Raw genomic sequence first — 57671 nt, forward strand, 5'->3', positions numbered from 1 at the left:
AAATAAGCCGTTGCGGTATCTAAAATAAGCTGTTGCTGGCTTGTCTGATAGGTAACATCAGAAATTCCTGCGGTTTTTTCTTGAAGATCCAACTGACGCCATTTTGACATATCAAATACAATCTGGGTCAATTTCAATGATGCATTAAGACCTGTGCTTTCTGTGTTGCTAGCATCACGGTAACCGCTGCCATAGGTTGCTCCAGCGCCTAAGCCTAATTGCGGTAACAGCGGGCTACGTGCTTCATTGATTTTCTCAAAAGCTTGATTACGCTCAGCAAATGATTTTCTGAGTTCCGGGTTACTCTCTTTGGATTTTTGGTAAACCTGAAGTAAATCTTCTGCGTAACTATTAGCACTGAGACCCACAAAACTCATCGCAATAAAAAGGGGAAGCAGTTTCTTCATTTTGATTCCTTGATTAAACAGCAAATTATATGGAGCCTGTTGTCTAAAACTTATCATGTTAAGGACGATGATAGGCTGTTGGAACTCTGAAAAGAGAGACCGTTCTCAAAACAGACCCTATTGTTGCTCATAAATTTGAATAATGGCGCACATTGTAACAGAGGTGTGGCACGGAAAACGGTAGCCTTTTGTGCCATTTAGTCTCAATTTGTTTAAACATTACCTCATCTAAGGTTAAAAAACCTTAAAAACTGATTTAATCCTTTCATCTTTGTTAGTATAAAAATGAAAGGATTAGGAGACTATCAATGAATAATAAAATCGAAAATCCGATTAAATACAGTAAAAATGATATTGAAATTATATCTAAGCGTAAATTATTTAACGGTTTTTTTCAAATGATTGAATATCGATTTAAACATCGATTATTTGAGGGGGGCTGGAGCAAAGAAATTGTTCGCGAAGTGTTTGAAAGAGGGCATGCGGGGGCAATACTGCCTTATGATCCACAAACCGATAATGTCGTATTAATCGAGCAAATTCGATTCCCTGCTTTTGAATCAAGCGAAACGCCATGGTTGTTAGAGATAGTGGCGGGAATGATTGAAGACAACGAATCCCCTGAAGAGGTGGTTCGTCGCGAATCAACGGAAGAAGCGGGTCTCACTATTGGACGCATAGAAAAATCGATTAGCTATTTATCAAGCCCTGGTGGCACCAGCGAGCGGATTCATGTTTTTGTTGGAGAGGTCGATAGCTCGTTGGCAAAAGGCATTCATGGCTTAGCCTCAGAAAATGAAGATATCCGAGTGCATGTCGTGAGCCGAGAGCAAGCTTATCAATGGGTTGAAGAGGGCAAAATTGATAATGCGGCAACCGTGATAGCCATTCAATGGCTACAACTGAATCACCAAAAGCTGCAAGAAAAATGGGTGAAACTGATTTAAATAACCATTAATCTAGTGAAGTGTGTGCTGATTAGCAGATATTGAATGGATAGTTAGGTTAAAATCAGTGACCTATGTACTTGATGGTTTAGGTGATAATACTTAGCGCTATTTTTAAGGATAAAGGAATACTTTGGACAGCCAGCTTAAAGTGACTGCTAATAACCCTAAAGTTATTAGAATCTTACAAGTTACTGATACGCATCTTTTTGCTGATACGGAAAACACCCTTTTAGGGATCAATACTTACCGAAGCTATCAGGCGGTACTTGATGCGATTGCAGAACAAAACTTACCTGTCGATTTAATCGTCGCCACAGGGGATCTCGTTCAAGACCAATCACCTAAAGCCTATCAACATTTTGCGGCTGGGATTGAACGCATTCCTGCACCTTGTGTTTGGCTACCTGGAAATCACGATTATCCCCCTGCGATGGTCGGTACCTTAAAAATTGCCGGTATTTCGAGTGCGAAGCAGGTCTTTATTGGTGATGACTAGCAAATTTTAATGCTAGATAGCCAATTACAAGATGTTGCTCATGGCGAGCTTTCTGAGCAGCAACTGGAATGGATGAAGCTGTGTTTAGACGAGCAGCCGACACGCACGACACTGATTATGCTGCATCATCATCCATTACCTTCAGGCTGCACTTGGCTAGATCAGCACAGTTTACGAAATTCACATATTTTGGCGGACTATCTTAAAAGCTACCCCAATGTGAAAGCGATGCTATGTGGACATATTCACCAAGAGATGGATGAAAACTGGCACGGCATCCGCCTGTTAGCAACGCCATCGACCTGTGTACAGTTCAAGCCACACTGTACCAACTTTGCTTTAGATACGGTTGCTCCAGGCTGGCGCTATCTAGAATTAACGGTGAATGAGCAAGGGGAAAAAGTGATTGAAACCCAAGTTTATCGTTTAAATACTCAGGAATTTAGTCCTGACTTTGATTCAGATGGTTACTAATGGCAACATTACTGTATATTCATGGATTCAATAGCTCTCCACAGTCTGAGAAAGCAAATAATCTTAAACAGTGGTTGGCAGTGCATTATCCTCAAATCAATATGATTGTTCCGCAATTGCCTAATTTTCCGCAGCAAGCGACAAAATTACTCGATGATATTCTTGCTGAACATCAGCATGAAAAAATCGGTTTAGTGGGTTCTTCATTGGGTGGTTATTTTTCCATTTATTTTTCTGAGCGCTACCAAATTCCCGCAGTATTAGTGAACCCAGCGGTACGTCCGTTTGATTTGCTCAGCGATTATCTTGGGGAAAATACCAATCCATATACCCATGAAACGTATGTGTTAGAACCCAAACATATGCATGAATTGAAGGCGTTGCATCTCGAAAAGATACGTTCACCAAACTTACTTTGGTTATTGCAGCAAATGGGGGATGAGGTACTTGATTATCGTCAAGCCGTTGCCTATCTTTCAGAGTGTAAGCAAACGGTGGAACCGGATGGGGATCATGCATTTGTTGGGTTTGAACGTTATTTCCCGCAGATCATTCGCTTTTTGTCTCTGGTTGATAACGCAGAGAAATAGTGCGAAAACGCCAATACACTGTTATTATCAACAGTAATTCACTGATTGAATATACCCAATCTTCTTGAATTATTTAGGGTATAGTTCAATTAATCATCTATTACCGCAGAATGACAACATGACTCAATCTAGTTATAACGCAGAGGACATTGAAGTTCTCAGTGGTTTGGAGCCTGTTCGCCGTCGTCCTGGCATGTATACCGACACCAGCCGACCGAACCATTTGGCTCAAGAAGTAATTGATAACAGTGTCGATGAAGCCTTAGCTGGACATGCCGGACACATCCAAGTGATTTTATACCCCGATCAATCCCTCGAAGTGATTGATGATGGGCGTGGTATGCCTGTTGATATCCACCCAGAAATGAAAGTCTCCGCGGTTGAACTGATTTTAGGACAACTGCATGCTGGGGGAAAATTCTCCAATAAAAACTATCAATTTTCGGGTGGTTTGCACGGTGTTGGTATCTCCGTGGTCAATGCGTTATCAAAGCGTATTGAAGTCACCGTGCGCCGTGATGGCCAAGTTTATCAAATTGCGTTTGAAAATGGCGAAAAAGTCGAAGATTTACAAGTCATTGGTACTTGTGGCAAACGCAACACTGGAACCAGTGTCCATTTCTGGCCTGATGAAAGCTATTTTGATAGCCCGCGTTTCTCCGTTTCGCGTTTAACTCATAACTTAAAAGCAAAAGCCGTTTTATGCCCTGGCGTACAAATTACGTTTAAGGATCTGCTCAATGAAACTGAGCAAAGCTGGTGCTATAGCGATGGGTTAACCGATTACTTAATGGAATCGGTGGATGGCTTTGAAGCGCTGCCTGCCAAGCCATTTACAGGTGAATTCTCTGCTGAAGTTGAAGCCGCTCAATGGGCGCTATTATGGTTACCCGAAGGTGGTGAGCTACTGACGGAAAGCTACGTTAACTTGATCCCAACAGCGCAGGGCGGTACTCACGTTAATGGGTTACGCCAAGGCTTACTCGATGCGATGCGTGAATTCTGTGAATTTCGTAATATTTTGCCGCGTGGAGTGAAGCTATCTGCGGATGATATTTGGGATCGCTGCGCCTATGTTTTATCTGTGAAAATGCAAGATCCGCAATTTGCAGGACAGACGAAAGAGCGCCTTTCTTCCCGTCAATGTGCAGCGTTTGTTTCTGGTGTGGTGAAAGATGCCTTTAGCTTATGGCTAAACCAGAATGTTCAAGTTGCTGAGCAATTGGCTGAAATGGCGATTTCTAGCGCCCAGCGTCGCCTGCGTGCGGCGAAAAAAGTGGTGCGTAAGAAACTCACGAGTGGCCCAGCATTGCCGGGTAAATTAGCGGATTGTAGCTCTCAAGATCTCTCCATGACAGAACTGTTCTTAGTGGAAGGGGACTCGGCAGGTGGATCGGCGAAACAAGCTCGTGATCGTGAATATCAAGCCATCATGCCGCTGCGCGGTAAGATCCTCAATACGTGGGAAGTTTCTTCAGATGAGGTTTTAGCCTCCCAAGAAGTTCACGATATTTCTGTCGCGATTGGTATGGATCCTGATAGCGAAGATATTTCTCAGCTACGATATGGGAAAGTCTGTATCCTCGCGGATGCGGACTCCGATGGACTGCACATTGCCACATTGTTGTGCGCCTTGTTTGTGCGCCATTTCCCTAAATTGGTCAAAGAGGGGCATGTCTATATGGCAATGCCGCCACTGTATCGTATCGATTTAGGCAAAGAGACTTACTACGCATTAGACGAAAGTGAAAAAAATGCGGTATTGGAAAGATTAAGCCGTAAAAAAGGCAAACCAAACGTCCAGCGCTTTAAAGGACTGGGTGAAATGAACCCGCCACAATTGCGTGAAACGACGTTAGATCCAAATACTCGCCGCCTCGTTCAGTTAACTATCGATGATGATAATTACACAGAAACTATGTCGAAGATGGACATGCTTCTGGCTAAAAAACGCTCGGAAGATCGTCGTAACTGGCTGCAAGAAAAAGGCGATACGGCAGAAATTGAGGTCTGATCATAATCGGATGAATAAGAGTAAGGAACGTATTGAATGAGTGAAATTACTCATGACGGTGTGGAGCGTTTACCGCTTCATGCCTTTACTGAAAACGCCTATCTGAACTACTCGATGTACGTCATCATGGATAGAGCGTTGCCATTTATCGGCGATGGACTTAAACCTGTTCAGCGCCGAATTGTGTATGCCATGTCCGAATTGGGGCTGAGCAACACGGCAAAATATAAGAAATCAGCCAGAACCGTCGGTGACGTATTAGGTAAATATCATCCGCATGGTGATAGCGCCTGTTATGAAGCGATGGTGTTGATGGCGCAGCCATTCTCCTACCGTTATCCTTTGGTTGACGGTCAAGGAAACTGGGGGGCTCCAGATGATCCGAAATCCTTCGCTGCGATGCGTTATACCGAGTCTCGCTTATCAAAATATGCAGAAGTTCTGCTCAGCGAATTAGGTCACGGTACCGTTGATTGGGTACCTAACTTTGACGGTACATTAAATGAGCCGAAAATGTTGCCTGCCCGTCTGCCAAATATTTTATTAAATGGTACCACGGGGATTGCCGTGGGTATGGCGACCGATATTCCACCACACAATGCGCGCGAAGTGGCAAGTGCGCTGGTGGCACTACTGGAAAAACCAAAGTTAAATCTTGATGAGATTATGCAGTTTATTCCGGGGCCTGATTACCCAACGGAAGCTGAAATTATCTCTTCACCGGAAGATATCCGTAAGGTTTACCAAAACGGTCGTGGCTCAGTGCGTATGCGTGCGGTATGGGAGAAAGAAGATGGTAATGCGGTAATCACAGCGCTGCCTCATCAAGTTTCCGGCGCTAAAATCCTTGAGCAGATTGCAAACCAGATGCGCGCGAAAAAGCTGCCAATGGTCGAAGATCTACGTGATGAATCAGATCATGAAAACCCAACGCGTTTAGTGATCGTTCCGCGCAGCAACCGCGTGGATCTTGATCAAGTGATGACCCACTTGTTTGCAACGACAGATCTTGAAAGAAGCTACCGTGTTAACTTAAACATGATTGGCTTAGATAACCGTCCGGCAGTGAAAGGATTGGTTGAGATCCTTACCGAGTGGATCACGTATCGTCGTCAAACAGTACGCAATCGCTTAAACCACCGTTTAGAAAAAGTATTAAGACGCCTACATATTTTGGATGGTTTACTCATCGCTTATTTGAATATCGATGAAGTCATTGAAATCATTCGTAATGAAGATGAGCCAAAAGCCGTCTTAATGTCGCGCTTTAATATTAGCGATACCCAAGCCGAAGCGATTTTAGAATTAAAACTACGTCACTTAGCGAAACTTGAAGAGATGAAAATTCGCGGTGAACAGGATGAATTAGCCAAAGAGCGCGATGAGTTACAAGCTATTTTAGGCTCAGAAGCTCGTTTGAATACCTTGATTAAGAAAGAGATTCAGGCAGATGCTAAAGCTTATGGTGATGATCGTCGTTCGCCGCTGCAAGAGCGCGAAGAAGCCAAAGCGCTTAGCGAGCATGAAATTCTGCCTTCGGAGCCGATTACTGTCGTCTTGTCTGACATGGGCTGGGTGCGTAGTGCGAAAGGGCATGATATCGAGCCAAGTAATCTGAGCTACAAAGCGGGGGATAGCTTCAAAGGCGCCGCCCGTGGTAAATCTAATCAAGCGGCGGTATTCCTTGATACCACTGGACGTAGCTATTCTGTCGATCCGCTGGAATTACCTTCTGCACGTAGCCAAGGTGAGCCGTTAACAGGGAAATTAACACTTCCACCGGGCGCGACGATTGAGCATGTGCTGATGGCGCCGGAAGAGCAGAAATACTTAATGGCGTCTGATGCGGGTTATGGTTTTATTTGCACCTTTAATGATTTGGTGACGAAGAATAAAACCGGTAAGGCGTTGATGTCGTTGCCTGAAAATGCAAAAGTAATGGCGCCGATTGAGCTAAATAACGAAAAAGAAGATTTGTTATTAGCCATCACGAAAGCCGGTCGCATGTTATTATTCCCTGTATCTGACCTTCCGCAATTATCCAAAGGGAAGGGGAATAAAATCATTAATATCACAGGGGCGCAAGCCGCAAGTGGTGAAGACCTACTGGTTTGGTTAATGGTGATCCCACCTCGAGCCTCGATCACACTCTATTTTGGTAAGCGTAAACTGAAATTTAAATCAGAAGACTTACAGAAATACCGTGCAGAGCGTGGGCGTAAAGGAACATCGTTACCGCGTGGTTTACATAACATTGAACGTATTGATGTTGATTCTGTGGATACAGAGTAAAAATAACAATAATTCAAGGGCTTGGTTAAAGCCCTTTTCATAAGTTAAGGAATATTATGCTAGCGCTAATTAGAGCTATCATTGTGATCATATTTACGATTTGTGTGTGTGTAGGTGGCAGTATCTACTGCCTATTTAGCCCACGAAATCCAAGACATGTGATGACGTTTGGTCGTATGTTTGGGCGTTTGTCCCATGTGTTCGGTATTAAAATGATTGACCGTGTTCCGGCTAAGGCAAAGGATTACGGTCCAAGTATTTATATCGGTAACCACCAAAATAACTATGACATGGTCACTATGTCGAATGGTGTTCAACCAAGAACCGTTACTGTGGGTAAAAAAAGCCTTGTTTTGATCCCATTCTTTGGCTTCTTGTATTGGATCACGGGAAATATTTTGATTGACCGTGGTAACCGTTCGAAAGCCCATAACACTATTTCCCAAGTTGCCGAGCAGATTAAATCTCGTAAGATTTCAGTCTGGATGTTCCCTGAAGGAACTCGTAGCCGTGGTCGTGGTTTACTGCCATTTAAAACGGGCGCATTCCATGCTGCGATTGCTGCTGGTGTGCCAATTGTGCCTGTTTGTGTGTCTACTACACAAAACAAAATTAGCTTGAACCGTTGGAATAATGGTCATGTGATTATTGAAATGTTGGATCCGATAGATACCTCGAAATACTCTAAAGATCAGGTTCGTGAGCTGTCGGAATATTGTCATGACTTGATGGAAGCTAAAATTAAAGAGTTAGATAAAGAAGTTGAAGAGCTGAATAAACGCTAATCTCCATACTTTTACTAAGTTCTATGATTTTACTAAGTTAATTGATATCGATAGTGGGAAGGTCATTCAGAACTTCCCACTATGTTATTCTGGCGATGTTATTTTCACTGCGAGACTTTTGCTCCACTATTTTCTCCGTCATATAATCCCACTCGTAATTATTACCACTCAAATTTATTATATTTTAATTATTGATACATATATTTTTAGAATTCTATGCCCTTTCGCGATATGATGGCTCGCAAATTTGTCGCAAGATAAATTATTGAATTCCAAATAGTGGTATCACCAGCACATACCTAAAAATACTCGTATAAATCACTAATTTATAATGATTTATTAAAATAATTTGCTGGTTTTTTATTTAGCGGAGAATCTATGTTATTCAGTCGTTGCCGATCATTGCTGATTAGCGGGTTGGCTGTGTGCTTATTGCAGGTATCAACTTATGCGAGTGCAGAAGGAACGACCGCACTCCCTGTTCCACCCTTGCTAGAATCCCGTTCGGGACAGCCACTCTTTTTAACATTACAAAAAATCCATTGGTCTTTCGATGGTAAATATTCAGCGGAAGTTTTAGGGATTAATGGTTCTTATCCTGGACCCACTATTCGCGTAAAAAACGGAGATGACCTCAAATTAATCTATAGCAATAGATTACCGGATGCCGTTTCAATGACGATTAGCGGGTTGCAGATCCCCGGCACGCAAATTGGTGGTGCAGCGAGACAAATTTCGCCAAATGCAGATTGGTCACCGGTGATCCCTATTCGCCAAAATGCGGCAACGCTTTGGTATCACGCGAATACCCAAGGTAAAATGGGACAGCAAATCTACAATGGTTTACTGGGAATGTGGATTATTGATGATGATTCCACAAAAGAGTTACGTTTACCAAAACATTACGGCGTAGATGATTTCCCGATTATTATTCAAGACAAACGTTTGGATAACTTTGGCGTTCCTGAATATCACACTGATGAGAATGGATTCCTCGGGGATACATTAGTGGTTAACGGTGTGCAAGATCCCTACATTGAAGTTTCTCGTGGTTGGGTACGTTTAAGATTATTAAACGCGTCTAATTCCAGACGCTATGTGATGAAAATCAGCGATGGCCGTCCTTTCGTGATGATAGCATCAGACCAAGGATTGCTAACGGTGCCTGCCAGCGTACAAGAACTTTCACTTGCACCGGGAGAACGTCGTGAAGTGCTGATTGATATGGCAAAAACTGCTGAACTGACGATTACAGCAGGGGAATCTGCCTCGTTGATGGATCGCGTAAAAGGGCTATTTGAACCGTCGAATAATTTAATTTCCACCAATGTGCTAACCATCAAAGCGACGGGATTAATGTCATTGGTGACGGATGATGTTCCAAAACAATTAGTTTTGGATACGACACAGATTACCTCCTCGATTACTAACCGTGATATCCAACTAAATGATCCAGTAGGCATCAATGGCGTAAAATTGGATACGGGGCGTGTGGATATTACTTCTCGCCAAGGCAGTTGGGAGCGTTGGAATGTCAGCAGTCAACAGCCTCAATCTTTCCACATTGAAGGTGTTCGCTTTAAAGTGATCAACTGTAATGGGCAGCCAGCTCAGCCAGATAACTTTGGATGGAAAGATACGGTTTGGATTGATGGGCGCTGTGAACTACTTGTGCAGATGCTGCAGCCGTCTTACAACCATTTCCCATTCCTGTTTTATAGCCAAAACCTTGAAAAAGCAGATTTAGGCTCAGTAGGACAACTGGTTATTACACCTGAAGATGGTAGTAACTAATTGAAACATTAGAAAAAGCCCGCAATTAGCGGGCTTTTTTACGTTAAAGATTAGCTTAATGCTACGCGTATACCGAATGCTACTAGCACCACGCCAAGGACTTTATCCACATATTTTTGTACTTTCGCTAGCCCTTTTCTAACGGGGGCACTTTGAATTAAGCACACCAAAATTGGCCAGTAAATCACAGCAAGACCCCAAATAATAAAGGCGAACCAGAGCTTTTCTGAGAATGTCGAATCCACACTAAGCACTTGAGTAAAAATCGCTAAGAAGAATAAAGTTGCCTTAGGATTTAAGACGTTACATAAGAAACCTTGCATGAACGCTTTTTTGAATGTGACATGCTCATGTTGATTGCTCATTAAATCAACACTCTGAGCCTTTTGCGGCATCAGGCTTTTAATCCCAATCCAGATTAAATACGCCGCGCCAGCATATTTAAGAATATTAAATAACCATGGCGTGGTAGTGATCAACACGGCGAGCCCTGCCACGCAATAAGACATATGAAGTGCAATAGCAACGATAATACCGAAGGCGGTCATCATGGCTGCGGAACGTTGGTAACGCGCTGCATTCTTGATAATTAAAAAGAAATCTGGACCTGGTGAGATCATGCCAAGGGCGGCAATCGTCGCGACCATGATACTGGTCTGATACATAATGTAATCTCTTTATTTTAGGTTGAACTAAACTGAGTAATAAGGGACTAAAAGCGTTGTAAACATCGTTTAGTGCATTGACTTGAGTCGTTCGAGTATAAGGGATTGAGTGGTATTTAAGGAAGATTAAATTTAGTCGACGAAGTATGTCTGTTTCCGTATAGTGTGCACAATTTTTATATTTCGTTTCTAAGGTGGTTAGATGAATATTAGCTTAATCGCAGCAATGGCGTTCGATCAGGTTATCGGCATGGAAAATGCGATGCCTTGGAATTTACCAGGTGATTTGGCGTGGTTTAAGCGTCAAACATTGAATAAACCTGTGATTATGGGACGCGTGACTTATGAAGCCCTAGGTCGTCCTTTACCGCAGCGTGTCAATATTGTTTTAAGTAGCCAAGCAGGCACAGAAACTGGTGTTATCTGGGTTAAATCAGTTGAAGAAGCATTAGAAGCCGCGAAGGCAGTTGAAGGTGCTGATGAGATTATGGTGATTGGTGGTGGTAAGGTTTATCAACAATTCCTTCCAATGGCGAATAAACTCTATTTGACTCACGTGGATGCTGAAGTGATTGGGGATACACATTTCCCTGCTTACGAGCCTGATGAATGGGACTCTATTTTCACTGAATATCATGAGGCAGACGAAGCGAATAGCCACGGTTTCTGCATTGAAGTTCTGACTCGTCGCGTTTAACCGTCGCTGCTCTAGTCAACAAAAATGGCACTGTTAGGTGCCATTTTGCTATCTATCATTTGGTATCTAGAGTAAACACTCACTCTTTGCGACGTTTCTGGTGAGATTTCTGTCTATGGAATGTTTTAGTTTCCCAGTGAAGTAGCGTTAAATCCCCTCCCCAGCAACAGCCAGTATCCATCGCATACACATGTTCCGGTGTAAACTTACCTTCCAATGATGCCCAATGACCAAAGAAAATGGCGTAATCTTCAGGGAATTGACTTGGTAGAGAAAACCACGGCTTCAGTGGAGCAGGAGCTTTAGCTGGGCTCTCTTTACAGATCATGTCCAGTTGCCCATTTGGAAAACAATAACGCAGGCGGGTGAGGGCATTGGTGCTGTAGCGTAAACGCGCCAATCCCATCAAACTTTCAGACCAATTGTTTGGCATGTCGCCATACATAGAGTCAATAAATAGCGGATATGCATCGCTTGAAAGCACGGCTTCCACTTCGCGAGCGCACATTTTTGCGGTTTCGAGATCCCACTGTGGCGTAATGCCAGCGTGGGTCATGACCATTTTTTGCTCTTCATCGACTTGTAAAAGTGGCTGACGGCGTAACCAATTGATGAGTTCATCGATATCGGGCGCATTGAGTAGCTCATCAAGATGGTCTTTAGGTTTATTGCGACTGATTTTGCAGTAGATACCAATTAAATGTAGGTCATGGTTGCCTAACACTAATCGTGCTGATGAGCCTAAACTTTTCACATAGCGTAAGACTTGCAATGACTCGGGTCCACGAGCAACAAGGTCACCCGTTAGCCACAATGTATCTTGCTGTGGATCGAAATTCACGCTATCGAGAAGTTCCCGCAGCTCACGATAACAACCGTGTATATCACCTACAATGTATGTGGACATAATTAATTAATCAGTGTTGGGATAGCGAGGCGAAATGCAGGAATATCAACATGAAAATGATTTCCTTGATCGCTCAGCATAACGTAATAGCCTTCCATCGTACCCATTGGTGTTTCTAAGATAGCACCGCTGGTATAGCGATATTCTTTGCCCGGTAGGATAACGGGTTGTTCACCCACCACGCCTTCACCTTGCACTTCAGTTTTACGGCCATCACTATTGGTAATGAGCCAGTAACGGCTCATTAACTGTATAGGAATTCGCCCTAAATTGCGGATACAAATAGTATACGCAAAGACAAAACGGGCAATGTCGGGCTGGGATTGGCTTTCTATGTAGACACTTTGAACTTGGATGCTCACATTGGGATCATTCAGCATAGTGCCTCCTCAGATTCTCTATTCCGATAAATTACACAGATAGTTTGCCATCTTACAATAGTGCTCAACGGAGATATTCTCAGCGCGCGTTCCCGGGTCGATACCCAGTTCGGTTAACTGCTCAACGCTGAATAAATCCCCAAGACTATTGCGGATAGTTTTACGACGTTGGTTAAATGCTTGGGTTGTAATACGGCTCAATACTTTAATATCCTTCACTGGGTATGGATTTTCCTTGTGAGGGATCAATCTTACTACCGCAGAGTCCACTTTTGGTGGTGGCGCAAAGGCAGTAGGCGGAACTTCAAGCACAGGAACAACATTGCAGTAATATTGCGCCATTACGCTTAAACGACCGAAAGCTTTGCTTCCAGGACCTGCTACTAATCGATTAACCACTTCTTTTTGCAACATGAAATTCATGTCGGAAATTTGGTTGGTGAATGTAAACAGGTGGAACATCAACGGTGTTGAGATGTTATAAGGCAAATTACCAAATACGCGTATTGGCTGTCCAGCTTGTTTCGCCAGTTCACCAAAATCGACAGTCATCGCATCTTGCTGGATGATGGTTAGCTTGTCTTTCAGCTGTGGATGGACATGCAGACGAGCAGTAAGGTCGCGGTCAAGTTCGACAACCGTCATTTTATCCATGCGGCTGCCAACAGGTTCAGTTAATGCCCCAAGACCCGGACCAATTTCTACAATGGCTTGTCCTGGTTGTGGGTGCATTGCATCTACAATACTGTCGATAATAAATTGGTCAGTTAAAAAGTTCTGCCCGAAACGTTTGCGGGCAAGGTGCCCCTGATGGACTCGATTATTCATGAATTCTTTTGTGTCATTTGGATAGCTAATTTCAATGCGGTGATGAAACTGCCCGCATCGGCTTGACCCGTACCTGCTAATTCAAGCGCTGTGCCGTGATCGACGGAAGTACGGATAAATGGCAGACCAAGGGTAATATTTACCGCTCTGCCGAAACCTTGGTATTTTAACACAGGTAGCCCCTGATCGTGATACATCGCTAATACGGCGTCTGCATCGGTTAAATACTTCGGTTGGAAAAGCGTGTCTGCGGGTAAAGGACCGATTAAGGTAATACCTTGTTTACGCAAGGTTTCTAGGGCTGGAATGATGGTTTCAATCTCTTCCATTCCCATATGTCCGCTTTCTCCGGCATGAGGGTTAAGCCCACAAACATAAATGTGCGGGTTTTCAATACCAAACTTGGTTTGCAGGTCATGATGCAAAATGGTGATCACTTCATGCAAGCTTTGTTGGGTAATTGCCTCGGAGACATCTTTTAGCGGCAGGTGCGTGGTCGCTAAAGCGACACGTAATTCTTGTGTTGCAAGCATCATCACAACGCGGTCACAGTGGCTTCTATCTGCGAAAAATTCGGTATGTCCACTAAATGGAATACCAGCGTCATTGATAATGCCTTTGTGAACAGGCCCCGTTACGATGGCAGAAAATTCACCATTCAAACAGCCATCACAAGCGCGGGCTAAAGTTTCAGTAACATATTCACCATTACGAACATCGAGTTTTCCAGCTTCTGCCAGTACACTCAGTGAAACGGGAACAATCGATAACTGCCCTGCGACGGAAGTCTGTGGCTGTTTTGCATCATATTCGCGTAATGTTAGCGGTAAATTGAGAGTTTTAGCGCGTTGAATAAGCAGGTCTGGGTCTGCGCAAGCCACAAGCTCGACAGGCCATGCCTGCTGAGCGAGTTGGATCAGAAGATCTGGGCCTACCCCGGCAGGTTCACCGGGGGTGATGACGATTGGCTTATTTTGCTTGTTCATCATTAGATTGGCTTTGGCGACCATCAACGATATTCACATAAGCCGCAGCGCGTTGTTCTTGCATCCAAGTCTGCGCTTCTTCGTTAAACTTACGATTGAACAGTAAACGGTACGCTTGATCTTTCTTCGCGGCATCAGTTTTATCAACGCTGCGAGTATCTTCTAACTGAATTAAGTGCCAGCCGAAACTTGAAGGTACAGGTTGGCTGATTTCACCTTTTTTCAGTTTCATCAGTGCATCACGGAATGCAGGATCGTAAACATCAGGCATATTCCAACCTAATTCCCCACCTTTTAATGCACTACCTGGATCTTCGGAGTTTTCTTTAGCCGCTTCTTCAAATGAAATTCTGCCGTTACGGATCTCTTGAGCCAGTTGAGTCAGTTTTTGTCTTGCTGTTGCATCATCCATAATTGGTGATGATTTCAGTAAGATATGACGCGCTTTCACTTCGGTGACGGATATTGGCTGGTGAGTATCACCAGTAACGTCATTGACACGTAAAATATGGAAGCCTACACCAGAACGAATTGGACCAACGATATCGCCTTTCTTCGAGTTTTTCAGTTGGTCAGAAAAGACCACTGGCAGCTCTTGCAAACGTGACCAACCCATGTTTCCACCTTTCAGTGCTTGAGGGTCAGCAGAGTAAGCAATCGCTAATTTACCGAAATCAGAGCCTTTTTTCAGGTCAGTTAAGATTTTATCAACTAACGATTCTGCTTTTGATAACTGTTCTGGCGTTGGGTTCTCTGGCAGTGGGATCAGAATGTGGCTTAAATTTACGCCTTTCTGAGCATTCATTTGAGAATCCATTTGCTCAGCTAATGCATCAACTTCCTGAGGCAAAATGGTGATACGGCGGCGAACTTCGTTATTACGCACTTCCGCTAACAGCATTTCCTTACGGATTTCGCTGCGGTATTTGCCCATATTGATACCATCCGCAGTCAGGCGTTTTTCCATCTGCGGTAAGGTTAAATTGTTTTGGCGAGCAATATCCGCGATAGTCGCATTCACAGCTTCTTCAGGGATATTAATCTGCATTTGGTTAGCCATCTGCAACATGATGTTATCCATAACCAAACGGTCGATGATTTGCTGGCGCAGGGTTTGATCATCAGGAACTTGTTGATTTGCATTACGTGCATTCAACTTCACTGTATTGATCATATTCTGGACGTCGCTTTCAAGTACAACTCCGTTGTTGACAACCGCAGCCACTTTATCCATTTGCTGTGGCGCAGCTAAACTTGCAGAGCTTGCGAACATCAGTCCCAGAATAAGCGTTCTCCAATTCTTCATAATGGTCCTATAAAATTGACTTTTATTCCGCATATGCGGGCTAATCGTGATCGTTATGTTGTTTGTTATCAGAAAGCACGTTGATAAGGAATAATACCTTGTTTCAACATCTCCTGACTACCTAAACTATGATTGTTATTTAGGCCTCTAAGTTCCACGTTGATAGACCATTTATTGTCATATTCACTGCTGAACTTCTCATTTTGCCAACCCACAATCTTACGTTCGTATCCTAAATTCACCGCCCAACAGCAGGCATTGTATTGTAATCCGACAAGCTGGCTCGCCGATTGTTGCTGCTTAGTATCGTAATAGTAAGAACCAACAAAGCCCCAGTTTTCACTTAATGGCCAGCTGACAACAGTACCAATCTGGGAAATACCTTGTTGGTATTCAGGTAGTTTATATACATTCTCATTATCTTTTTGATATGTAGCTTGGATATAGTCACGGTCAACAAAACGGTAATTCAGCTGAATTAGTCTATCGGCATCAAAGCGATATTCAGTAACCGCATTTCCCATGGTGATGTTACCAAGGCGGCGGTCATACTGTAAGTTCCCTCTAATGCCCCAGTTTTCATCAATGTGCCACATGGCATCGGTTGCCCACAGCAATGATCCCGTATCACTCTTATCATCAATTTTTCGCGTTGAATTCCCCGCGCGAGGGCGCTCTAAATAGTAAATTTGCCCGACGGAGAAATTGAAGCGCTCAGCTAAATTTTCATCATAAATACGGGTGGTTAAACCGGTTGTGAACTGGTTTGCTGAAGCGATACGGTCTAAACCACTGTATATACGGTCACGGAATAAGCCCGAATAATCAGATTGTAATAATGATGAGTCGTAGTTATTGATATTGTCCTGATCTTTATACGGAATATATAAATACTGAACTCGTGGCTCTAAAGTTTGAACAAAATCACTGCCTTGGAATAGGTCGCGCTCAAATACCACCTTCGCATCACTCTTAAACATTGGCAGCACACGGGTGACATTTTTTTCTAGGCTGCTATTTTCTTGGGCTTTAGGGATATCTTGATCATAGTGAGTTGCAAATAGTCTTACGCTGTTATTCATTTGCGCCCAACCGTTAGACAGCGGCATGCTGACTTCAGGTTCGATATGCAAACGGGTTGCGTCTGGGTTATTTTCACCCACACTAGTAAAACGAGCAGCTTGTGCGTAGGTATGGAAATCCAACATACCGACGTCATTTTGGTAATAGTTAAAATCGATTTGCGGTTCAGCTTTATAAGCACGCTTATTTGGGTTATCCACAAAGATTTGGAACTGTTTGTGAGACACTTTCATGTTCCAATTGGTATCAGAATAGCCGACGTTAAATTTCTGTGTGGCATAACCATCAGTGGTGCTACCGTACTGAGAGCTAAAATCAGTAAAGTATTGGGGATCACTTACTTTAGTGTAGTCGGCACCAAAGTTCCAGTGCTGAGCAAAGGTCCCTGAGTGGCGCCAGTAGAATAACCAACGGTCATCGCTGTCACGGGCATCACGCTTACCATTTTCTTTATCTTTAATATAAGCACGATCGTGGTTAATAAAGTCAAATGCGATGGTCCCCGTACCTGGTGTGATTAAATAACGGAATTCGTTATTTAATTTTACGCCTCGGTGGGTCATAAATTGTGGCGTAATCGTCGCATCGTAATTTGGTGCGATGTTCCAATAATACGGCAGCGTGAACTCTAACCCGTCGTTGTTTGAATAGCTTCCCATTGGGATTAAGAAACCAGAACGGCGCTTGCTACCAATCGGTAACTGCATATATGGGCTATAGAACACAGGCACATCTGCGATACGGAAACGAGCATGCCAAATTTCTGCGACTTCTTCTTCGCGGTCAATAATCACTTCAGAGCCAGCAACGCTCCATGTATTACTGCCCGGTAAGCAGCTGGTGAAAGTCCCGTTTTCCATAATGGAATAGCGGTTTTCACCTCGCATTTTCATTTTTTTCGCGTCACCGCGACCTTGACGACCTACCATCATGTAGTTACCGTCATCAACGTCAGTGTTTTTATTATCTAAGTTTGACCACGCTGAAGGGCCTTTCAGGATAATTTGAGGGTCATCGTAATGGACATTCCCCGTCGCCGTCACTTCACGAACCGGTTCTTCACCCTCTTTTTGGGTTTGTGTCAGTTTAACGTTATCTGCTGTGAGAGTCTGGTTGCCCTGCTGAATATCAACGTTACCAGTATATTCGACAAAATTAGGGTATTCCCCTGTGACGTCGTCAGCTTGAATCTCAATCGGTAAGCTATTTTGATCACCAGAGATAATAGGTTTGTCATAAACAGGCACCCCAAGCATACATTGTGCTGCAAGATCAGCATGTGCTTGCTGGCTATAAATAGCCGCCCATACCATGGTGGCGATTATTGTGGGATAACTTTTCTTCATCATTAAATAGGGAGTCCGTCAAATGGGCACAGTCGGCAAACGCTCAAAGACTATCTTAGCCAACCCGTTTTCGCCAGTATAATATCAAAACTGGAATAAACGTAGTTAGCAACTTGTTAGGTTCTTTATCGTTATGCACAAAAGCAGAATGGATAGTATGATAATGCAAAATTGCATTCTGAGCATTGAAGAATTGAGGGATATATGCACTATTGGGGTAAAATTATTGGGGTGATACTCGCTATTGTCTCCGGTTTAGGGTTTTGGGGAGCATTAGCCGGCTTACTGATTGGGCACGGTTTTGATAAGGCTTCGGCTCAACGTAAGTTCGCTGGCGCCTTCAATAAGCGCGACAGACAAATTATTTTCTTCGCAAGTACCTTTCAAATATTAGGGCATTTAACCAAGTCAAAAGGGCGTGTCACCGAGACTGATATCCAGTTAGCATCGAACCTGATGGACAGAATGCAACTGCACGGAGAAACTCGCAAAGCCGCTCAACAAGCCTTTAGAGAGGGGAAATCCCCAGACTTTCCACTGCGTGATGTTCTTAAACAATTACGTATGGCTTGTTATGGTCGTTTTGACCTTGTTCAGATGTTTCTGGAAATTCAATTACAAGCTGCTTTCGCGGATGGAACCCTACATCCTAACGAACGAAAAGTGCTATTTATTATTGCGGAAGAGCTGGGTATCTCCCAAATTCAGTTTGAGCAATTCTTAGATATGATCCAAAGCGGTCGCCAGTTTGGTCATGGTTATTCTCAGCAGCAGTCTGGAGGCTATTACCAACAAAATAATGGCCCTACGCTGGAAGATGCCTGTAAGGTACTTGGGGTTTCCGTCGATGATGACCCAACGAAAATTAAGCGAGCGTACCGTAAGCTGATGAGTGAGCATCATCCCGATAAGCTGGTTGCTAAAGGGTTACCGCCAGAGATGATGGAAATTGCTAAGCAAAAAGCACAGTCAATTCAGGCGGCTTATGATCTTGTTAAAAAAGAGAAGGGTTTCAAATAACTTCAGTTTTTAAATAACTTAAGCTTTTAAATAATTGAAGCGCTTAAACCAGCCTAAGCGCTTCAATCAGATTAGAAATCTGGCGGGCAAGTAAAATGCATTGGTGTGCCATACTCAGGATGAGTGATATACAGCTCCTGCGCATGTAACTGCAAACGTGGTGCTAATGCCAATGCTTCTTCATGGGCATAAAATCTGTCACCAAGAATAGGGTGTCCCAGTGCGAGCATATGGACACGTAGCTGATGAGAGCGTCCCGTAATTGGCGAAAGTTTGACTCGCGTTGCCTGCTCTTCATATTCTAAAACTTGGTATTCGGTTTGCGCCGATTTCCCCGTTTCAAAACAGACTTTCTGCTTAGGGCGATTCGGCCAGTCACAAATTAGCGGTAAATCCACCAAACCCTCAGATTTTTCCAAATGACCCCACACGCGAGCCACATAGTGCTTTTTCGGCTCCCGCTCCCTAAACTGACGCTTGAGTTCACGCTCAGCTGCTTTATGCAGAGCGACAACCATAACGCCACTGGTTGCCATATCTAAACGGTGAACGGACTCCGCCACAGGATAATCCCGCTGAATACGGCTCATGATGCTGTCATGGTGCTCAGGGGCTTTCCCTGGTACAGAAAGCAAGCCGCTAGGTTTATTGACTACAATAATATGCTCGTCTTGGTAGAGTATATGTAGCCATGGTTCAGTAGGGGGATTATAGGGTAACATTTCTTTTATCCTTCATTCTTCACACTGTAGCGGTGTTGGCTGCTATCAGCCAGCACCGCTGTAACTCGCATAATCTCGGGGAGTGTCGAGCTATATTCTCTACTGATGCGTGACAACCACTAAGCGGATAGCGTCGAGGCGCCATGAAGCTTGGTCGATGTTGGTCATCAATTGGCGACGCTCTTCCTCGATAATATCGAGTTCTTCATCACGGATATTTGGGTTAACCGCTTTCAGCGCTTCCAAGCGAGACAGTTCCAAAGTCAGGGCTTTATCAGCGGCTTCTTTGGCATTCTCAATAATGGATTTTGCTTCTTTCTCGACCATCGGTTCAGAGAGGCGTAATACAGAATGCACCTCGTTTTGTACGGCATTGACTAACTTGCTCGCCATATGACGGTTGATGGCATTTAATTGGCGGTTAAAACTCTCAAACTCCACTTGTGAAGATAGGTTATTACCTTTTAAATCAATCAATAAGCGAACTGGGGTCGCCGGTAAGAAACGGCTGATTTGCAGCTGTTTCGGAGCCTGAGCTTCTACAACATAAATCAGTTCGGTCAGCAAGGTGCCTACTGGCAACGCTTTGTTTTTCAACACAGAAACTGCGCAGCTACCCGTATCGCCGGATAACACTAAATCCAAACCGTTACGAATAATCGGATGTTCCCAGCTAATAAACTGCGTATCTTCGCGGGAAAGCGCTTGTTCGCGGTCAAAAGTGATAGTACAGCCATCTTGCGGCAATCCTGGGAAATCAGGCACTAACATATGGTCGGATGGCGTGAGGATAATTAAGTTATCGCTCTTATCTTCTTGGTTGATCCCAACGATATCAAACAGGTTCAGTGCAAAGTTAACCAGCTCAGTCTCGTTATCGCCTTCACCAATCTCTTCGGCTAATTTATTACCGGCTTCACCGCCATTTGAGTGCATTTCCAGCAAACGGTCACGACCTTGCTCTAACTGCGCTTTGAGTGCATCGTGCTCTTCGCGGCAGGTTTTAATAAATTCATCAAACCCGTCAGTGATGGTTGGTTCAGCCATAAATTGCAGCAATTGTTGGTAATATTTATCGTAAATAGTACGACCGGTAGGGCAAGTATGCTCAAAAGCATCTAAACCTTCATGGTACCAACGAATTAATACGGCTTGTGCGGTATTTTCCAAGTAAGGCACGTTGATCACGATATCGCGGCTTTGACCAATACGATCCAAACGACCAATACGCTGCTCAAGCAAGTCAGGGTTGAATGGCAGGTCAAACATCACTAATTGGTTAGCAAACTGGAAGTTACGACCTTCTGAACCAATTTCAGAACACAGCAATACCTGCGCGCCTTCTTCTTGTGAAGCAAAGTATGCAGCAGCACGGTCACGTTCTAACAGGGATAAACCTTCGTGGAATACCGCCGCACGGATCCCTTCACGCTCACGCAGAACTTGCTCAAGTTGCAGTGCTGTAGCGGCTTTGGCACAGATAACCAGTACTTTTTCATGACGATTTGCGGTTAAGAAGCCCATCAGCCATTCAACTCGTGGGTCGAAGTTCCACCAAGTGGCGTTTTCACCTTCAAATTCTTGGTAGATTTGTTCTGGATACAGCATCTCTTTTGCGCGAGTTTCTACATCCTTTTTCGTGCCCATAATGCCAGCGACTTTGATTGCCGTTTGGTATTGAGTTGGCAGTGGCATTTTTAAAGAATGCAATTCACGGCGTGGAAAGCCTTTGACACCATTACGGGTGTTTCTAAATAACAGGCGGCTAGTACCATGTCTGTCCATCAGCATATGGATCAGTTCTTGGCGAGCGGCTTGGCTGTCATCGCCTTCAAGATTAGCGGCTTTTAATAACGGCTCAACATCTTGTTCTTTGATAAGCTCGCTGAGCAGGTTTTGCTGGTCATTTGTCAGTTTATCGCCAGAAAGTAGCAGTGAAACCGCATCGGCGACAGGGCGATAATTTTCTTGCTCAGCTAAGAACTCTTGATAGTCATGGAAGCGGCTAGGGTCGAGGAGGCGCAAACGCGCAAAGTGGCTCTCTTGACCTAATTGCTCGGGTGTTGCCGTTAGCAGTAAAACAGAAGGAACATGCTCTGCTAAGGTTTCAATCACTTGATATTCACGGCTTGGGGCAGTTTCGCTCCATTGCAGATGGTGAGCTTCATCGACGACCATCATGTCCCAGCCCGCTTCGACGAGTTGGTCAAAACGCTGTTTATTACGACGAACAAAATCCAGAGAACACAGGACTAATTGCTCAGTTTCAAATGGGTTATCGCTGTCGTGTTGGGCTTCGCTGTAGCGGCTATCATCAAACAGGGAAAAACGCAGGTTAAAACGGCGCAGCATTTCCACCAGCCATTGATGCTGTAAGCTATCTGGGACAATGACCAATACTCGCTCAGCACGACCTGCCATCAATTGCTGATGGATTATCATACCCGCTTCGATGGTTTTCCCTAAGCCCACTTCATCCGCCAGTAAAACTCGCGGATTGTGGCGCTTACCGACTTCGTTAGCAATATGCAACTGATGCGGGATCAAACTCGCGCGGATACCACGCAGACCCGTAGATTGGTGTTTAACTTGTTCGCTTTGGAATTTACGTGCACGAAAACGCAGCGCAAAACGATCCATACGATCGATTTGACCGGCGAACAGTCTATCTTGTGGCTTATTAAACGTTAGCTTGCTATCAAGGAACACTTCTCTCAGGCTGACATCCGCTTCTTGGGTGTCTAAACGTGTTCCTGTGTAGGTCAATAACCCTTTATCTTCTTGAATACTTTCAACTTGTAGCTGCCAACCTTCGTGACTGGTGATGGTATCACCTTCGTTGAACATCACTCGGGTAATTGGGGCATCACTACGTGAGTACAGTCGGTTTTCCCCAGTGGCAGGGAAAAGCAACGTCACCATACGGGCATCAATAGCCACGACGGCGCCTAACCCAAGTTCGCTTTCTGTGTCGCTGATCCAGCGTTGACCAAGAGTAAATGGCATAGGTTTAATTTAATTCCATAATTTTGATTGTTTATTTTTAGATGTTTAAGACAACTAACCGGTGTCTTTGCCCAGTGTTGATATAACGGTTATATACCAAGGGTGATGCGAAATTTTTTAATCGTTTTGCCGTTTGGCAATTATAGCTCTTTTCTCTTTCGAGTCGCGTTGCTCGAATTATGATGAGTATAGCCGATTTTCTCGCCAAGCTGTGCGTATAACAGGTCGAGATATCAAAGGGGCGTTATATTAATTCAACATTCGCTTATCGTCACCTGTTAAAAATGCGGCAATTGTAATAAGAATTGTACAATTCACGCTGTTCGTTAGGCTTTAAAACAAAAGATTAATTTGCCCTGTCAAAATGGCGTCAAAATCATCTTGCAGAAATGGCAGAATTCCATCGGCGATAGGTTTGATTTGCTTAAGAATATAGTGCTCATAGTCAGGTTTCGCGGTTACGGTCTCTAATGGCTCGGGACCTGCCTGAGTGATGATATAACTGATCCACCCCCCATTTTGATATTGCAATGGGCGCTGTAATTGCAAATTGTACTCATCGGCTTGGCGTGCGGCTCGTACATGAGGTGGCACATTACGTTGATAATCTGACAATTTACGCCGTAGGCGCTTGCGGTAAATCAAGCGATCGTCATATTCTCCTGAACGAATGGCATGAATATAGTCGCGAATAAATTCCCGATAAGGCTGGCGATAAAAAATGCGCGTATACAGCTCTTTTTGGAAGTTTTGAGCGAGAGGTGTCCAGTCTGAACGAATGGTTTCTAAGCCTTTAAAAACCATTGTATCTTGGCTTAAACCCGCATAGCGTTTTTTACTGCCTTGGTCTGTGCCTCTAATTGTTGGCATCAAAAAGCGCCGATAATGGGTTTCATACTCAAGCTCGAGCACACCATCAAGTTGCCACTCTTCTTTAAGATGCTGTTTCCACCAATTATTTACATGGTCACGCAGTTGATAGCCCACTTTTTGAGCTTGTTCATCAGTATGGGGATCTCGTAGCCAAACAAAGGTGGAATCGGTGTCCCCATAAATTACCTGATATCCTTGGGATTCAATCAATTGTTTGGTAATTCGCATAATTTCATGACCGCGCATGGTAATTGACGCGGTTAATCGTGGGTCAAAAAAACGGCATCCATCGGCACCCAAAACCCCCGCAAAAGCATTCATAATAATTTTGAGGGCTTGAGAAAGCGGGGCGTTTTTTTGCTGTTTAGCTTTATCACGACCTTGCCAAATATGGCTGACAATATCTGGCAAGCAATGGGTCGTACGGGAAAACCAAGCACCGCGAAATCCTTCAACAGAGTGTTCAGGTTCTGGGTGTGCAAGCCCTTCAATCATGCCTGCTGGGTCAATTAAAAAGGTGCGAATAATTGAGGGATAAAGGCTTTTATAATCAAGTACCAAAACGGAGTCATACAAACCCGGCTGAGAATCCATGACAAATCCACCGGGATTGAGCTGAAACTTTTGCTCACAGAGCGTTGGGGCAACAAACCCTAAGCGGTGTAGCCGAGGAATATATAAATGGGAAAAGGCGGCTACTGAGCCTCCCATGCGATCGGCGGCGAGCCCCGTGACCGTCGAGCGCTCTTGCAAGAACGCCATTAAATCGGTTTTCTCAAAGATGCGATGTACCAAAATACAGTCTTGAATATTGTAATGGGCGAGGGCGGGTTTATCGTGAGCAAAGCGGCGGTTAATTTCATCCATGCGATCATAAGGAGTATCAATCGCTTTCCCTTCGCCAAGCAGCTGCTGGGCAACGGACTCCAAGCTGAATGAGCTAAAACTCCATGTCGCCGATTTTAACGCATCAATACCATCAATAATTAAGCGACCTTCAGCAGAGGCAAAAAAGACACCTTGCTTAAAACCGTGTTCTCGCCATTCGAGTTTTTTCCCTTGCCGACCGAGCAACAGAGGGATGCCATAGCGCTCCGCATGCTTTTGTAAAACTTGCAAATCAAACTGGATCAGATTCCAACCGATGATGGCATCGGGATCGTACTGTTGCAGCCATTCGTTCAATTTTTCAAGTAATTGAGGGCGGCTGGTGGCATACACGAGTCGATGTTGGTCATTCAGAGCAGGGCCTTGATCGGGTCCCAACATAAACACCACATTGTCACCGCAGCCAGATAACCCAATCGAATAAAGCTCCCCATGTTGGCTAGTTTCAATATCGAGAGAAACGGCGTGAAGTGTCGGGCGATAACCTTCACAAGGTTTGAGTTGATATTTCCCCTGATGATTGCGAGAAAACCACACGGGAGCGGTAATAAAGCGCTCCATTAAATAACGCTCACAAGGGCGAATATCGGTTTCCAGCAGTTCAATGCCTAATGCTTGGCAGTTTTTATCTAGGTTTTGTAATTGACGATATTGCTGGCAATGGATGGCGTAGACTTTTTCGCGTTTGAAATCTCGCAGTTCCACGGATCGATAGCTGATATCAGCTTGTCCTTCAATTAAATGGCGTACTAGGGAAAACTTGGATTCAGGTAAAAACCCTACGGCTTGTTGATAGGGAACAATGACTTTTTGCGGTTTATTATCCGTGAGTAACCAATAGCTTACCTCGACACCGTAGCGGGTATCTCGCCAATGGCGGCTAAGAATAAAGCCTTTTTCAGCGGGGGTGTTTGACTGAGGCATAAAGGAAACTCGCGTAAATAATCTGCAAATTAATATACGCGAGTAGTGGGAATTTATACAGTATTATTTATCGAGCTAATTAGAAATGCCCAATAATGCAGAAGCGTTAGTTTTGCCTTGTAACAGTGTTTCAGTATCGCCGTCATACACAATTGCGCCATCAGCGACCACTAAGCTGCGAGGGGCGATTTGTAGCGAGTCCTCAATACTATGAGATACCATCAATAACGTGATGGATTTGTTAACGCAAACGTCATTGAGTAATTGCAGCATTTCACTGCGCAGCGCTGGGTCAAGGGCGGAAAATGGCTCATCCAGTAATAAAATCGGCTGATTGCGAATTAAACAGCGGGCGAGTGCAGCTCGTTGACGCTGTCCTCCAGACAATTGCGCAGGCATTCGGTCTAAACATTCGGTTAAACTGACTTGCTGCGCCATTTGTTCAACTTCAGCCATTTGCGATGCACTCAAACGTAAGTTCGGTTGTAAACCTAGCCCAATATTTTGCCTCACAGTTAGGTGAGCAAACAGGTTATTTTCTTGAAATAACATGGAAACAGGGCGTTTAGCTGGGGGTGTAAATGTATGATTTTCACCATTTAAGGTGATAGTGCCACTGCGAGGAAATTGAAACCCACTAATTAGGCTGAGCAGCGTGCTTTTGCCTGCGCCACTAGGACCCATTACGGCAACGCGTTCCCCCGAAGCTACCGCAATATCAAAATGCATATTTAGGTTATCGTATTGATAATCTAGATTTTGTAATTCAATCATGAGTTTTCCCCGATAGGCGTTCGAGTAGGCTAAACAGGCAGAAACAGAGTAACAACAATAACATCGCGGTAACCGCGCCATCATTGGTTCGATACGCGCCAATCTGTTGATAAAGATAGTAAGGCAAGGTGCGGAACTCTTCATTACCAAACAAGGCGACCACGCCAAAATCCCCAATCGAAATCACGCAAGCGAATGCCAATGCTTGTGCGATAGGTTTGCGTAATGCTCGTAATTCAATGATTTTAAATCGATTAAAACCAGTGATTTCGAGTGATTGGCATAACGGATTATAGCGTTGGGCCAGATCTCGCATTGGGTTATCCAGTACCTTTAGCGCGTAAGGGATAGCGAGTAAGGCGTTAGTCATGATCACCAACGGATAAGGAGTTTCGGGTATTCCAATGGTTTCATTGAAAAAGATAAAAAAGCCTGTCGCCAGCACAATACCCGGCATCGCCAGAATAATCAGCCCGCTTAGCTCAATAGCTTGTCCAAGTTTTAATGCATTTCTTAAACGCAGTTCACGGCTACTCCATAGCAGCATTAGCGTGAGGATCACGCACAAAATTCCAGCACAGAGTGCAATAAACAGTGAGGTTAATGTGGCTTGCCATAACGCAGATTGCTGTAAAACATCCAGTAATTGACCGTTGAGCCCATCAACAATGATCGCTAATAACGGCGGAATTAATAGCAAAATAGCTGCAGCAATCACCAGCCAGTCACGTAAACGGCGAAACAGGTTATCGGCAGGATCAAACCATGATGTTTGGTGGCTAAATCCAACGGAAAAGGCATGGTTAATACGTTGGCAAATAAGCATTAATCCTACGCAACATCCCAACTGAATTAACGCAAGCAGTGTGGCACGCCCTAAATCAAAGTCGTAGCTCAGTGCTTGGTAAATCGCGAGTTCGATAGTAGTCGCCGCAGGGCCACCACCCAGAGCCAGTACTGTCGCAAAGCTGGCAAAACAGAGCATAAAAATCAGCGCGCCTGTTGGCAACATCTGACGGCGTAAATAAGGCCACTCTAAAAGGGTAAATTGTTGCCACTCATTGAACCCTAATTGAGCGGCGCTTTGACGCTGCTCAATGGCAATATTTTCAAGGGATTGCAGCAACATCCGGGTGGCGAGTGGCATATTGAAAAAGATATGCGCCAATAAAATGCCACGCAGACCATAAGGGGAAAACTGATAGTCAACACCAAGCCATAGGCACAGTTTTGCTAGCCATCCGGTTTGTCCATATACCGACAAAATACCGAAAACGGCGACTAAAACGGGTAAAACAAGGGTCATTGCACACAAACGGAGCAAGAGCATTCTTCCCCAAAATCGCCGGCGATACAGAGCTCTTGCAAGAAAAATAGCGGGAATAATGGAAAAAATAGCGGAAAGCAATGCCTGCCAAAACGTAAAACCGATGACATGCCATAGATAATCGTCGTCGATTATCTCGCGGAGGGAAACTTCAGGTGCGAAAAACCACAGCGCCCCAAAAGCGAGCAGGGCAACGACGATTAAAAGACCGGAGGCTATTGCCCCCGGTAATAAGGTTAAATTGATTAACGACTGACGGCGGTTTGCCATAAACGTGTCCACGTTTGACGTTCTTTAGCCACTTCTTCCGCGCTAAATTGCAGGGATTTAGCAGGCAGTGATAGCACGTTATACACTTCAGGCAACGGCATATCGATAACCGGGTACATCCAGTTAGTGGTTGGTAATGTGCCTTGGAATTCAGGGGTTAACATAAACTGTAAGAACTGTTTTGCCAGTTCAGGCTGCGGGCTGTGTTTTAATCTTGCCGCCACTTCGACTTGCATATAATGCCCTTCATCGAACAATGCTGCCGCGTAGTTGTCTTTCTTATCATTTAAAATTTGATAACCCGGTGAAGAGGTGTAGCTCAGGACAAAATCTCCTTCACCTTTTAAGAACAAGCCATAAGACTCACTCCAACCTTTGGTCACGGTCAGTGTTTTCGCTGCCATTTTCTTCCATGCATTAGCAGATTTATCACCGTAGATTTTCTCAATCCACAGCATTAATCCTAATCCTGGGGTGCTGGTACGTGGATCTTGGTAAATGATTTTCCAATTATTTTTGCTATCAAGCAGTTCATCCATGCTTTTTGGCGGTTGCTTGATTTTATTGGTGTCATAGATAAAGGCGAAATAACCATAATCATAAGGAATGAATGTTTTGCTTGTCCATTCGATAGGTAATTTAAGCGCATCCGTTTTGATATCTGCTGGGGCAAATAAGCCAGTTTTTTCTGCGGAATCGAGCAAGTTGTTATCTAACCCTAAGATAATGTCGGCTTTGCTTTTAGCTCCTTCCATACGTAGACGATTCAGTAGCGCAACACCATCCCCTAGAGAAACCAGTTTTAACTCGCATTCACATTGAGCTTCGAAATTCTTTTTGATTTGAGGACCAGGTCCCCATTCTGCAGCAAAGGAATCATAGGTATATACAGTCAGCGTTGGTTTTTCGGCAGAGGCGAATGCAGCAAAACTTAAGGTGGTTAAGGCAATGAGTGAGGTAAAGAGTTTATTTTTAGTCATTGTAATTCCTGCGTAAATCATAAAAAAAACACAGGATTTGAGGAGGGACCGATACAATAATTTGTAGGCGGTAGCTCAAATCCCTACGCCGGTATTAGCCGGATCAGGTTCTACGGGTTATTTCTCAGCCCAAATTGGCACCCCGTTGAGACGCAGACTATTGTAATTACTTCAGACATATCTGCAAACTGTATTGATATAGGTTTACCAGTTTGGGTATGTGTGAAACAATTAGGCATCTTTCAAATTTGGTTATTGAGGTAGTCTAGTGATCGATGATGATGGCTACCGCCCGAATGTAGGAATTGTAATTTGTAATCGGCAAGGTCAAGTCTTATGGGCTCGCCGTTATGGTCAGCATTCTTGGCAATTTCCCCAAGGTGGGATTAACCCGGGGGAATCGCCAGAACAAGCGATGTATCGTGAGTTATACGAGGAAGTCGGACTACAGCGTAAAGATGTAAGGTTACTTGCATCTACCCGTAATTGGTTACGCTACAAATTACCTAAGCGTTTGGTGCGTTGGGATACAAAACCTGTTTGTATTGGACAGAAACAACGTTGGTTTTTACTTCAACTCCAATGTAATGACGCCGATATAAACGTGCAGCGCAGTAAATCGCCAGAATTTGACGGCTGGCGGTGGGTCAGTTATTGGTATCCTGTTAGGCAAGTGGTCTCTTTTAAGCGCGAAGTTTATCGCCGCGTGATGAAGGAATTCGCTCCCGTAGTTATGCCTTTGCAGGAACAGAAATTACCACAACGACCTGTTTTTAATAATCGTAGGCGCGGAGTTAAGTAAGCCTATGTTGACGCGTTTACGTGACATTGTCGAAAAGGTCGCGATGGCGACCAGTCTGACTCAAGCTCTTGAAGTTTTGGTCAATGAGACGTGCAAAGCAATGCGCACCGATGTGTGCTCGATTTACTTAGCCGATCATCCTCGCCAATGTTATTACCTAATGGCAACCCGCGGGCTGAAAAAGCCTAGCGGGATTGCTATTCGTTTAGGATTCGACGAAGGGGTTGTTGGCGCAGTCGGTCGACAATCGGAAATGTTGAACCTCGCTGATATTCGCGAACACCCGCAATTCAAATACCTCCCTCAACTCAAAGAAGAACAGCTCAAAGCCTTTCTAGGTGTGCCTGTTGTTTATCGACGTCAATTACTGGGCGTGCTGGTGGTTCAGCAGCGAGAAAAACGGTTATTCAGCGAGACGGAAGAGTCCTTTATGGTCACGCTATCAATGCAGTTAGCGGTGATTTTATCCCAAGCGCAAACAAAAGGTATTTTCGGGCAATATCGACAAAATCGCCTCAAAGCTATCCCTGTTTCTCAAGGAATTTCGATGGCTTATGGTTGGCAAGATACCTCTCAACCTTCTTTAGACAATGTGTATCAAGCGACCACATTGAATATTGATGAAGAGCGTCAACGCTTAGTGATAGCGCTGGAAAGTGCGGCGGCAGAATTTCGTCGTATTAGTAAGCGGTTTATGGCGAGCTCATCGAAAGAAAGCGCAGCTATTTTCGACTTGTATAACCACTTGCTTAATGACCCCCAACTGAAAAAGCGGTTATTTACGGCGATTAATCAAGGGGCGGTGGCTGAATGGGCAGTGAAAACCGTCATCGAAGATTACGCTTTGCAGTTCTCACGTTTACGTGACCTCTATTTAAGAGAGCGTGGCTCTGACCTTCGCACCTTAGGGCAGCGCTTATTATTTCATCTCGATGATTCACTGACACCCACTAGCCAATGGCCAGACCGTTTTATTTTGGTGGCTGATGAGCTAAGTGCGAGCGTTCTTGCTGAATTACCGCTTGAGCAATTAGCGGGTGTGATTGTGCGCGATGGTGCAACGCACTCCCACTCTGCAATCTTGATCCGAGCGATGGGGATCCCCGCGATTATGGGGGCGGATATTGAGCCTTCCTTATTACATAATCGCCATCTGATTTTGGATGGCTATCGTGGCGAAGTGTTTATTGAGCCTGAAAATTTTATTGCTCAGGAATACCAGCAAATTATTGAAGAAGAAAATGTACTTAGCCGATTAGCGGAAGGCACACTTTCTCAAGATGCAGTACTCAAAAACGGTGAGCATGTGGATATTTGCCTCAACGCCGGATTGAGCCCTCGCTATGAACAGCAAATTCATGATGGGGTGGATGGTGTTGGATTATATCGAACCGAACTGCCATTTATGCTGCACAATGGCTTTCCATCTGAGGATGAACAGAAGCAGTTATATCGGGATGTATTGCAACTTTTTGCAACGAAACCGGTGGTATTAAGAACCTTAGATATCGGTGCAGACAAACAACTGCCTTACATGCCGATCAGCGAGGAAAATCCTTGCTTGGGGTGGCGTGGGATCCGAATCATGCTGGATCAGCCTGAAATCTTTTTAATCCAATTGCGTTCTATGCTGAGAGCTAACCAAGATACGGGCAATTTACGTATTTTATTGCCGATGATCACTAGCATTAATGAAGTGGATGAGGCTATTGGGCTGATTAATCGCGCCAAAAATGAAGTGAGCCAACAACTCGGAAAATCGATTGATTTACCTCCAATTGGCGTGATGTTGGAAGTACCTTCACTCCTGTTTTTACTGCCAGAGTTAAAGCAGCGAGTTGATTTTATTTCGATAGGTACCAACGACTTTACACAATATTTACTCGCCGTCGACCGTAATAACACTCATGTGGCGGCGCTCTATGATAACCTGCACCCTGCGGTGGTGCGTTTTCTATCCATGGTACATATGGAATGTCAGCGTATAGGCCTGCCGATTAGTGTATGTGGTGAAATGGCTGGACAGCCATTAAGTGCTATGGTGCTGATTGCATTAGGTTATCGTAGTTTGAGTATGAGTGGGCGCAGTGTTCCTCGCATGAAATATTTAATTCGTCAGCTTGATCCTCAATTGATGGCTGAGTTAGTGCCTGATTTGCTCGGCGCAGAAACCAGCGAAAATGTTCGCCATAAGATTAGCGAGTTTATGGAAAGAAATGGACTTGGTGGTTTTGTGCGTGGCGGGATCTAGTTTGATCTTCTATGTTATTAATATGTAATTATATGCTGGCAATAACCTCGTGTTATTATGCGACATAATTTTTGACTCAATTATTTTAAAGTGGGGAACGATGAGTAACAGTTACTTAGCATTTCCGGAAATTGATCCCGTAATGTTCTCGATTGGTCCAGTCTCTTTGCACTGGTATGGTTTTATGTACCTTGTCGGATTCGTTTTTGCGCTATGGTTAGCGGGACGTCGCGCTTCTAAGCCAAACAGTGGCTGGACAAAAAATGAAGTCGAGAACTTGTTGTACATTGGTTTTGTCGGTGTATTTGTAGGTGGACGACTTGGCTATGTTTTCTTCTATAATTTGCCTGTTTTCTTAGATGACCCTCTGTATCTGTTCAAAGTGTGGGATGGCGGCATGTCCTTCCACGGTGGCTTGATTGGGGTTATCTGTGCCATGATGTGGTTTGCCTATCGCACGAAACGCCGTTTCTTACAAGTTTCTGATTTTGTTGCACCGTTGATTCCTTTTGGTCTTGGAATGGGGCGTATCGGTAACTTTATTAATGGCGAGCTATGGGGACGGGTTACCCTAGATACACCATGGGCATTTTTATTCCCTCATTCAAGAAGTGAAGATATCCAACTTGCGGCACAAGACCCCTCTCTGTTGCCTATTCTTGAGCAATACGGTGTATTGCCAAGACACCCATCCCAGCTGTATGAAATGGTTTTAGAAGGTATCGTTTTATTCTTGATATTGAATTTATTTGTACGTAAACCTCGCCCAATGGGGAGCGTATCGGGCCTGTTCCTTATCGGTTATGGTGCATTCCGTATCATCGTTGAATTCTTCAGACAACCAGATGCACAATTAGGTTTATTCGGTGGTATCAGTATGGGGCAAATCCTCTCGATTCCGATGATTATTATCGGTGTATTGATGATTGTCTGGGCTTACAAATACGGTAAAAATATCCCAGCCCATAAGCCCGCTAAAAACGTTGAGAGTAAGTAGCGTCGATAGCAAGTAGCGTCGATAGCAAGTCACGTAGACTGTTAATAATGTAGACAGCAAATCGCGCTAATAAGCAGTAAATTAAGTCATTTTCGGTTTGTGTTATTGATGGATATTCGATAACACAAACCGCCTGTATTTCGGAGTAAGAGAGCCACTATGAAGCCGTATCTTGAGTTATGCCAACGTATTATCGATGAAGGTCAATGGGTTGAAAACAAGCGTACTGGTGTTCGCTGTTTAACCGTGATTAATGCCGACCTCGAATATGATGTGGGCAACAATCAATTCCCTTTAATTACGACGCGTAAAAGCTTTTATAAAGCCGCTATTGCCGAGTTATTAGGGTACTTGCGTGGCTATGATAATGCAGCGCAGTTCCGTGAAATTGGTTGTAATACTTGGAATGCCAATGCTAATGAAAACCAAGCATGGTTAGATAACCCGCATCGTAAAGGTGAAGATGATATGGGGCGCGTTTATGGCGTCCAAGGTCGCTCATGGCAGCGCCCTGATGGCTCTCATCTTGACCAATTAAAGAAAGTGGTTAATAACCTGAAAAACGGCATTGATGACCGCGCCGAAATCGTGACTTTCTATAACCCTGGTGAGTTCGAAATGGGCTGCTTACGTCCTTGCATGCACACTCACACGTTTTCACTACTTGGCGATACGCTGCATTTGACGTCATACCAACGTAGCTGTGATGTTCCTCTTGGGCTTAATTTTAATCAGGTTCAATGTTTTGTACTGCTGGCGCTAATGGCGCGTATTACGGGTCACAAAGCCGGTAAGGCTTATCATAAAATTGTGAACGCACATATTTATGAAAACCAATTGCCTTTAATGCGTGATGTTCAATTAAAACGTGAACCATATCCATCTCCAAGCTTGACGATTAACCCTGAAATTAAAACCTTGGAAGATCTTGAAACGTGGGTAACAACTGATGATTTCATCTTAGAAGGTTATCAGTGCCACGAAGCAATAAAATATCCATTTACGGTCTAATGCGGGTAGATTGATATAAAGGCATAGGCACGCATAGACCCTGTAAATAATACGGTTTATGCCTTTATTTTTTATTATCTTTACGGCTCATTCGATTTTTTAAGCTGCTCCATACCTTTACACCTCGATTAACGCTTACTCTCTTTCATCCTTATTACTTCCGCTATTTCCAATTTTTGCCTTATCCCCGAAAACTATTCTGACCTGTCTCCCTTATTTTTCGGGAACACTTTTTTATCTTGGTACTTAACTTTGCGAAGCCGTTTCCAAAAGCATTTAAGAAAAATGCAAAAGTGACATTTTTTTTGGGAAGCGTTTTGAAGAAGAGAAAATGTAGGCTGTAGCCATGTGAAATTTTCTTCCAAATTTATTTATAAAGAGCGAGTGACAGGGATAAAGAAATGGCAGAGCAGGCGAGTTTGCTACAGGGAAAAGTAAAGTGGCTAAAAAGCAATGTTGATGAGCTGGGATTCACTTTAATTGAAATTCTGGTTGTACTGTTTCTTTGCTCAATAGTGGCTCTACCTGCGTTTTATCAATGGCAACAGCAAGTGAAGCGGCTACAGCTTATTGATGCTGCGAGGCAAACTGCCGAATTTATCTACAGTAACCTAATGGAAGGCATCTATTTAAATCAGCACCGTATTATGACGGTAAGTTTCACATCAAAAGAGTGGCGTTTAGTTGTTATCGATGCAGAGACTGCGCAAGAAATCAGCCAATTTAAAAGCGATAAATTTGAAAGCATTGAGCTTAAATATGCGTCTAGAGAATTAATTCATTTTTACGGTAGGCAAGGAACAAGTAGCCCTTTTCGAATTGAACTCAGTAATGAAAGTGACCAAATATCCGTGATTATTTCATCTTCAGGTCGGGTACGCAGTTGCAGCCAGCAAACGTTGGCAGGTGTTCCTAAATGTTGAATGACATTAAAAAGCATAAAACAGAAAAGGGTTTTTCTTTGCTAGAAACACTGATTGCGATGCTAATTGGCTGTTTGGTCTGCATTGCAGCGATGAATACGATCCCTATGTTATTTAAGCAACTATTTCAGGCTTTTTTTCAATATCAACTGGATAGGGAGGTCCGGCAGGTGTTGATTAATATGGAAAAAGATTTTCGTCGAATAGGTCATTGCAGCCAGTCACCTTCCAAGCCTCATTGTGAAGGAAAGGCAATAACCATAAGCACTAAGTTCTTAAGTCGTCAGGCCAATTCTTGCATTATTTTTGCCTATGATCAGGATTTATCTGGGCAATGGGTTATAGGACAAGGCCGTTCATTACATTCTGATTTTTTTGGATTTAGACTCAACAACAATAAGCTCGAGTCTAACCGTAATGTGACAAACTGCGATGGTACCCGCTGGCAGTCGTTGTTTGATCCTAATATGGTAAAAGTGAATCAGCTGACTTTTGAGTGGCAGCCAAGCACGAAAATTTTAGGAATATCTATGACGGTGGAAAGCATGTTATTGCCTAATAAAACGTTTGATTATCATTCCTCTGTACTGCTAAGGAATGTGCCATGAGGGAAAAAAATGCGCAGCAAGGCAACATTGCTTTAATCATGGTAATGGTTTTAATGAGTGTTGGGCTCATACTCTTAAAGGCATTACATTACTACCAAGCTCGAGCTAGCCATGAATTAATCCGCGAAGAAAAATATTACCAATCATTTAATTTAGCAGAATCAGCATTGTCATGGGGGCTCGCTCAACATTGGAAATTGAAAGCTGAAAAGGTGAGTCCTTGGGTGTGTCAGAGAGAAACAAATCATGGGTGGGTTAGCTGTCTTAAGCATTATAAAAATAATCAATTCATTTTATCGGGTAAGGGGGAATTTTCGAAAAATCAATCGCTAACGATATATCGATGGGTTGTACCAATATGGAATGAAGGGCGTCTACAAGCCCGTGAAAATGGCTGGATAGATTACTGCCCAGTGGCAATTAAAGGATTTTGCCAATGAAGAATTCACAGCAAGGATTTGCACTGGTAGAGTCGATGATTGCGGTGGTTATTTTTGCTATCTTGCTGATAGCTCTGCTAAACTACAGCCAATATATCGCTTTGAATTTTAATCAAATATATCAAGGTTCACAGGCAATTCGATCTCTACATGGAACATTAGAAGGCAAACGCTCTTTTAATGATAAAGTTCCATTGGAAATAGGGTATCAGCCCCAGAGAGAACAGATAAAAATCGTGCATTCTGTAAGCCTTGGGGGCTGTAGTGAATCTAAGGTGTCCTTGTTCGTGGGCGGGAAACTGTATTCGATAAGTCGCTGGCAGTGCGCAAAAGGAGAGAGTCATGTTTCAGGTTTATCATTCTAACCAATTAGATCTGCTCAAAGAGCTAATTGCACACTTAATGGAGAATGACCCTCTCACTCATCCTTTTGAGCAAGAAATTGTATTAGTACAAAGCCCAGGTATGTCCCAATGGCTACAAATAGAGCTTGCTAAGCGTTTCGGAATAGCCGCCAATATTAACTACCCATTACCCGCTACGTTTATCTGGGATATGTTCCGTCGAGTGCTTCCCGATATCCCCAAAGAGAGCGCCTATACTAAACAAGCGATGACGTGGAAGTTAATGACGATTTTGCCAAATGTTATTAATGAAACTGAATTTGAGCCTCTACGTCACTATCTACAAGACGATTCAGACAAGCGTAAATTACATCAACTATCAGGGCGTATTGCCGATTTATTTGACCAATATTTGGTCTATAGACCTGAATGGATTGCGCTGTGGCAACGTAATGAATTGATTGACGGGCTCAGTGAAAATCAATTGTGGCAAAAAAGATTATGGTTATGTTTGGTGGAATATACAGAGCAGCTTGGTCAATCGCCTTGGCATCGAGCAAACTTGTATCAGAGTTTTATTGATAAGCTCAAAGCATCACCAGAGTTAGCTAAAAATTTACCGTCACGCTTATTTATTTGCGGTATTTCATCCTTACCACCAGTGTATTTGCAAGCACTCAACGCGATTGCTGAACACTCAGATATCCACTTAATGTTTACCAACCCGTGCCGTTATTACTGGGGAGATATTCAAAGCAGTGCCTTTTTAGCGCGATTACAACAACGGAAATTGCGCCACTATTTGGATAAGCACGAAATTTCCCGCTTTAAAATTGATGAGCATGCAGCCAATTTATTCAACGCGGAAGGTGAGCAGAATTTAGCAAACCCACTGTTAGCATCGTGGGGCAAGCTTGGGCGCGATAATTTATTTTTTATTTCCCAAATAGAGGCCGCCAATGAAGTGTCGGCCTTTGTTGATAATGGGCGAAATAACCTTCTCGAAAATTTGCAGCAAGATATTCTCGACCTTGAAAATCACGCTCAGCTAGGCGTGACTTTAGATGAGTATGAAAGTAGCTCGCAGAAGCGCTCACTTCCTCAGTGTGATCAATCCGTGACATTTCATTCATGCCATAGTGCTCAGCGTGAAGTTGAAGTTTTACAGGATCGTTTATTGGCCCTATTTGAAGAAGATCCTACATTAACGCCCCGCGATGTGATTGTCATGGTTGCTGACATCGACAGTTATGCGCCATATATTCAGGCGGTGTTCGGTAACACCAGCTCATCACACTATATTCCATTCTCCATTTCGGACAGAAAAGCGCTCCAAGCACACCCAATCTTACAAGCATTTATTATGTTATTGGATTTACCTCAAAGCCGATTTTCAACGGAGCAAGTACTGACGCTATTAGAGGTTTCAGCGTTTGCTGCTCGTTTCGATATTGATGAGAGTGAACTGAGTTTGTTAAGGAGATGGGTCAATGAATCCGGAATTCGCTGGGGGCTGGATGATGATAATGTCAAAGCACTATCGCTACCGGTTATTGGGCAAAATACATGGCAATTTGGTTTAAGCCGAATGTTGCTTGGCTATGCGATGGATAGCCGTAATGGCCCATGGAATGGTGTGCTGCCATACGATGAATGTAGTGGTCTCGCAGCTCAGCTGGCTGGGAAATTAGCATTACTCGTTGATACACTTAGAGAATGGCGAACACACTTAGAGCAAGAACGCATGCTCGATGAGTGGAAAGAAATCTGCCAGCAGTTAATCGATAGCTGCTTTAAAGTCGATAGTGAAACTGAAGTTGTCTTAGCATTACTCACGACACAGTGGCATAAAATTATTGAAAATGCGTTGACCGCCAACTACCAAGAAGCCATTCCATTACGTTTAATTCGCGACGAGTTATCGGTTTGTTTTGATGATGAAAAAATTAGCCAGCGTTTCCTCGCCGGTGCAGTCAATTTTTGTACGTTAATGCCAATGCGTTCTGTACCATTTAAAGTGGTTTGTTTACTGGGTATGAACGATGGTGCATACCCACGTAATGTGCCACCACTCGGTTTCGATTTAATGGCAGAAAAAATCCAGCGAGGCGATAGAAAGCGTCGTGATGATGACAGATACCTATTCTTAGAAGCATTAAATTCAGCGACAAAACGGCTTTATATTAGCTATATCGGACGTTCTATTCGAGATAACCAAGAGTGCAATCCATCGGTATTAGTCACTGAATTATTGGAGTATATCTGTCAGAGTTTCTGCTTAGATGGCGACCAATCGTTGAATATCGATGAAAGTGCACAGCGGCTAAAACAGCATTTGATTATTGAACATAATCGAGTGCCATTTGCGAAAGAGAATTTTGCCTCTGGCTCTCTTTATCAAAGCTTCGCGCAAGAATGGTTGCCCGCTGCAAAAAGTGCAGAGCAAGCGGCTAAGTCGTTTACGTCAATATTAAAACAACGTGAACCTATTACAGAGTTATCGTTAGAACAAATTTTACGTTTTTACCGTCACCCTATCCGTGGGTTTTTCCAGCAGCGTTTGAAGGTTCATTTCTCGATTGAAGAGACTGAACTTCCAGAAGAAGAGCCTTTCGTATTAGGTGGATTGCAACGCTATAAAATTAATGACCAAGTGTTAGATTTGTTAGTCAAAGATGAAGATCCAAATCCTCTTTATCATGCACTAAGAGCCTCGGGGCAATTACCTGCAAAACAATTTGGTCAGCTATTTTGGGAGAAACAATTAAATGATATTGCTCCATTAGCTGAAAAAGTGAAAGAGTACGGCGATCGACGTGTCGATTATCCGATTGAGTGTGAAATACATGAGATCAAAATTACAGGCTTATTGCGAAATGTTCACGAGTCAGGAATATTGCGTTATCGACCTGCTTATCTTACTGTTAATGATGGTGTGCAATTATGGATAGAACATTTGTTTTTTAATGCTTTTATTCGTGAAGGTGAAAGCATCGCATTAGGGCGAGAAAACAGTGTTTGGCATTTTTCTGCCATATCCTCAGAGCGTGCAAAAGTACACTTGAATACGCTTATTGAAGGGTATTGTGAAGGAATGAATACGCCGCTAATACTGTTAAATCAGAGTGGTTGGAATTGGATTTCGGCGTGTTTTGATAAAAAAACAAAGGAATATGACTTTACGTCAGAAGATGTGCAGCAAAAGGCGTTATCGGCGCTACTGCAAAGCCTACAAGGAAGCCAAATGAAAGTGGGTGAAATGGAAGATGATTATGTATTGAGAGCTTGCAGAAGCATAAATAGTTCGTTGATTGAATCGCTGCTGAGTAATACTCGGCGCTTCTTACTGCCGATGGCAGAGTACTTAAAATAAGGGAGAGCATCTAAGAATGTTACGATTATCGAAACATATCGCTCATTTATTCTTGTTATCACTACTATTTATAGGTAGTGCTATTGCTGCGCAGCCGCTTTGGCAAGTTATGCCAGAGACTATTAATAAAAGCGTCAGTGATCCGCGAGAATATAAAGCAATCAAACTCAACAACGATATGACGGTTTTACTGGTTTCAGACCCTAAAGCGACTAAATCGTTAGCGGCAGTTTCATTACCCGTCGGGAGTATTGAAAACCCGAACAGTCAGTTAGGGCTCGCTCACTACTTAGAACACATGGTGTTAATGGGCTCTAAAAAATACCCTGAGCCAAGTAGCTTCTCTGAGTTTTTACAAAAACACGGCGGAAGCCATAATGCTAGCACTGCACCACATCGTACCGCCTACTATTTTGAAGTTGAAAATGGAGCTCTTGAGGCTGCTACGGATAGACTAGCGGATGCACTCGCTGAGCCGTTACTTGACCCCGTGAATGCAGATAAAGAACGTAATGCTGTCAATGCTGAACTCACCATGGCTCGTGCGCGTGATGGTATGCGTATTTGGCAAATTCGTTCCGAAACGCTAAATCCTGCCCATCCAAACTCTCGCTTTGCAGGTGGAAATCTGGAAACGTTGAAGGACAAGCCCAATAGCAAGCTCCAAGATGAGTTAGTGAGTTTCTACAAACGTTATTACTCAGCAAACTTGATGAATGGCGTGTTGTATGGCGACCAATCTATTGAACAATTAGCGAAAATTGCCAATGAAACCTTTGGCCGTATTCCTAATTTTAATGCTTCAGTACCAGAGGTTACGATCCCCGCAGTGACGGATAAAGAAAAGGGGATTGTGATCCACTATGTTCCCTCTCAGCCACAAAAAGCATTGCAAATCGAATTTAGTATCAAAAACAATATGGCCGATTTTCGTAGCAAGAGTGATGAATACATCGGCTACTTAATTGGAAATCGTAGTCCGGGAACGTTATCTGATTGGCTTATTTCCCAAGGATTAGCAGAAGGTATCAGCGCATCTGCCTCGCCAAATGCAGATCGTAATTATGGTTCATTCTCTATCTATGTCACATTAACGGATAAAGGGTTAGCGGAACGAGATCAAGTTATCGCGGCTATTTTTGCTTATATTGATTTGATTAAAAACCAAGGGGTTAACCAAGATTATTTTGATGAAATAGCGAAAGTGCTTAATTTATCATTTCGTTATGGCTCTATTGTCAGAGACATGAACTATATCGAATGGCTTTCTGACCAAATGATCACTATGCCTGTTAATCACGTTCTAGATTCTGATTATGTTGCAGACAAATATAATCCTACGGCGATAAAACAGAGACTTTCTGAACTGACTGCGCAAAATGCACGTATTTGGTTTATTAGCCCGAACGAACCGAGTAATAAAAAAGCTTACTTTGTCGATGCGCCTTATCAAGTTGATAAAATCAGTGAAAAGCAGTTCACGGAATGGGCTGGTTTAGAGTCAAAAATGACTTTTAAATTACCAAAATTAAACCCTTATATTCCCGATAACTTATCCCTGATTAAAACGGATAAAGCGTATAAACATCCTGAAATGGTTTATCAGGAAGGGAATATACGTGTGCTGTATATGCCAAGTCAGTATTTTGCTGATGAGCCGAAGGCAAGTATTACGTTAGACCTGCGTTATAACGATCAAGATGAAACAGCAAAATCTCAAGTGGTAGGTTCTTTACTGCAATATATTTCATCGTTAAAAATGGATGAATTACAGTATCAAGCCTCCGTTGCTGGGATGTCGGTCTCTGTCTCTCAAGGGGTTGGATTACAGTTAAATGCGAGCGGCTATACTCAGCATTTATCGGAGCTATTTTTATCCATGACCAAGGTGTATTTAAGTTTTGAGCCAACAGAAAGAGAGTTGATTCAGGCAAAATCTTGGTACAAAGAACAAATCGAAGTGGCAAACAATGCGAAAGCATACGAGCTAGCCATGCAGCCATTGCAGCGCCTTAACAGTGTTCCGTATTTTGAACAGGAGCAACGGTTAGCTGCTTTAGACACGATCACTTTGAAAGATATTACGGACTACCGTAATTCCGTCGTTGAAGGTGCCGCCTTACAAGCATTAGTTGTGGGTAACATTACTCAGCAGCAAAGTGTTCAAACTATCCAAGATGTCAGTAAGCTGTTAAAGAGCAAAGGTAAAAATTGGTGGAGTGGTGACATCGTTGTGGTGAATAAAACCTATCTAGCCGATTTCCATAAGCAAGGTAATAGCAGCGATAACGCATTGGCCGAGTTATTTATTCCTGATGGTTATGACTGTATCGATGGTGCGGTTCTGTCTGGTATTTTATCTAAAATTGTTCAGCCATGGTTTTACGACCAATTACGGACCAATGAGCAACTAGGTTATGCCGTATTTGCTTTCAAGGTGGGGCTTGGTGATCAGTGGGGTATTGGCTTCTTGCTGCAAAGTAATGCCAAAACACCAGATTATCTCAATACTCGCTATCAAGATTTCTATAAAGTCACTTTGGATAAGCTGAAAAAATTACCTTCTGCTGAATTTGAACAATATAAACAATCGATTATTACGGAAATGAAACAGCCGCCACAAACATTCTATGAAGAGGTTGGGCGCTATGGTTCCGATTTTTCTCGTAATATTTTCAGTTTTGACTCCCGAGATAAAGTGTTATCGAGATTAGAGACTGCCACTCAAGCTGAAGTGATTGCATATTATGAAAATGCGGTTTTAAAACACCAAGGTTTAGCGATGGCATCTCAAGTTATTGGTCAGGGTGTTGATGAGACATCAGGGTATGCAAAACTGAAAAACTGGGTATTGTACCCACAAGCTTCAGATCTTCAGAAAATGTTACCTATCAAGGAAAATGTTGAGTGAATAAGGTGCAGATGAGTTCCCAATTGTTAGATGCCTATAAACTCCCGTTACGTGGACAGCGGTTAATTGAGGCATCGGCTGGTACAGGTAAAACCTATACGATAGGGATCCTCTATCTGCGTCTATTATTAGGTTTAGGGAATGAAAATGCATTCCCTCGACCTTTAAGTGTTGAAGAGATTCTGGTTGTGACCTTTACTGAGGCGGCGACCAATGAATTACGCGGGCGTATTCGTGAGCGCATCCATAAGATGCGTTTGGCGTGTTTACGTAATGGCTTGGGATTCGAATCGGAACCAGAATATCTCACACTATTAACGGAGTTACCGAGTGAAGAGCAACGCGCTTTTGCGGCGAATTGGCTATTAGCCGCTGAGCGCCAAATGGATGAAGCCGCTATTTACACCATTCATGGTTTTTGCCAACGAATGTTAGCGCACAATGCGTTTGAATCAGGCATTTTGTTTGAACAAACCATGATCCAAGATGAGTTTCCTATCCAGAAACAAGCATGTGCGGATTTTTGGCGTCGTCATTTTTATCCTCTGGATTATTCGATGACCAAAGTGGTTCATGCCGAGTGGAATGGACCTGAAGCACTCTTGAACGAGATTAAGCCGTTCTTGCAAGGGGATATTCCCGTTATTATCAATCAGCCGGAATTACCTGAAACTCTTGAAGAACGTCATCAACGTTTGATTGGTTTAATTCAGAATTTAAAAGATTTATGGACAAAAAATTCTGCTGATTTTGAAAAGCTAATTTCTGATTCTGATGTAGACAAACGCAGCTACAGCATACGTTATTTACCTACATGGTTAGAAAAAATAACCGAATGGGCAGAGAAAAGCACCGATGATTATCAACTGCCAAAAGATATCTTAGAGCGCTTTGCGCAATCTCGATTAGATGAAAAATCCAAAAGTGGTTCAGGGCCTTCTCATGTAGTCTTTAGGTTAGTTGATGAGTTGCTTGCCCAAGCGCTGACGATTAAAGATTTGATTATTCCTCAAGCGATTAGTGAAGTACGCCAGACTATTGCTCATGAGAAGCAAACACGCGGTGAGTTAGGTTTTGATGATCTACTGACTCGTCTAGATAGAGCGCTGCATCAAGATGGTGGAGCATTACTTGCCGAAGCAATTGCTAGGCGTTTCCCTGTTGCGATGATTGATGAGTTTCAAGATACTGACCCGCAGCAATATCGTATTTTTCAGCGTATTTATCGGGAAACTGATAACACTGCATTGCTGTTTATTGGAGACCCGAAACAAGCCATTTATGCATTCCGTGGTGCGGATATCTTCACGTATATTGCGGCGAAAAAGCAAGTTAGTGCTCACTATACGTTGGAAACAAACTATCGCTCATCTCAGCGTATGGTTGAAGCTGTAAATCAGGTTTTCCATCACGCTGAAAACCCATTTATTTTTGAACAAATTCCATTTCAAAGCGTTAATTTTGCGGCTCATAATAGCCACAAAAAACTTATCCATGATGGGAAAGAAGTGAAAGCGCTTACTTTCTGGCAGCAGCATGCTGAAGCGGTCTCTGTTTCGGAATATGAACAAGCCCTGGCACAGCAATGTGCGGCGCAAATAGGACAATATCTTGCTGGTGGTCTGCAAGGTTCAACCTACTTTGAAAACAAACAGCAGCAAATTCCTGTAGAAGCCTCGGATATTACCGTATTAGTTCGCAGCCGTCGTGAGGCGATATTGATCCGTGATGCACTAAATCAACTTAATATCCCATCGGTGTTCCAATCAAATCGAGAAAGTGTATTTGCGACCCAAGAAGCTAAAGAAATTCTCTGGCTATTATTGGCCGTATTAACACCAGAAAAAGAACGGGTATTGCGCAGTGCCTTAGCGACGGGATTATTGGGTTTAACGGCAGAAGATATTGATAGCCTAAATTACGATGAAAAAGCCTGGGAAAATGTCGTTGATGAGTTTGCTCACTATGCTGTAATTTGGCGTAAACGCGGTGTTCTTCCCATGTTACGTGGGATTATGTCTCAAAGACATATTGCTGAAACCTTGCTATCGGGTTCTGAAGGTGAACGCCGTTTGATGGATCTCATGCATATTGGGGAATTACTGCAAGAGATGTCTCTCCAGCTTGAAGGTGAGCACACACTAACCCGTTGGTTAGCGCAGCAGATTGCCCATCCTGACCATCAATCAGATGCACAACAAATGCGTCTTGAAAGTGATAGGCATTTAGTACAAATCAGCACCATTCATAAATCCAAGGGGTTGGAATATAAAATTGTTTGGTTACCGTTTGTCAGTAACTTCCTACCTCAATCAAAAGGTCTGTTTCACGACCGTGATGATTACATAGCGAAACTCGATCTTGATGATACAGAAGAGTATGTCGAATTAGCGGACGAAGAGCGCTTAGCCGAGGATTTACGTTTATTGTATGTGGCACTCACTCGCGCTATTTATCACTGTAGTGTCGGAGTCGCGCCGCTTATCAAAGGTAACCGTAAAAAAGCAGGTAATACAGATTTGCACCTATCCGCGCTGGGATATTTGCTGCAAAAAGGGCAAGAAGGTGACAGTGTTTTGCTCAGCAGCATGCTCGATGCACTCAGTAATGATGTGATTGATGTGCAACTGATAAACTCCCCTGAAATGGTAAGGCTGAATTTAACCAAAGAGACCAGCGATGAGTTATCTGCGAGAGTGGTTTCTCGACACTTTGATGATAGCTGGCGTGTAACAAGCTATTCGGGTTTGAGTTATAGCGCATCCCATGGAGAAGAAGAGCAAGCTTTATCGGCTGAGCAATTTGCTAACTCATTAGCCCCTAAGATGGATATTGAAGTTAGTCATGATGTCGAGGCACAAGAAATACAAGAAAATCAACTGACCCCCCACCAGTTTCCTAAAGGTGCTGCACCCGGTACATTTTTACATAGCTTAATGGAAGAAATTGATTTTTCAGGTGACATTTCTTCCGAATGGCTAGAAGAAAAACTGCAAGTAGCAGGCTTTGATACTCAATGGGTTCCTATGTTACAAGGCTGGTTGAATGCCATTTTGAATGTACCGTTAGCCGATGATGGGCTCTGTTTGTCGGCTATTTCAGCTCAAGATAGATTGGATGAAATGCAGTTCTATTTACCGATTGATAGCTTGCTCAGTGCAAAAGATGTTGATCGCGTTACTCACAAGTATGATCCTCTGTCAAAACATTGTCCTCCGCTTAATTTTGAGCAGGTACAAGGTATTTTAAAAGGCTTTATAGACTTAACCTTCTGTTGGAAAGGGCGGTTTTACTTATTGGATTATAAGTCTAACTATTTAGGCGAAGATGCCTCTTATTACACTCAAGAGGCGATGGCTGAAGCAATGATTGACCATCGATATGATTTGCAATATCAGCTCTATTCGCTGGCATTACACCGTTTTTTACAGCAGAGGATGCCAAATTACGATTATGAAACTCATTTTGGTGGCGTTTATTATCTTTTTTTACGGGGTACGGAACGCATAGATTCTCAAAATGGTGTCTTTTTCTATCGACCAACAATTGAATTTATCAGTGAGTTTGATGCGCTATTTCATGATGCTCAATCTAAGGAGCCACAATGATGAAAGCGTTGTTTAATCAAGCTATTGAAGTGCGTATATTCACACCTCTTGATGTGCAATTCGCTTATAACGTTGCAAATGAAGATAACCCGATTTTATTGTTAGTGGCTGCGCTGCTTAGTGCAGAAACTATGTCTGGGCATGTCTGCCTAGCGCTGGATGATATTCGTCCTGACGTGTTATTTATGGGGAGACACCCTGAATTTACAACTCAATTGTGGCACATGATTGGGGAACCAAATCAAGCCACTATCAGAGCGGCGTTATTATCGAGCGAATCCGTGAGTGAAGTCGGGGAAGAGTCTGTTGCTCCATTACTGCTATCAGGCGATTTTCTTTATTTCCAGCGTATGTGGCAATACGAGCAGTGCGTAGCTCACTTCTTTTCAGAGACTGAATTAGCTAATGTTAGTAATGATAATATTGTTAATAATGCTAAAGTTCAGCCAATTTTAACGGCGCTATTCCCTGAATCAACGCAGATAGATTGGCAGAAAATTGCCGCCGCCGTTGCGTTAACGAGTCGAGTTTCAGTCATTTCAGGGGGGCCAGGAACAGGTAAAACAACAACGGTAGCGAAAATTTTAGCGGCGCTGATTAAGTTAGGCCATCAGCAGCAGCATCGCTTACGTATTGAATTAGCCGCTCCAACAGGTAAAGCAGCCGCCCGTTTAACCGAGTCATTAGGGTATGCGATGAAACAGCTACCGTTAAATGACGATGAGCGTGAATTACTCCCCTCTCAAGCCAAAACATTACATCGACTATTGGGTGCTCAACCTGAAAGCCAGCAGTTTCGTTATCATCGAGATAACCCGCTTGCACTTGATATCTTAATTGTTGATGAAGCTTCAATGGTGGATTTGCCGATGATGGGCAAGCTTATTGAAGCACTGCCTGACTCTGTCAAACTGATATTTTTAGGCGATAAAGATCAGCTCGCTTCTGTTGAAGCGGGGGCTGTTTTAGGGGATATCTGCCGTTTCGCGAATAAAGGCTATAGTCCTGAACGAGCAGCTCAGCTGGAGCGATTGGCTGGATGCTCATTAAGTGAATTCACCTCAAATAAAGGGCCTGCTATCCGTGATAGCTTATGTCTATTAAGACACAGTTATCGTTTCTCTGCCGATTCAGGAATTGGTCAGCTAGCTTTCGCCGTCAATACCGGAAATGTGAAGCAGGTGGATGATATTCTTGCTCAGAATTTCACGGATATTCATAACTATATCCCTAGTGCCATGCCAGATAATGAAAGCGATGCCGAAGCCAAAATGAGCGAAAGTTACGCCAATATGTTACTAGATGCGGTCGGGTTTTATCAGCACTATTTATTAGCCGTTAAAGCGAGGGAAAAACCTGCTGATGTCTTACATAAATTTAATCAATACCGTCTACTTGCAGCATTAAGGGAAGGAGCTTACGGGGTTTCAGGTCTAAATGACAAACTTGAAAAATTACTTCATCGCCAAGGGTTAATTACAAAACCATATAACTTGAAGCATAAGCACTATGTTGGAAGACCGATTATGATCAGCCGCAATGATAGTGCACTAGGTCTCTTTAATGGTGATATTGGTATTATCCTGTTAGATGAAGAGCGCCAGATGAGAGCCTACTTCCAATTTCCTGATGGCACTATTCGTGGGATCCAACCAAATCGACTGCCAGCACATGAAACGGCTTACGTGATGACAGTACATAAATCTCAAGGTTCAGAGTTTGCTCATACCGCCTTGGTTTTACCTTATGTATATTCGCCGGTGATTACCCGAGAGCTCGTCTATACCGCGATGACACGAGCTAAGAACGAACTTTCATTGTATGGCAGTAAAAAAGTGTTACGTCGTGCGATAGAAACCCCCACTAAACGCCGTAGTGGCTTAGCGCTACAGTTTGAGCAGTTAAATTAATTCCCAGACATTTAAGGTACCAATATGGAAAATCAGCAACAAATGACCGCCGTGACAGTAACATTGAATGCCAAAATTGATCCTGCTCGCCGTGCAGATTTGGAAGATGCATTTGATCAAGCCATGGAGAAATTAGGCAAAGAGGGGCAAATCCAAGTCAGTGGTGGTGGCACCCAATTAGGTGAAAATGGCGAAGTTGCTGAGTGTGATATTGAATTGGCACTAAGTGATGCAAGTGATGAAAACATCAGCCTGATTATTCAAATGTTTTCGGCGATGTTAGCCCCTAAAGGCTCTCGCTTAACTATTCATGGTGAAGACGTTCAAATCGACTTTGGTGCGGATGAAGGGCTGGCGATTTATTTCAATGGCACAGATTTAGCTGATGAAGTCTATGAAAATAATGATATTAACGATCTTTTTGATCAGCTTGATGAAGCGGTCGAAGATATCGGTGGGATCCATGGTGTTTGGGATGGTCCAACAGAAACCGCATTCTATTTTTACGGTACCTCTTTTGCTGAAATGGAAGCGATTTTACGTCCACTGTTAGAGCAAAATCCACTGTGCGAAAAATGCCGAGTCGTGCAAATCGCTTAACTTAATATTAGGTCACATTAAAGAAAAACCCAGAGTATTACTTGAATATCTGGGTTTATGGACGCGAGTTAGAGATTATGGCGAACTACTCTGTTTGCCAACTTTCTGTAAGATTTCAAGCGGCTTGGCTTTTAATATCCAGCATTAAAATTTTTGATTTACGCTGATAGTTATAAAGTGCCTGCTTTTTGACTGGAAGCATCTCAATTTCTGCAGGAATAAAACCACGTTCTTGGAACCAATGAATGCTCCGAGTGGTTAAGACAAACAGTTTATCCAGCTCTAGTTGCTTAGCTTGCGTCATAACGCGTTGTAGCAGTTCTTCGCCCCGAGATGAGCTACGATAATCAGGGTGTACTGCCACGCAAGCCATCTCCCCAAGTTTTTCTTCGGGATATGGGTAAAGTGCAGCGCAGGCGATCACCAAATTATCGCGCTCAATAATCGTGAACTTATCGATTTCCATTTCGAGTTGTTCCCGTGAGCGTCTAACCAGAATACCTTGCTGCTCAAGAGGTCTGATTAGCTCTAAAATTCCACCAATATCATTGATATTCGCACGGCGAGTCTTTTCTGAGCTTTCCATGACTATCTGCGTACCGATACCATCACGGGAGAAGAGTTCTTGGATCAACGAACCATTTTCTTGATAGCTAAGTAGGTGGCTACGGCGTACACCTCGGCGGCAGGCAGAAGCTGCGCCACGCAAGAAGCGAACTGTTCCAGAGTAATAATCTCCTTCAGATTCTAATTCTTGGATCCGTGTTTCTGCCTCATTTGGGAATAGCTCAGACAGAATATTACCGTCCTTATCAGCCACCCCTTGAGATGAGCAGAAACCAATCAGTTTTTCGGCCTTGATTTTAACGGCAAGCTGAGTTGCAATCTCTTCCGAGGTGAGGTTAAAGCTTTCACCGGTTACAGAAACTGCCACAGGGCCAATTAACACGATAGATCCATTATCGAGTTGAGCATTGATAGCATCTTCGTTGATGCGACGAATACGACCGCTATGGCAATAATCAATCCCATCATCGACACCTAAAGGCTGTGCAATCACAAAATTACCACTCACAACGTTAATGTGTGCTCCTTGTAATGGCGTATTGCCTAAACTCATTGATAAACGAGCCGTAATATCAAGCTGCAATGCTCCAGAAGCTTGCTTAACATATTCAAGGGTATTCGCATCAGTGACACGGGTATGTTTATGATAAATGGCGTCATAATTATGCTCAGCAAGGATGTCTTCGATTTGAGGTCGAGCGCCATAAACAACGACAATACGAATGCCAAGGCTATGAAGTAGCCCTATATCATTGACAATACTAGGAAAATTTCCATGCGCAATTGCTTCACCGCCAAGCATGATGATAAATGTCTTGCCACGGTGGGCATTTATATAAGGTACCGAATGGCGAAATTCATCAACCAACTCGGTGCTGCGCTCTTTCATAATCACCCTCTTAACTGAATTTTTATTCGCAATAACTGTATTTTTATTCTTTTTGGCGGGAAATATCAAGTAAAAGTTAGGACAATAAAAGTAACAAATTTATTTTTAAGGTTTACATATCTCTAAATATAAATGGATATAATCACAACAATGCAATCTGCATATCAGATTATTGCCAATAAATGTTATTCGGCAATTGAGCATCATTAACTATTTAAATTACGCAAGTATGGTGTTTATATTGCATTGAATAGATGCGTGCTGGGATATAAATAGAATAGATTGGTAATGACAAAGGATGAAGAACTAGATAGAGTGCGAATTAGTCGCTAATATATTATCTCTTGTCTTAGATATTATTAAACTTTTCAGGATATAGATTCGGAATTATTGATGAGTCATCAAGATCACAGCCCATCAAAACGTCGCCTATTGCAAGGTGCGGCGGCAGTTATGCTATTAAGTGTCAGCCCATTCGGTTTTGCTGCCAGTAGTAGCGTTGTTGCTGTTCGTATTTGGCCAGCCTCGAGTTATACCCGTATTACTCTAGAATCCAGCATTCCTTTAAAGTATCGCCAGTTTGTTTTAAACAATCCTGAGCGTATTGTTGTTGATTTAGAGGGCGTTCAATTAAATAACGTTCTTAAGAATATGGGAAGCCAAATTCAGTCTCGAGACCCTTACTTAAAATTAGTGAGAGTCGGGCAGTTTGATCCTAAAACGGTACGTTTGGTTTTTGAAGTTAAAAACAAAGTATCTCCTCGATTCTTTACCCTACCGCCAGTCGCTGAATTTAAACACCGTTTAGTTATGGATTTCTATCCGGGTAAAGGCGTTGAAACCAACGATGACCCATTATTGGCGCTCCTTGAAGATTACAACAAAGGTGATTTAGAAGAGAGCATGCCAGTACAGGCGAAAAAACCAGGGAAAGCGGGTACCGATAGGCCGATTGTTATTATGATTGACCCAGGGCATGGAGGGGAAGACCCCGGTGCGATTGGTAAGTATAAGACCCGTGAAAAAGATGTGGTTTTACAAATCGCCCGTCGCTTGAAAACGCTGATTGATAAAGATCCGAAAATGCGGGCATATATGACGCGTAATGAGGATGTCTTTATTCCATTAAAAGTCCGCGTGGCGAAAGCGAGAAAAATGCAGGCTGATTTGTTTGTTTCTATTCATGCGGATACCTTTACCAACCGTTCAGCGAATGGTTCATCGGTCTTCGCACTCTCCACGAAAGGGGCAACCAGTAACACGGCGCGTTACCTCGCTCAAACGCAGAACGAAGCTGACTTAATTGGTGGGGTGAGTAAAAGCGGCGATGCGTATCTCGACCATACCATGTTAGATCTGGTGCAAACTGCAACGATTAATGACAGCTTAAAGTTTGGGGATGAAGTTTTAAAACGTATGGGGCGCGTTAACCGGCTACACAAAAACAAAGTGGACCAAGCTGGCTTCGCGGTATTAAAAGCCCCCGAAATTCCATCTATTTTGGTGGAAACAGCCTTTATCAGTAACTTAGAAGAAGAGCGTAAACTCAAAACCGCTAAGTTCCAACAGCAAATGGCTGAGTCGATTTTTGAAGGGATCAAAGCTTATTTCCGTAATGGAGGCGAGTTAGCTATCCGTAATTAATCGTGATATTTTTCGTGTCGAAGAAGGTGGCAAACAGTAATGTGAGTCGCCTTTTTTATTGGCTGAAAACAAGAAATTAAGTGATTAAAAATCTGTTTGGGTTTTGATATGACTAAGAAAGACAAAGAAAAGAATAAATAAGAAGAGAAAAAAGAATTGGTTGCGGGGGCTGGATTTGAACCAACGACCTTCGGGTTATGAGCCCGACGAGCTACCAAGCTGCTCCACCCCGCGACTGAAGAGGTTAAATATATCAGGAATTGGTTGCGGGAGCTGGATTTGAACCAACGACCTTCGGGTTATGAGCCCGACGAGCTACCATGCTGCTCCATCCCGCGCCTGAATATTTCACTACTTTGGGATACTACTTTGATTTTACTGCTGAACTTACTTTGACTGAATCAAGTTTGACTAAATCAAGAAATTGGTTGCGGGGGCTGGATTTGAACCAACGACCTTCGGGTTATGAGCCCGACGAGCTACCATGCTGCTCCACCCCGCGTCCGATAGCGGGCACTATACTCGGGATGAGATCTGATGCAAGTTTTTTCGTGTTTTTTTTTCATTTTTCATCAAGTGGCGTTTAAAAATCGCACAAAATGTAGTTTTTTTGTTCTTTAAAGGTTTCTAACCCAAAAATAACCCCACTAAATATTTATACCCGTTTCATTCTCAATTTGGGTTTGCTATTGTGCGCTTCATATTGGATATGTGTTAGGTGGTATAAAGATGAATTCATGGCAGAAAGGGTTAATCGCGGGCGTCTTCTTTTCTTTATTGGCAGGGTGTCAATCTCATCCAACAGATAAAGGGCAACAATATAAAGACGGTAAATTGCACAGTGACTTGCAACAAGTTAATCAAGTTAACGTGCAAGGACGACCAATAAATGCGCCGGATTTTAATCGCCAAGTGACGGAAATTCAAAATGCATCACCACGCTTATTCAACAACAATAATGAAACTTACCACGCAATAGAAAACTGGTTAATGGCAGGGGGCGATCCTGCTCAATTATCGCGTTTCAATTTGTCGGCTTTCCAAATGGAAGGGATGGACAATTACGGAAACGTCCAATTCACGGGGTACTACACGCCTGTGATTGAGGCTCGACGCTCGCCGCAAGGTAATTACCGCCATCCATTGTATGGTATGCCGTCAAAAAGCAAAGGGCGCTTACCTAGCCGTGCACAAATATATAATGGCGCGCTCAGTAACAATCTGATCCTGGCTTACAGCGATTCTCCTGTCGACAATTTTATGATGGAAGTGCAAGGCAGTGGTTACGTGGACTTTGGCGATGGTAGCCCACTGAATTTCTTCGCTTATGCAGGCAAAAATGGTCATGCATATAAAAGTATTGGTAAGGTGCTGGTTGATAGAGGCGAAGTGCCTTTAGAGAAAATGTCCCTACAGGCTATTCACGACTGGACAAACACGCACAGTGAACAAGAAGTGCGTGAATTACTTGAAAGTAATCCATCGTTTGTTTTCTTTAAACCGCAATCTTTCGTCCCTGTAAGGGGTGCAAGTGCAGTGCCATTAGTGGCAAAAGCATCAGTAGCATCGGATAAAACCTTGATCCCACCGGGAACCGCATTGCTAGCCGAAGTTCCTGTGTTAGATGGAAATGGGAAATTTACGGGTAGATACGAAATGCGTATGATGGTAGCCCTCGATGTGGGCGGCGCAATTAAAGGGCACCATTTCGATATTTATCATGGAACAGGGCACGATGCAGGGAAAATGGCCGGTTTTTATAACCACTATGGTCGAGTGTGGGTTCTGAAAAAAAGCCAACCTGTTTTTAGTGCGATGTAGCCCCTATTTACTGTTTATTAAGTTTTCGTTTTAACTAAGGTTGTTTGTGATTATGCTAGCTCAGCTTTCTGATGCGTGGATGCAGCGATTCGCTGGAATCGGGCGTTTATATGGGCAACAAGCCCTTCATCTTTTTGCACGTTCACATGTGTGTGTTATTGGCGTGGGCGGCGTCGGCGTATGGGCTGCTGAAGCATTAGCGCGTTCAGGAATTGGCGCTATCACCTTGATAGATATGGATGATATCTGCGTGACAAATACGAATCGCCAACTTCATGCATTGAAATCAACAGTGGGGCTACCTAAAGTTGATGTGATGAAAGAGCGCATTTTGGCAATCAACCCTGAGTGTACCGTGAATGTTATCGATGATTTCATTACGGTGGATAATGTGGCTGAATACCTCTCTTTGGGATTTGATTACGTTATTGATGCCATTGACAGTGTAAGACCAAAAGCGGCGCTGCTGGCGTATTGTCGACGTTTTAAAATTCCTATCGTGACGACGGGGGGCGCAGGTGGTCAAATTGATCCAACCCAAATTCAAGTCGCGGATTTAGCAAAGACAGTTCAAGATCCTTTGGCAGCGAAATTACGCGAACGCCTGAAATCAGACTTTAATATCGTGAAAAATGGCAAAGGTAAATTGGGAATCGATTGTGTGTTTTCGACGGAGCAGTTGGTCTATCCACAAAGTGATGGAACAGTATGCGCGGCAAAAAGCACAGCAGATGGTTCAAAACGTATGGATTGTGCATCAGGATTTGGTGCGGTCACGATGGTAACAGCCAGTTTTGGCTTTATTGCGGTGTCCCATGCGTTGAAAAAGATGGTTGCAAAGGCACAAAGAGAAGTTAAACAGTAGAATTGAGGCTACGATGTAGCCTCAATGGGATAATCATTCTGCTGGGGTCATTTCACCCGCAATGTTTTTGATTGCTGTAATTAGTGCGTGGATCCCATTTTGGCGGGATTCACTGAGTTGCCCTGTTAGACCTGTTTGACTAAAAATATCTTCAAAATCAGTCTCTAAAATTTGCTGTGCATTTTTCTGTTCAACGCAGGCGAGCAAAATAGCAAATAACCCTTTCACTACACGACCTTCGCTATCCCCATAAAAATGGAATGTATCATCATCATTGAGAATAGCGCCAATCCATACACGGTTTTCACACCCTTGAACTTCCTGAGTCTGCTGCTTTTCTTCTTCTGTGAGAGAGGGTAGTTTTTTCGCGAGCTGAATGAGTAAGCGATATTTATCTTCCCACGCTTTTTGTTTGGAAAACTGTTCAACGATTTCGTGAATGACAATTTCTGTGCCAAATGGATGAGAAGCCAGTTCATGTCGAGACAAAGTCATTAGATTACCTTTTAATCATTTAAAATCGAAAGTGCAAATTTCACTGAATCAATAAATTTATCAATATCTTGCTTGTTGTTATATGGCATGGCTGAGATGCGTAAACAGCCGCTAATATTGAGTGAATCCATCAATGGTTGAGCACAATGTTGTCCATAGCGTAATGCAATTTTCTGTTCGGTCAAGAAAAGCCCTAAATCACTATGGTGAATATTGTGGAAATTGAAAGATAAAAGCGGTGAATTTTGAGTTCGATAGAAAATCGCGCCTTCGAGCTGAGAAAGCTGCTCATAGGCATAGTCTATCAGAGCACAAGTATAGGCTTCTGCTTGCGTTAAGTTTTGCGTTGAAAGCCACTCAAGCACAGCTGAAAAGGCTATTACACCCGCGATATTCGGTGTTCCAGCTTCAAATCGCTGAGGAATTGGGGCGAGGGTGAAGCCTGAAAAATCAACATGATTCAACATTTTACCGCCGCCATGCCATGGGCTCATATTGGCTAAATGCTCGGGTTTTCCATAGCAGATACCTAAACCTGTAGGCCCATATAATTTGTGCGCTGAAAAAGCGTAGAAATCTACATTGGTTTCCATGACGTTAAGAGGGTGGTGCACAACGCCCTGAGCGCCATCAACAACGATTTTTGCACCAAATTGATGGGCAAGTGTGGTTATCGCGTTAATGTCCGGCTGGTAGCCCGTTACGTTAGACATTTGCGTTACTGCAACAATTTTGCTTTTGGTGTTCAAGAGTGATTGCAGCGTATTGAGATCTAAGGTTAAGTCAGGAGCCACTGTCCATTTAACAATCTTTGCGCCTGTCTGTTGTGCCAACATCAGCCAAGGCAGCAAGTTTGAGTGATGCTCAGTCTCACTGACAATAATTTCATCACCTGCTTGGAGTTTTTCACGGAAATAACTCTGTGCAATCAAGTTAATAGATTCAGTAGTGCCACGTGTCCAGATAATGGATTTTTCGTCCGGTGTTTGGATCAATTTTGCTGTGAATACGCGACCTTGTTCGTACAAGCGAGTAATTTTTAATGCTTCAGGAGATTGCCCTCGATAGACCGAACTGCCAGAAAAGCGATAGTAATCATCAGAGGCGTTGATCATATCCAACGGTTTTAGGGCGGTGGCGGCGCTATCAAGGAAAACAATATCAGAGCCGATGGCTGGAAATTGCTGACGAAATTGAGGGGCGTTAAAGTTATCCATTATGCTGATTCTTTGATGTTAGCTATCCAACAGGTGAATGTGGCTGTGGTTATGAATGTGCGTTGATTATGATAATAACGGAAAACAGCGAATAAGTAGATGGAGATAAAAAATGTTATTCAGTTATCGATCATTAGAAATAATTTGTTACACTTAACAGGAAGATTTTTGCGCAAATTTTTGAATAATTGCGCGCCTGAAAAAAGTTAACGCACTAAATCGATGAAGGTTTGCTTTTTAACCTAATGGTTAAATTTAATTTAAGATGCGTTTTTTGGGCTTTTTTACTCGAAATCCGATGGGATAATGTTTTTTTATCTTTCATAATGGATTTTATGGCGCCCAAAATAAAAAAAGCACCGCGCTTAGGCGGTGCACTATAAAAATCACTATGGACAGACAGGGTAAATGTACAGGAAGTGAAAAAAACAGTAGCAATCGCTACAAAGCCTGGATTAACCAGACAACTTGCAAACACAACATCACAACCACAAAGCCAAAAGTTTCAAAGTAACTAAACTCTGCAACTTTTCGTTCCGGCTTAGGAAGTGCGCATACTATAGGTATTTACTGGCGTATCCTCAAGGGACAATTTATAATGCTTCGGATGAGAAAAACTAATGCGTATAACGAAGCTGAGTCGAAGAGATTATGTCTAAAAGATTACCGCCTTTAAATGCTCTGAGAGTGTTTGATGCCGCCGCCCGTCATTTAAGTTTTACTAAAGCGGCAGATGAATTATTTGTGACACAGGCAGCTGTCAGTCATCAAATAAAAAGCTTAGAAGATTTCCTCGGATTAAAGCTATTTCGCCGTCGAAATCGTTCATTGCTGCTGACGGAAGAGGGGCAAAGTTATTACCTTGATATTAAAGAAATTTTCTCGTCTTTAAATGAAGCAACGAGAAAGCTTCAAGCCAGAAGTGCAAAAGGCGCACTAACTGTAAGCTTATCGCCAAGTTTCGCGATACAATGGTTGGTTCCTCGGCTTTCTGGATTTAACCAAGCTTTCCCAGGTATTGATGTACGTATTCAAGCAGTTGATCGGGAAGAAGATAAACTAGCGGATGATGTGGATGTTGCCATTTTTTATGGCAGAGGAAACTGGACTGGCTTAAGAACGGACAGACTCTACGCCGAATATTTAATGCCAGTGTGTTCACCTTCGTTAATGACCGGAGGGAATCAACTGAAGAACCCAGAAGATTTAGCGAAGCATACGTTGCTTCATGATTCTTCTCGCCGTGATTGGCAAGCTTATGTTAAGCAATTAGATTTGCAAAATATTGTGAATGTGCAGCAAGGACCTATTTTTAGCCATAGCGCTATGGTGATCCAAGCAGCAGTTCATGGGCAAGGGGTGGCATTAACCAACAATGTGATGGCAAAGAATGAGATTGATGCTGGCAGATTGGTGTGTCCGTTTAGCGAAGTATTAGTCAGTAAAAATGCATTCTATCTGGTCTGCCAAGAGAGTCAGGCCGATTTAGGGAAAATAGCGGCATTTCGTCAATGGATCCTTGCACAAGCAGCCAGTGAGCAAGAAAAGCTTGGCTTTATTACCAATGACCAAGATTTGACGCATATACAATAATCAAACAGTTAAAACGAA

General features: G+C 43.2%; 42 protein-coding genes, 3 tRNA genes, 1 pseudogene and 1 riboswitch (1 of these 47 only partly in view). Of the genes and pseudogenes, 26 read left to right on the top strand and 20 right to left on the bottom strand.

Annotated features, from left to right (window positions below; genetic code table 11):
• Positions 1-407: the 5' portion of an outer membrane channel protein TolC gene (gene tolC / locus GKR71_RS12475; protein WP_036956271.1), read on the bottom strand. The gene continues 976 nt to the left of window position 1, outside the view; 407 of the gene's 1383 nt are visible here — the first part of the coding sequence; its start codon is at positions 405-407; its stop codon lies beyond the left edge, outside the window.
• Between the two features lie 308 nt (positions 408-715).
• Here tolC and nudF point away from each other — a divergent pair, with 308 nt between their 5' ends.
• The 7 genes and pseudogenes from nudF to ftsP all read left to right on the top strand — a co-directional run bounded on the left by nudF (position 716) and on the right by ftsP (position 9802).
• A complete protein-coding gene (gene nudF / locus GKR71_RS12480) occupies positions 716-1354 on the top strand; it encodes an ADP-ribose diphosphatase (protein ID WP_132496541.1) in 639 nt (212 codons plus the stop codon).
• A gap of 133 nt (positions 1355-1487) precedes the next feature.
• Positions 1488-2327: pseudogene (gene cpdA / locus GKR71_RS12485) on the top strand (3',5'-cyclic-AMP phosphodiesterase).
• A complete protein-coding gene (yqiA, locus tag GKR71_RS12490) occupies positions 2327-2917 on the top strand; it encodes an esterase YqiA (RefSeq protein WP_036956274.1) in 591 nt (196 codons plus the stop codon). Before cpdA ends, yqiA begins: the two are co-directional and overlap by 1 nt.
• A gap of 118 nt (positions 2918-3035) precedes the next feature.
• Positions 3036-4931: a DNA topoisomerase IV subunit B gene (gene parE, locus GKR71_RS12495; RefSeq protein WP_036956276.1), complete on the top strand. Its 1896-nt coding sequence runs from the start codon at positions 3036-3038 to the stop codon at positions 4929-4931.
• A gap of 36 nt (positions 4932-4967) precedes the next feature.
• The gene (parC, locus tag GKR71_RS12500) at positions 4968-7223 is read left to right on the top strand and encodes a DNA topoisomerase IV subunit A (protein ID WP_036956278.1); all 2256 of its coding nucleotides are present in this window, start codon (positions 4968-4970) and stop codon (positions 7221-7223) included.
• Positions 7224-7279: 56 nt separating this feature from the next.
• A complete protein-coding gene (locus GKR71_RS12505; protein ID WP_036956280.1) occupies positions 7280-8008 on the top strand; it encodes a 1-acylglycerol-3-phosphate O-acyltransferase in 729 nt (242 codons plus the stop codon).
• A 378-nt stretch (positions 8009-8386) separates the two neighbouring features.
• A complete protein-coding gene (gene ftsP, locus GKR71_RS12510) occupies positions 8387-9802 on the top strand; it encodes a cell division protein FtsP (RefSeq protein WP_036956282.1) in 1416 nt (471 codons plus the stop codon).
• A gap of 50 nt (positions 9803-9852) precedes the next feature.
• On the opposite strand, the gene GKR71_RS12515 is transcribed toward ftsP, so the two are convergent.
• Complete coding sequence (locus GKR71_RS12515; protein WP_036956284.1) at positions 9853-10467, bottom strand: LysE family translocator; 615 nt, start codon at positions 10465-10467, stop codon at positions 9853-9855.
• Between the two features lie 202 nt (positions 10468-10669).
• Here GKR71_RS12515 and folA point away from each other — a divergent pair, with 202 nt between their 5' ends.
• Positions 10670-11164 (top strand): type 3 dihydrofolate reductase, encoded by a 495-nt coding sequence (gene folA, locus GKR71_RS12520; RefSeq protein WP_036956287.1) that lies wholly within the window; start codon positions 10670-10672, stop codon positions 11162-11164.
• Positions 11165-11243: 79 nt separating this feature from the next.
• On the opposite strand, the gene apaH is transcribed toward folA, so the two are convergent.
• The 6 genes from apaH to lptD form a co-directional block, all read right to left on the bottom strand.
• A complete protein-coding gene (gene apaH, locus GKR71_RS12525) occupies positions 11244-12071 on the bottom strand; it encodes a bis(5'-nucleosyl)-tetraphosphatase (symmetrical) ApaH (protein WP_036956289.1) in 828 nt (275 codons plus the stop codon).
• Positions 12072-12073: 2 nt separating this feature from the next.
• The gene (gene apaG, locus GKR71_RS12530; protein WP_036956291.1) at positions 12074-12451 is read right to left on the bottom strand and encodes a Co2+/Mg2+ efflux protein ApaG; all 378 of its coding nucleotides are present in this window, start codon (positions 12449-12451) and stop codon (positions 12074-12076) included.
• Between the two features lie 18 nt (positions 12452-12469).
• Positions 12470-13279 (bottom strand): 16S rRNA (adenine(1518)-N(6)/adenine(1519)-N(6))-dimethyltransferase RsmA, encoded by an 810-nt coding sequence (rsmA, locus tag GKR71_RS12535; protein WP_154634355.1) that lies wholly within the window; start codon positions 13277-13279, stop codon positions 12470-12472.
• Positions 13276-14268: a 4-hydroxythreonine-4-phosphate dehydrogenase PdxA gene (pdxA, locus tag GKR71_RS12540; protein WP_036956416.1), complete on the bottom strand. Its 993-nt coding sequence runs from the start codon at positions 14266-14268 to the stop codon at positions 13276-13278. The genes rsmA and pdxA overlap by 4 nt, the downstream gene beginning before the upstream one ends.
• Positions 14249-15571 carry a peptidylprolyl isomerase SurA gene (gene surA / locus GKR71_RS12545; RefSeq protein ID WP_036956295.1) on the bottom strand — a complete coding sequence of 441 codons (1323 nt, stop codon included), beginning with the start codon at positions 15569-15571 and terminating at the stop codon, positions 14249-14251. Before surA ends, pdxA begins: the two co-directional genes overlap by 20 nt.
• A gap of 68 nt (positions 15572-15639) precedes the next feature.
• Positions 15640-18000 carry an LPS assembly protein LptD gene (lptD, locus tag GKR71_RS12550; RefSeq protein WP_195848972.1) on the bottom strand — a complete coding sequence of 787 codons (2361 nt, stop codon included), beginning with the start codon at positions 17998-18000 and terminating at the stop codon, positions 15640-15642.
• A gap of 204 nt (positions 18001-18204) precedes the next feature.
• On the opposite strand from lptD, the gene djlA reads away from it, so the two are divergent.
• Positions 18205-19020: a co-chaperone DjlA gene (djlA, locus tag GKR71_RS12555; RefSeq protein ID WP_036956297.1), complete on the top strand. Its 816-nt coding sequence runs from the start codon at positions 18205-18207 to the stop codon at positions 19018-19020.
• Between the two features lie 71 nt (positions 19021-19091).
• On the opposite strand, the gene rluA is transcribed toward djlA, so the two are convergent.
• The 6 genes from rluA to thiB all read right to left on the bottom strand — a co-directional run bounded on the left by rluA (position 19092) and on the right by thiB (position 28784).
• On the bottom strand, positions 19092-19742 hold the full coding sequence (gene rluA, locus GKR71_RS12560; protein WP_036956299.1) for a bifunctional tRNA pseudouridine(32) synthase/23S rRNA pseudouridine(746) synthase RluA: 651 nt from the start codon (positions 19740-19742) through the stop codon (positions 19092-19094).
• A 99-nt stretch (positions 19743-19841) separates the two neighbouring features.
• Complete coding sequence (gene rapA, locus GKR71_RS12565) at positions 19842-22748, bottom strand: RNA polymerase-associated protein RapA (protein WP_154609932.1); 2907 nt, start codon at positions 22746-22748, stop codon at positions 19842-19844.
• Between the two features lie 333 nt (positions 22749-23081).
• Entirely contained in the window at positions 23082-25433 is a 2352-nt protein-coding gene (locus tag GKR71_RS12570) for a DNA polymerase II (protein ID WP_154634357.1), read from the bottom strand.
• 75 nt (positions 25434-25508) lie between these two features.
• Positions 25509-26207 (bottom strand): thiamine ABC transporter ATP-binding protein ThiQ, encoded by a 699-nt coding sequence (gene thiQ / locus GKR71_RS12575; protein WP_154599796.1) that lies wholly within the window; start codon positions 26205-26207, stop codon positions 25509-25511.
• A complete protein-coding gene (thiP, locus tag GKR71_RS12580) occupies positions 26200-27804 on the bottom strand; it encodes a thiamine/thiamine pyrophosphate ABC transporter permease ThiP (RefSeq protein ID WP_154634358.1) in 1605 nt (534 codons plus the stop codon). Before thiP ends, thiQ begins: the two co-directional genes overlap by 8 nt.
• Positions 27780-28784 carry a thiamine ABC transporter substrate binding subunit gene (thiB, locus tag GKR71_RS12585; RefSeq protein ID WP_154634359.1) on the bottom strand — a complete coding sequence of 335 codons (1005 nt, stop codon included), beginning with the start codon at positions 28782-28784 and terminating at the stop codon, positions 27780-27782. Before thiB ends, thiP begins: the two co-directional genes overlap by 25 nt.
• A gap of 62 nt (positions 28785-28846) precedes the next feature.
• Positions 28847-28939: riboswitch (TPP riboswitch) on the bottom strand.
• A gap of 113 nt (positions 28940-29052) precedes the next feature.
• Between thiB and rppH the strand changes: the two genes are divergently transcribed.
• The 13 genes from rppH to GKR71_RS12650 all read left to right on the top strand — a co-directional run bounded on the left by rppH (position 29053) and on the right by GKR71_RS12650 (position 48562).
• A complete protein-coding gene (gene rppH, locus GKR71_RS12590) occupies positions 29053-29586 on the top strand; it encodes an RNA pyrophosphohydrolase (protein WP_006659219.1) in 534 nt (177 codons plus the stop codon).
• Positions 29587-29590: 4 nt separating this feature from the next.
• Positions 29591-31837, top strand: a complete 2247-nt coding sequence (gene ptsP / locus GKR71_RS12595) for a phosphoenolpyruvate--protein phosphotransferase (RefSeq protein WP_036956310.1) — start codon at positions 29591-29593, stop codon at positions 31835-31837.
• A gap of 100 nt (positions 31838-31937) precedes the next feature.
• Entirely contained in the window at positions 31938-32834 is an 897-nt protein-coding gene (lgt, locus tag GKR71_RS12600; RefSeq protein ID WP_036956312.1) for a prolipoprotein diacylglyceryl transferase, read from the top strand.
• Between the two features lie 159 nt (positions 32835-32993).
• Positions 32994-33845 (top strand): thymidylate synthase, encoded by an 852-nt coding sequence (locus GKR71_RS12605; RefSeq protein WP_036956314.1) that lies wholly within the window; start codon positions 32994-32996, stop codon positions 33843-33845.
• Between the two features lie 401 nt (positions 33846-34246).
• Entirely contained in the window at positions 34247-34768 is a 522-nt protein-coding gene (locus GKR71_RS12610; RefSeq protein ID WP_154599799.1) for a prepilin-type N-terminal cleavage/methylation domain-containing protein, read from the top strand.
• Entirely contained in the window at positions 34762-35376 is a 615-nt protein-coding gene (locus GKR71_RS12615; protein WP_108478483.1) for a prepilin peptidase-dependent protein, read from the top strand. The genes GKR71_RS12610 and GKR71_RS12615 overlap by 7 nt, the downstream gene beginning before the upstream one ends.
• Positions 35373-35816 carry a DUF2509 family protein gene (locus tag GKR71_RS12620; protein WP_108478484.1) on the top strand — a complete coding sequence of 148 codons (444 nt, stop codon included), beginning with the start codon at positions 35373-35375 and terminating at the stop codon, positions 35814-35816. The genes GKR71_RS12615 and GKR71_RS12620 overlap by 4 nt, the downstream gene beginning before the upstream one ends.
• Positions 35813-36181, top strand: a complete 369-nt coding sequence (locus GKR71_RS12625; protein ID WP_036956318.1) for a type II secretion system protein — start codon at positions 35813-35815, stop codon at positions 36179-36181. The genes GKR71_RS12620 and GKR71_RS12625 overlap by 4 nt, the downstream gene beginning before the upstream one ends.
• Positions 36159-39533, top strand: coding sequence for an exodeoxyribonuclease V subunit gamma (gene recC / locus GKR71_RS12630; RefSeq protein ID WP_154634360.1), 3375 nt, complete (start codon positions 36159-36161; stop codon positions 39531-39533). The genes GKR71_RS12625 and recC overlap by 23 nt, the downstream gene beginning before the upstream one ends.
• 16 nt (positions 39534-39549) lie before the next feature.
• The gene (ptrA, locus tag GKR71_RS12635; RefSeq protein ID WP_154634361.1) at positions 39550-42444 is read left to right on the top strand and encodes a pitrilysin; all 2895 of its coding nucleotides are present in this window, start codon (positions 39550-39552) and stop codon (positions 42442-42444) included.
• Positions 42441-46052: an exodeoxyribonuclease V subunit beta gene (gene recB / locus GKR71_RS12640; protein ID WP_230085074.1), complete on the top strand. Its 3612-nt coding sequence runs from the start codon at positions 42441-42443 to the stop codon at positions 46050-46052. Before ptrA ends, recB begins: the two co-directional genes overlap by 4 nt.
• A complete protein-coding gene (gene recD, locus GKR71_RS12645; RefSeq protein WP_154609940.1) occupies positions 46052-47962 on the top strand; it encodes an exodeoxyribonuclease V subunit alpha in 1911 nt (636 codons plus the stop codon). Before recB ends, recD begins: the two co-directional genes overlap by 1 nt.
• 24 nt (positions 47963-47986) lie before the next feature.
• Positions 47987-48562 (top strand): hypothetical protein, encoded by a 576-nt coding sequence (locus tag GKR71_RS12650; RefSeq protein WP_036956323.1) that lies wholly within the window; start codon positions 47987-47989, stop codon positions 48560-48562.
• A gap of 115 nt (positions 48563-48677) precedes the next feature.
• Here the strand turns inward: GKR71_RS12650 and argA are convergent, their stop codons facing one another.
• Positions 48678-50018: an amino-acid N-acetyltransferase gene (argA, locus tag GKR71_RS12655; RefSeq protein ID WP_154634362.1), complete on the bottom strand. Its 1341-nt coding sequence runs from the start codon at positions 50016-50018 to the stop codon at positions 48678-48680.
• A 393-nt stretch (positions 50019-50411) separates the two neighbouring features.
• Here argA and amiC point away from each other — a divergent pair, with 393 nt between their 5' ends.
• Positions 50412-51662, top strand: a complete 1251-nt coding sequence (gene amiC / locus GKR71_RS12660) for an N-acetylmuramoyl-L-alanine amidase AmiC (RefSeq protein WP_154634363.1) — start codon at positions 50412-50414, stop codon at positions 51660-51662.
• A gap of 157 nt (positions 51663-51819) precedes the next feature.
• Here the strand turns inward: amiC and GKR71_RS12665 are convergent.
• The 3 genes from GKR71_RS12665 to GKR71_RS12675 form a co-directional block, all read right to left on the bottom strand.
• Positions 51820-51896 (bottom strand) — tRNA-Met (locus tag GKR71_RS12665).
• A 27-nt stretch (positions 51897-51923) separates the two neighbouring features.
• Positions 51924-52000, bottom strand: a tRNA-Met gene (locus GKR71_RS12670).
• 87 nt (positions 52001-52087) lie between these two features.
• Positions 52088-52164 (bottom strand) — tRNA-Met (locus tag GKR71_RS12675).
• Positions 52165-52391: 227 nt separating this feature from the next.
• On the opposite strand from GKR71_RS12675, the gene mltA reads away from it, so the two are divergent.
• Together mltA and tcdA are read left to right on the top strand one after the other, a co-directional pair.
• Positions 52392-53483 carry a murein transglycosylase A gene (gene mltA / locus GKR71_RS12680; RefSeq protein WP_036956326.1) on the top strand — a complete coding sequence of 364 codons (1092 nt, stop codon included), beginning with the start codon at positions 52392-52394 and terminating at the stop codon, positions 53481-53483.
• Between the two features lie 52 nt (positions 53484-53535).
• Positions 53536-54348 carry a tRNA cyclic N6-threonylcarbamoyladenosine(37) synthase TcdA gene (gene tcdA, locus GKR71_RS12685; RefSeq protein WP_154599804.1) on the top strand — a complete coding sequence of 271 codons (813 nt, stop codon included), beginning with the start codon at positions 53536-53538 and terminating at the stop codon, positions 54346-54348.
• A 33-nt stretch (positions 54349-54381) separates the two neighbouring features.
• On the opposite strand, the gene csdE is transcribed toward tcdA, so the two are convergent.
• Positions 54382-54843, bottom strand: a complete 462-nt coding sequence (csdE, locus tag GKR71_RS12690) for a cysteine desulfurase sulfur acceptor subunit CsdE (protein WP_108478490.1) — start codon at positions 54841-54843, stop codon at positions 54382-54384.
• Between the two features lie 11 nt (positions 54844-54854).
• Positions 54855-56060 carry a cysteine desulfurase CsdA gene (gene csdA / locus GKR71_RS12695; RefSeq protein WP_154599805.1) on the bottom strand — a complete coding sequence of 402 codons (1206 nt, stop codon included), beginning with the start codon at positions 56058-56060 and terminating at the stop codon, positions 54855-54857.
• Between the two features lie 651 nt (positions 56061-56711).
• Between csdA and GKR71_RS12700 the strand changes: the two genes are divergently transcribed.
• Positions 56712-57653: a transcriptional regulator GcvA gene (locus tag GKR71_RS12700; RefSeq protein WP_036956330.1), complete on the top strand. Its 942-nt coding sequence runs from the start codon at positions 56712-56714 to the stop codon at positions 57651-57653.
• The last annotated feature ends 18 nt before the right edge of the window (positions 57654-57671 follow it).

The organism is Providencia sp. wls1922 (assembly GCF_009706505.1).
Classification (GTDB): Bacteria; Pseudomonadota; Gammaproteobacteria; order Enterobacterales; family Enterobacteriaceae; genus Providencia; species Providencia lanzhouensis.

Excerpts from the sequence above, each read along its gene's own strand:
- ptsP (WP_036956310.1), top strand. The coding sequence starts at position 29,591 with ATGTTGACGCGTTTACGTGACATTGTCGAAAAGGTCGCGATGGCGACC.
- GKR71_RS12700 (WP_036956330.1), top strand. The coding sequence starts at position 56,712 with ATGTCTAAAAGATTACCGCCTTTAAATGCTCTGAGAGTGTTTGATGCC.
- GKR71_RS12625 (WP_036956318.1), top strand. The coding sequence starts at position 35,813 with ATGAAGAATTCACAGCAAGGATTTGCACTGGTAGAGTCGATGATTGCG.
- tcdA (WP_154599804.1), top strand. The coding sequence starts at position 53,536 with ATGCTAGCTCAGCTTTCTGATGCGTGGATGCAGCGATTCGCTGGAATC.
- csdA (WP_154599805.1), bottom strand. The coding sequence starts at position 56,060 with ATGGATAACTTTAACGCCCCTCAATTTCGTCAGCAATTTCCAGCCATC.
- csdE (WP_108478490.1), bottom strand. The coding sequence starts at position 54,843 with ATGACTTTGTCTCGACATGAACTGGCTTCTCATCCATTTGGCACAGAA.
- surA (WP_036956295.1), bottom strand. The coding sequence starts at position 15,571 with ATGAAGAATTGGAGAACGCTTATTCTGGGACTGATGTTCGCAAGCTCT.
- yqiA (WP_036956274.1), top strand. The coding sequence starts at position 2,327 with ATGGCAACATTACTGTATATTCATGGATTCAATAGCTCTCCACAGTCT.
- apaG (WP_036956291.1), bottom strand. The coding sequence starts at position 12,451 with ATGCTGAATGATCCCAATGTGAGCATCCAAGTTCAAAGTGTCTACATA.
- recC (WP_154634360.1), top strand. The coding sequence starts at position 36,159 with ATGTTTCAGGTTTATCATTCTAACCAATTAGATCTGCTCAAAGAGCTA.
- GKR71_RS12620 (WP_108478484.1), top strand. The coding sequence starts at position 35,373 with ATGAGGGAAAAAAATGCGCAGCAAGGCAACATTGCTTTAATCATGGTA.
- thiP (WP_154634358.1), bottom strand. The coding sequence starts at position 27,804 with ATGGCAAACCGCCGTCAGTCGTTAATCAATTTAACCTTATTACCGGGG.
- parC (WP_036956278.1), top strand. The coding sequence starts at position 4,968 with ATGAGTGAAATTACTCATGACGGTGTGGAGCGTTTACCGCTTCATGCC.
- GKR71_RS12570 (WP_154634357.1), bottom strand. The coding sequence starts at position 25,433 with ATGCCTCAGTCAAACACCCCCGCTGAAAAAGGCTTTATTCTTAGCCGC.
- djlA (WP_036956297.1), top strand. The coding sequence starts at position 18,205 with ATGCACTATTGGGGTAAAATTATTGGGGTGATACTCGCTATTGTCTCC.
- rsmA (WP_154634355.1), bottom strand. The coding sequence starts at position 13,279 with ATGAATAATCGAGTCCATCAGGGGCACCTTGCCCGCAAACGTTTCGGG.
- lgt (WP_036956312.1), top strand. The coding sequence starts at position 31,938 with ATGAGTAACAGTTACTTAGCATTTCCGGAAATTGATCCCGTAATGTTC.
- rapA (WP_154609932.1), bottom strand. The coding sequence starts at position 22,748 with ATGCCATTTACTCTTGGTCAACGCTGGATCAGCGACACAGAAAGCGAA.
- apaH (WP_036956289.1), bottom strand. The coding sequence starts at position 12,071 with ATGTCCACATACATTGTAGGTGATATACACGGTTGTTATCGTGAGCTG.
- ptrA (WP_154634361.1), top strand. The coding sequence starts at position 39,550 with ATGTTACGATTATCGAAACATATCGCTCATTTATTCTTGTTATCACTA.
- thiB (WP_154634359.1), bottom strand. The coding sequence starts at position 28,784 with ATGACTAAAAATAAACTCTTTACCTCACTCATTGCCTTAACCACCTTA.
- thiQ (WP_154599796.1), bottom strand. The coding sequence starts at position 26,207 with ATGATTGAATTACAAAATCTAGATTATCAATACGATAACCTAAATATG.
- lptD (WP_195848972.1), bottom strand. The coding sequence starts at position 18,000 with ATGAAGAAAAGTTATCCCACAATAATCGCCACCATGGTATGGGCGGCT.
- GKR71_RS12505 (WP_036956280.1), top strand. The coding sequence starts at position 7,280 with ATGCTAGCGCTAATTAGAGCTATCATTGTGATCATATTTACGATTTGT.
- amiC (WP_154634363.1), top strand. The coding sequence starts at position 50,412 with ATGAGTCATCAAGATCACAGCCCATCAAAACGTCGCCTATTGCAAGGT.
- GKR71_RS12515 (WP_036956284.1), bottom strand. The coding sequence starts at position 10,467 with ATGTATCAGACCAGTATCATGGTCGCGACGATTGCCGCCCTTGGCATG.
- pdxA (WP_036956416.1), bottom strand. The coding sequence starts at position 14,268 with ATGATGAACAAGCAAAATAAGCCAATCGTCATCACCCCCGGTGAACCT.
- GKR71_RS12605 (WP_036956314.1), top strand. The coding sequence starts at position 32,994 with ATGAAGCCGTATCTTGAGTTATGCCAACGTATTATCGATGAAGGTCAA.
- argA (WP_154634362.1), bottom strand. The coding sequence starts at position 50,018 with ATGAAAGAGCGCAGCACCGAGTTGGTTGATGAATTTCGCCATTCGGTA.
- mltA (WP_036956326.1), top strand. The coding sequence starts at position 52,392 with ATGAATTCATGGCAGAAAGGGTTAATCGCGGGCGTCTTCTTTTCTTTA.
- GKR71_RS12650 (WP_036956323.1), top strand. The coding sequence starts at position 47,987 with ATGGAAAATCAGCAACAAATGACCGCCGTGACAGTAACATTGAATGCC.
- recD (WP_154609940.1), top strand. The coding sequence starts at position 46,052 with ATGAAAGCGTTGTTTAATCAAGCTATTGAAGTGCGTATATTCACACCT.
- GKR71_RS12615 (WP_108478483.1), top strand. The coding sequence starts at position 34,762 with ATGTTGAATGACATTAAAAAGCATAAAACAGAAAAGGGTTTTTCTTTG.
- parE (WP_036956276.1), top strand. The coding sequence starts at position 3,036 with ATGACTCAATCTAGTTATAACGCAGAGGACATTGAAGTTCTCAGTGGT.
- rluA (WP_036956299.1), bottom strand. The coding sequence starts at position 19,742 with ATGTTACCCTATAATCCCCCTACTGAACCATGGCTACATATACTCTAC.
- ftsP (WP_036956282.1), top strand. The coding sequence starts at position 8,387 with ATGTTATTCAGTCGTTGCCGATCATTGCTGATTAGCGGGTTGGCTGTG.
- GKR71_RS12610 (WP_154599799.1), top strand. The coding sequence starts at position 34,247 with ATGGCAGAGCAGGCGAGTTTGCTACAGGGAAAAGTAAAGTGGCTAAAA.
- nudF (WP_132496541.1), top strand. The coding sequence starts at position 716 with ATGAATAATAAAATCGAAAATCCGATTAAATACAGTAAAAATGATATT.
- folA (WP_036956287.1), top strand. The coding sequence starts at position 10,670 with ATGAATATTAGCTTAATCGCAGCAATGGCGTTCGATCAGGTTATCGGC.